Source organism: Streptomyces sp. NPDC002623, from assembly GCF_053592635.1.
The window spans coordinates 168,932-223,862 of the sequence record NZ_JBSFWB010000016.1 but is presented as its reverse complement, the minus strand read 5'-3'; the positions used below and the strand labels follow the sequence as shown (position 1 = coordinate 223,862).

The window sequence follows — 54,931 nt, the reverse complement described above, 5'->3', positions numbered from 1 at the left end:
AGCCTGACTACGCTCGGTCGTCGGCCCAGTGAACCGGGGGTGCATGGGGGGCGTCCGGCAGGGGCATGAGGTTGCGGGGGGTCGACGCACCGATCGGGTGGTGCGTGGTGGAAACTGTCAGGTGGACACGGACGTTGTGAAGGTGTCCGGGTCGACCGGTGTATTCAGTCAGGGTTCGTCCTGCCCCACGGGCGGGTCTGTTTCGGTCAAGGGGAATCGCCCGTGAAGTTGTTTGCGAAGTTGTTCGGCAAGAGCGCGCGAGAGGGTAGCGACAACGCGACCGCTCGTCATCGCGCACAGCCCGACGCGGAGGGTCAGCGGCCGCTGTTCAGGGACCAGGTGGGTGGTCCCGGCGGTGACATTTCCGGAGGTCAGGGTGCGGCGTCGGTTGACCCTGCGCAGTCCGGCGGCATAGGTTTCGGCCAACCGTCAGCCTCAAGTACGGGTGGAGGGTTTTCCCCTATGTCGGCCCTGGTGTGTACGAGGTGCGGTAACCGCAACGCGGAGAACAGCCGCTTCTGCTCCAACTGCGGAGCTCCGCTGCGTCCCGGGCTGACGCCCGAGCGTCCGTCGGAGACGACCTCCACCATCTCCATCTCCGGTCTCGAGGCCTACGACGCCGAGGTCACCGGCCAGACGCAGTTGCCCGCGCTCTCTCCCGAGGCGCAGGCCGCGGTCGACGCGCTGCCGTTGGGCTCCGCGCTGCTGGTGGTGCGCCGCGGTCCGAACTCGGGCAGTCGCTTCCTGCTGGACGGCGACCTGACCACGGCCGGCCGGCACCCGCAGAGCGACATCTTCCTCGACGACGTGACGGTCTCGCGCCGTCACGTTGAGTTCCGGCGCAACCCGGACGGCACGTTCAGGGTGGCGGACGTCGGCAGTCTGAACGGCACGTACGTCAACCGGGAGCGGATCGACGAGGTCGCTCTGGCGAACGGTGACGAGGTGCAGATCGGCAAGTACCGGCTGGTCTTCTACGCGAGCCAGCGGGGCTACTGACCCTCCCCCGGAGTCCATCCGGGGGGAACCCAGGGAAGGTCCATGCTTCAAACACCGAGGGGCGGTGCCGGACCGGGCACCGCCGCCGCGGACGGTGGTCCGATGAGCATCGGCACCGTGTTGAACGCGCTGCGCGACGAGTTTCCCGAAGTCACCATCTCCAAGATCCGTTTCCTGGAGTCGGAGGGGCTCATCGATCCGCAGCGGACCCCTTCGGGGTATCGCAAGTTCAGCGCGCAGGACGTCGAGCGCCTCGGTCACGTACTGAGGATGCAGCGGGACCACTATCTGCCGCTCAAGGTCATCCGCGAGCACCTGGACGCCATGGAGCGGGGCGAGGCCGCGCCACTGCCGACCGTGGGTCGCCAGCGTGACGGCGAGGCCTTTCTGGAGCCGTCGGACGCGCCCACGGTCGCCCGGATCGGGCGGGCCGAGCTGCTGGCGGCCGCGGGGATCGGTGAGCCGGAGCTCGAGGAGTGGGAGGCGTACGGGCTCGTCGTGCCCTTGGAGGACGGTGCCTACGACGCCGAGGCCGCCACGGTGGCTGCGCTCGTGGCCGAGCTGGGGCGGTTCGGGATCGAGCCCCGGCATCTGCGGGTGATGAAGGCCGCGGCCGATCGTGAGGCCGGGCTGGTGGACCAGGTGGTCGCCCCGCTCAAGCGTCATCGCAACCCGCAGACGAGGGTGCTTGCGGAGGCCCGTACGAAGGAGCTGGCGGGGCTCACGGTCCGGCTGCATGCGGCGCTGGTGCAGACCGCGCTCGGGGTGCGGCTGCCCTGAGCGGGCGGGTTCGCCCTGGGCGGATCGGTCACCCGTTCCCGGCCCGACTACCCAAACGTCCCGGGCACGGCCTAGGGTTGCTGTGTGAACGAGCTCGATGTCGTAGGTGTCCGGGTCGAGATGCCCTCCAACCAACCGATCGTGCTGCTGCGTGAAGTGGGAGGCGACCGTTACCTTCCCATCTGGATCGGACCGGGGGAGGCGACGGCGATCGCCTTCGCCCAGCAGGGCATGGCTCCCGCGCGACCGCTGACCCACGACCTGTTCAAGGACGTGCTCGAAGCCGTCGGCCAGGAGCTCACCGAAGTGCGCATCACGGATCTGCGGGAGGGCGTCTTCTACGCGGAGCTGGTCTTCGCCAGCGGGGTCGAGGTGAGCGCGCGCCCGTCCGACGCCATAGCGCTGGCGCTGCGCACCGGAACGCCGATCTACGGCAGCGACACGGTGCTCGACGACGCGGGGATCGCCATTCCGGACGAGCAGGAGGACGAGGTGGAGAAGTTCCGCGAGTTCCTCGACCAGATCTCGCCCGAGGACTTCGGCACCAGCAACCAGTAGCCGGCACATACGCGACATGTGGGCGTCCTGCATGGGGACGCCCGTCTCGTTTCCGGCAAATGCCAGCGGCGACTGAGAGCGTCCTACGGCTACTTCTCAGCGCATTCGGCTAGCCTTTCCCCGCGGTGGGGTGCGGGAAACCACTCCTAGGGTGATTATCACTCGGCGTGCCGAGTGTGGCGATCGTTGACGCACCCCTGGTGACTGCCTACCGTCGAGAAGGCAGGTCAAGGACGGAGGTCGGCGTGAGAAGCAGCGGCGACGGTACGGCTGGGGGTGCCCCCGGACTCGGTGTCGGGGGGAGCGGTCCGTACCCTCCCCCGAGCTCTCAGCTGAGTTCGAGCAGGGGATACCCCCAGCAGAGCGGCGCTGCCGACCAGGCTCCGCAACGGCCGGCGGCCGTGCCGAGCAGCGGAGGGGCGACGTCCATGGCGTGCGAGCAGATCGGCTATCGCGGTCCGACGGCCTGTGCGGCCGCGGGCATCACCTATCGGCAACTGGACTACTGGGCGCGCACCGGGCTCGTCGAGCCGAGTGTGCGGCCCGCGCACGGGTCCGGCACACAACGTCTGTACAGCTTCCGGGACGTCGTCGTCCTGAAGATCGTCAAGCGGTTCCTCGACACCGGGGTGTCGCTGCAGAACATCCGCACCGCCGTGCAGCATCTGCGCGAGCGCGGGTTCAGCGACCTGGAGCGCATGACGTTGATGAGCGACGGCGCGACGGTCTACGAGTGCACCTCGCCCGACGAGGTCCACGCGTTGCTCCAGGGCGGTCAGGGCGTTTTCGGGATCGCTGTGGGCGTGGTGTGGCGGGACGTCGAGAACGCGCTTTCTCAGCTGCACGGGGAGCGCGTCGACACCGGTGAGACGCTCGTCGGGCACAATCCGGCGGACGAGCTGGCGCGTCGGCGCAACCGGGCGGTCTGAGGCTCCTCGCGGGGCTCGGGGCGGCGGTACGACGCCGTTGTCAGTGGTGTGGTGCAGCATCGGACATGTGAGAAACGCGCCCACCATCCTGCATCTCGACATGGATGCCTTCTTCGCGCAGGCGGAGCAGGCGTCCAAGCCGAGTCTGCGCGGGAAAGCGGTGGTCGTGGGCGGTCTGGGGCCCCGTGGAGTGGTCGCGACCGCTTCCTACGAGGCGCGCGTCTTCGGGGTGCACTCGGCGATGCCCATGGCCCAGGCGCGCCGACTGGCCCCGAACGCCGCCTATCTCGTTCCGCGCTTCGCGTTCTACCGGTCGATCAGCGAGCAGGTCATGGCGTTGCTGGGAGCGCTTTCGCCGTTGGTGGAGCCGCTGAGCCTGGACGAGGCGTTCGTGGATCTGGAGGCCGGGGAAGCGGCCTGGGACAGTGAGTCGGCGGAGCTGGCCGGCGTCCGGCTGCGCACGGACATACGGGCTGTCACGGGTCTCACCGGCTCGGTGGGGCTGGCCTCCTGCAAGATGCTCGCGAAGATCGCCTCGGAGCAGGCGAAGCCCGACGGCCTGGCGCTGATCGAGCCGGGCACCGAGCGGGCGCTGCTCGGGCCCATGTCGGCGCGGATCCTGCCGGGGGTCGGCCCGGCGACGGGGGACCATCTGAGGCGGGCCGGGATCACCACGGTCGACGAGATCGCCGAGGCTGGTGAGGACGAGCTGGTTCGGCTGCTGGGCAAGGCCCACGGGCATGCCCTGTACGCGATGGCGCTGGCGCGTGACGACCGGCCCGTGGTGTCCGAGCGGGAGACCAAGTCGGTCTCGGTCGAGGACACGTACGACGTGGACATCCACGATCGGGTCCGGGTCGAGCTGGAGGTGCAGCGGCTCGCGGACCGGTGTGTGCGCAGGCTGCGGGGGGCCGGTCTGTCGGGGCGGACGATCGTGCTGAAGGTGCGGCGCTACGACTTTTCGACGCTCACCCGGTCCGAGACGCTGCGTGGGCCCACCGACGATCCGACGGTGATCCGGGAGGCGGCGGCCCGGTTGCTGGACTCCGTGGACACGACGGGCGGGGTGCGGCTCCTCGGGGTGGGCGTCAGCGGTCTGGCGGACTTCACGCAGGAGGACCTGTTCGCGCAGGCCGCGGAGGAGCGGTCGGAGGGGATCGAGGAGGAACTCGCGGACGAGCCCGTCCGTGAGGAGCCGGTGGGGGCCGAGCGTCAGTGGCGTCCTGGACACGATGTGCGGCATGCCGAGCTCGGGCACGGGTGGGTGCAGGGCAGTGGGCTGGGCCGGGTCACCGTGCGGTTCGAGACCCCGCAGTCGGAGCCGGGACGGGTGCGGACGTTCCGTACCGACGACCCGGGGCTGGAGCCTGCGGATCCGCTGCCGCTGGTGCGGCGAAGACCTGCGGTCGGCTCCGGGAACTCTCGCTGAGGTCGATCAGTTACACAGAGTGAAGCGGTTCGAAGTATGGGGTGGGTCGGAGCGGTGGCGGTGTCCGGAGAGGCGGCGCCGACGGCGGATGGGGAGCTGCATGAAACTGCACGGAGGTCGGTTCGCGGACCCGGCCGCGGTGTCGCCGGAGCGTGAGGCCGAGATGCGCCAGGTGGCGGATCGGGTCACCCGGTGGTGCGCGAACCGGAGCGACGTGGTCGGGTTGCTCCTCGTTGGGTCCTGCGCGCGTGGGGCCGCGCGTCCCGACTCGGACGTCGACCTCCTGCTGCTGTCGACGGCGCCGGATCGGTACGCCGCCGACGAGGCGTGGGGGCGTGAGCTGTCCCTGGGGGAGGTGATCCGGGTCCAGGAATGGGGGCCGGTCACCGAATGGCGGTATGCCACCGCTTCCGGCCTGGAGGTCGAGGTGGGCGTCGGCTCTCCCCGCTGGGCGCGGACCGATCCGGTCGACGCCGGAACGCGAAGAGTCGTCACGGATGGCGCCCGGCCGCTGTACGACCCTGCCGGGATACTCGGGGCGCTGATACGGGCCTGTGCCTGAGGCGGCTCAGCTCTCGTCCGTGCCGGCGAGCCGGCCGAAGTCGTGGTCGGGGAGCGGGGGAGGGGCGCCCACGTCCAGGCCGTAGTGGTGGTAGAGCTGGAGTTCCTGCTCCGGGGAGAGGTGCCGGCCCACGCCGAAGTCGGGGGCGTCCTTGATCAGGGCCCGTTCGAAGGGGATGTGCAGGGTGCCCTCGACCAGCTCGCTGGGCTCCAGGGGGACGAAGGCGTCGCGGGAGAACAGGCCGGTTCGTATGGCCGCCCACTCGGGCACGCCGGTCGCGTCGTCGAGGTAGACCTCGTCGACGGTGCCGATCTTGGTGCCGTTGCGGTCGAACGCCTTGCGGCCGATCAGGTGGCGCGGATCGATGTCGGTCTGCACGGGCCCTCCATTTGGTCGCAACTCATCCGTAAGCACTACAAAAGAGCACATCGGGACGGGCGGCCACTCGAAGGGGGTCGCGTTGACCTCGCTGGTAGTCTGACAACGGCTGCTGACCCCGTGCGGGAGAGTCCTCCGGACACCATCGGAGGCGCCGAAGGAGCAACTCCTCCCCGGAATCTCTCAGGCTCACGTACCGCACGGACGAGGTCACTCTGGAAAGCAGAGCGGGTGTCGACGGCGTCGACGGCTCCCGCTCTCACCGACGGTGAAAGCCGGTTGCCCTCGGGCGGCCGGTGAAGCTCTCAGGTCGAGATGACAGAGGGGGAGGTCGTCCGGGTACCCGCGCCGTGGTGACCCTCGAAGGTCGTGTCAGACCAGGAGGCCTCCGTAATGACAGCCCATCGCATTCCGCTCTCCGAGCTCGAGCAGGGAATTCCCTTCGAGCAGCGTCACATCGGGCCCGACCACGAGGCACGGGCCAAGATGCTCGCGCAGGTCGGCTACGGCTCGCTCGACGAGCTCACCGCCGCCGCGGTCCCGGCTGTGATCCAGAACGCCGACGCGCTGGACCTGCCGGGCGCGCGCACCGAGGCCGAGGTGCTGGCCGAGCTGCGTTCGCTGGCCGACCGCAACCAGGTCCTCGACTCGATGATCGGGCTCGGCTACTACGGGACGTTCACACCGCCCGTCATCCTGCGCAACGTCATGGAGAACCCGGCCTGGTACACGGCGTACACCCCGTACCAGCCGGAGATCTCCCAGGGCCGGCTCGAGGCGCTGCTGAACTTCCAGACCATGGTCGCCGACCTGACCGGGCTGCCGACCTCGGGTGCGTCGCTGCTCGACGAGGGCACGGCCGCCGCCGAGGCGATGGCGCTGTCCCGGCGCATGGGGAAGAACAAGAAGGGCCTCTTCCTCATCGACGCGGACGTGCTGCCGCAGACCATCGCCGTGATCGAGACCCGGGCCGAGCCGACGGGCGTGGAGGTCGTCGTCGCCGACCTGAGCGAGGGCATTCCGGCGGGGATCGCCGAGCGTGAGATCAACGGCGTGCTCGTGCAGTACCCCGGCGCCTCCGGTGCCGTACGCGATCTCGGGGCGATCGTCGAGCAGGCGCACGGGCTCGGCGCGCTCGTCACCGTTGCCGCGGATCTGCTCGCGCTGACGCTGCTGAAGTCGCCCGGTGAGCTGGGGGCGGACATCGCGGTCGGCACCACGCAGCGGTTCGGTGTGCCGATGGGGTTCGGCGGGCCGCACGCCGGCTATATGGCGGTCCACGAGAAGTTCGCGCGCAGCCTGCCCGGGCGGCTGGTGGGCGTGTCCGTGGACGCGGACGGGAACAAGGCCTACCGGCTGGCGCTGCAGACGCGTGAGCAGCACATCCGGCGGGAGAAGGCGACGAGCAACATCTGCACGGCGCAGGTGCTGCTGGCCGTGATGGCGGGGATGTACGCGGTCTACCACGGGCCCGACGGGCTGCGGGCGATCGCCCGACGTACGCACCGGTACGCGTCGGTCCTGGCTGCCGGGCTCGAGGCCGGCGGGGTCGAGGTCGTGCACGGGTCGTACTTCGACACGCTGACCGTGCGGGTGCCCGCGAAGGCCGCCGAGGTCGTCGCCGCTGCTCGGGAGCGCGGGGTGAACCTGCACCTCGTCGACGCCGACCAGGTGTCGATCTCCTGTGACGAGACCACCGCGCGGGCCCAGGTGGCCGTGGTCTGGGCGGCCTTCGGGGTGGAGGGCGACATCGAGTCGCTCGACGCGTCCACCGAGGAGGCGCTGCCCGCCGCGCTGCTGCGGTCCGACGAGATCCTGGCGCACCCGGTCTTCCACCAGCACCGCTCCGAGACCGCGATGCTGCGCTATCTGCGCAGGCTCGCCGACCGGGACTACGCGCTCGACCGGGGCATGATCCCGCTGGGCTCCTGCACCATGAAGCTCAACGCGACCACCGAGATGGAGCCGGTCACCTGGCCCGAGTTCGGGCAGTTGCACCCCTTCGCACCGGTCGAGCAGGTGCAGGGCTACCTCACGCTCATCCGTGAGCTGGAGGAGCGGCTCGCCGAGGTCACCGGGTACGACAAGGTGTCCCTGCAGCCGAACGCCGGGTCGCAGGGGGAGCTGGCCGGGCTGCTCGCCGTCCGCGGTTACCACCGGGGCAACGGGGACGAGCAGCGGACCGTGTGCCTCATCCCGTCCTCCGCGCACGGCACCAACGCGGCCAGTGCGGTGATGGCGGGGATGAAGGTCGTCGTCGTGAAGACCGCCGAGGACGGCGAGATCGACGTCGAGGACCTGCGGGCGAAGATCGAGCGGCACCGGGACGAGCTGTCGGTGCTGATGATCACGTACCCGTCCACGCACGGGGTGTTCGAGGAGCACGTCGCCGACATCTGCGCCCAGGTGCACGAGGCCGGCGGGCAGGTGTACGTCGACGGCGCCAACCTCAACGCGCTCGTCGGGCTCGCCAAGCCCGGCCACTTCGGCGGGGACGTCTCGCACCTGAACCTGCACAAGACGTTCTGCATCCCGCACGGCGGCGGCGGCCCCGGTGTCGGACCGGTGGCCGTGCGGTCGCACCTGGCGCCGTATCTGCCGAACCACCCGCTGCAGCCCGCCGCCGGGCCGGAGACCGGTGTGGGGCCGATCTCGGCGGCTCCCTGGGGCTCTGCCGGGATCCTGCCGATCTCCTGGGCCTATGTGCGGCTCATGGGCGGCGAGGGGCTCAAGCGGGCCACGCAGGTGGCGGTGCTGAGCGCCAACTACATCGCCAAGCGGCTGGAGCCGCACTACCCGGTGCTCTACAACGGGCCCGGCGGGCTGGTCGCGCACGAGTGCATCATCGACCTGCGGCCGCTGACGAAGGCGACCGGCGTGAGCGTCGACGACGTCGCCAAGCGGCTCATCGACTACGGGTTCCACGCCCCGACGATGTCGTTCCCGGTGGCCGGGACGCTGATGATCGAGCCGACCGAGTCCGAGGACCTCATCGAGCTGGACCGGTTCTGCGAGGCGATGATCGCCATCCGCGCGGAGATCGAGAAGGTCGGGGAGGGCGCCTGGCCGGCCGAGGACAACCCGCTGCACCACGCCCCGCACACCGCGGCCGTGCTCGGCGGGGAGTGGGAGCACGCGTACACGCGTGAGGAGGCCGTCTTCCCGGCCGGGGTGTCCGTCGCGGACAAGTACTGGCCGCCGGTGCGCCGCATCGACCAGGCCTTCGGCGACCGGAACCTGGTCTGCTCGTGCCCGCCGCTGGACGCGTACGAGGACTGAGCAGGGCTGAGACCCAGCGAGCGCGTGGGGCCCTGTCCGTCGCGGGCGGGGCCCCTGCGCGTGCTACGCCGTCGCCAGGGACACCTCGGTCGCCTTGATCAGGGCGACGACGTCGGAGCCCACGAAGAGGCCGAGGTCGGTGGCCGCCTCCTTGGTGATCGCGGCGGTGAGTTCGCCGCCCGCCACGGTGATCTTGACCGAGGCCATGACCCCGCCGACGGTGAGGCCGGTGATCGCGCCGGGGAGCTGGTTGCGGATCGAGAGACCGTCGACGGCGCCGGTGGCCAGGGAGACCTCCGTCGACTTCACCAGTGCGCGGACGGCGGTCCCCTCGGCGAGGGCGAGCTGGTGGACGGCCTCCAGGGTGATGGCGGCCGTGAGGTTCTGGCCGCCGGCCAGGTGGATCTTGACGATGGCCATGACCTCGCCGGGGTGGACGGCGGTCACGGTGCCGGGGAGTTGGTTGCGGATGCTCAGGGTCATGAGCGTCAACGGTAGGGCTCGGGGCGTCTTATGTCGGGTATGCCGGGTGCTGTGCCGCCCTCGCCGTCGTCCGGGCGTGGCGTTCCTCGCCGTTCGGCTGTCTCGGCGTTCGGCTGTCTCGACGTCTGGGAGTCTCGGCGTCTTGTTGATCAGACTCGGTCGATGTGTACGTTTGTCGACTTCACTCGGGCCGTGGCTTCCATGCCGACCTCCAGGCCCAGTTCCTCGACGGCTTCCCGGGTCAGCAGGGAGACCAGGCGGTGCGGGCCGGCCTGGATCTCGACCTGTGCGGCCACGTCGCCGAGTTTGACCGCGGTGACGATGCCGGGGAAGGCGTTGCGGACCGAGGTGTACGGCGTGTCGTCCTCCGCGCTGTCCGAGCGGGCGAGTTCCACGGAGAAGGCGGCGAGGTCCTTGCCGTCGATGAGGCGTCGTCCGGCGTCGTCGCGATGGGTCGACACGCGGCCGGCGTCCGCCCAGCGGCGCGCGGTGTCGGGGCTCACGCCGAGCAGCCGTGCCGCCTGGCCGATTGTGTAGCTCTGCATGCGGGTCACGATAGGGCCGGGGCGGGCGGTGGTGGACGCGGGGGCGCGTGTTGGGTATAACGCGATATGACGTCAGTTCGTGCAGGGGTGGACGGGGTGAAGGACATGTCGGCTGAGGTGCGGGCCTCGCATGCGGACCGGGACCGGGTCGTGGACGTGTTGAGCATGGCCGCGGGGGACGGTCGACTGACCGCGGCCGAGCTCGACGAGCGGGTGGAGACGGCCCTGACGGCGCGGACCATGGGGGAGCTGGCCGTGCTCACGGCCGATCTGCCGGCGGAGGCGGGGGCCAGGGTCAAGGACCTCGTCCGGATCGAGCAGCAGGGCGGTTCGGCCGAACGCGGTGACGGATGGGTGGTGCCGCGACACCTGGTGATCGAGTCGGCCTGGGGGGATGTGACGCTCGACTTCACCCGGGCGGTGATCGGGCACGGCGCCCTCCGCATCGATCTGGACATGCAGGGCGGCACGCTGCGGCTGGTGACCCGGCCGGGGATCGTGGTGGACACCGACTCCCTCGCCCTGGACTACGTCAAGATCAAGAGCCGTCCGTCCGGTCCGGCGGACGCTCCGGTGGTGCTGCGGGTGGAGCTTGCCGGGCGCAAGAGCTTCGGGCGGATCGTGGCGGGGCCGCGGCGGCGGGGGCTGTTCGGGGGGAGCCGGGAGCAGGGCTGAGGCACTGGGGGCCAGCTCCAGCCGGTGCCCGTGGGTGTCGCGCAGGACCAGGTGGGTGGAGGCCCCGGCGTACTGCCGTACGGGACCAGTGCGTCGGTGTGCACCAGGCGTCGGCGGAGCTGGGCGTCGACCGCCGGGCGGCCGGGATGGTCGCAGTGCAGAAGCTCGTCGCGCAGCCCATCGTCAGTCGGACGGAGGCGCGCCCGTGGCGGTCGTTCGGTGGCCGGACGGGCTTCTGCCCCGGAGGCGGTGTCAGCCGGTGTGGACGCGGGGGCGGCGGGTGCGGTCCGGTTCGGCTTCGCGGAGGACCTCTCGGGTGACCGGAGCGACCTCGCCCTGGCCGAAGAGGAAGAAGCGCAGGAAGTTGGCGAAGGGGTTGCCCTCGGTCCACTCGAAGTAGATGTGCGGGATGCAGCCGGTGGAGTCGCGGGTGTGCAGGAGGAGGGCGGCCAGGGCGTTGGAGATGGAGGAGGACTCCAGGGTCAGGACGCGGTAGCGGTTGTGCAGGACCGCGCCGCGCACCGTCAGGCCCGACTCGAACTCGGACGGGTCCACGACGGTGACCTCGACGAAGACGAAGTCCTCGCCGGGGATGTCGTTGTCCTGGCGGATCTGCTCGATCTTGTCGCGGTACTCGGCCTTGTCGCGCTGGTCGGGCTCGTTGGCGATGAACCGTATCTTGCGGCTGGACATGTCACGGATGAAACGTTCCGCCATGTCGTCCATGGTCACGCTGGTCACGCGGAGCTCGAAGGCGCGGGCCAGCCGGGAGAGCAGGGAGACCAGAATGATGCCGGCGATGAAGCAGGCGCCGATCTTCACACCGTCCGGGCGCTCGATGACGTTCACGACGGTGACGTAGAGGAACACCGCCGAGATGACGGCGAAGCCGATCGTCCAGTTGCGCTGGCCGGCCTTGCGGGCGGCGATGGTCACGGCGATGGCCGCCGAGGAGATCAGGACCAGTACGCCGGTGGCGTACGCGCCGCCCTGGGCGTCGACGTCGGCGTCGAAGATCCAGGTGACCAGGAAGGCGACGAGCGTGAAGACGATGACCATCGGGCGGACGGCGCGGGCCCAGTGCGGCGCCATGCCGTAGCGGGGGAGATAGCGGGGCATCAGGTTGAGCAGTCCGGCCATCGCGGAGGCGCCGGCGAACCACAGGATGGCGATCGTCGAGACGTCGTAGACCGTGCCGAAGGCGCTGCCCAGGTACTCGTGCGCGAGGAAGGCGAGTGCGCGGCCGTTGGCCTGGCCGCCGGACTCGAACTCCTTCTCCGGGATCAGCACGGTGGTGATGAAGCTGGTGGCGATCAGGAAGACGCTCATGATCAGGGCAGCGGTCGTCAGCAGCTTCTTCGTGTCCCGGATGCGGCCCTTGGGGTTCTCCTCGGTGTCGTCCGAGTCGCCCTGGACATGCGGCATGACCGCGACGCCGGTCTCGAAGCCGGACAGGCCCAGGGCCAGCTTGGGGAAGACCAGCAGGGAGACGCCGATCATCGCGAACACGTTGCCGTGCTCGGCGGTCAGGGCGCTCGACCAGTCGGTGACCACATGGCCCTCGGTGAGCACGTGCCACAGGCCGACGGTCACCACGACCACGTTCAGGCCGAGGTAGGCGACCACCAGGGCGACCGCGACGCCGATGGCCTCCAGGAAGCCCTTGAGGAACACCGCGCCGAGCAGGGCGACGAGCACCAGGGTGATGATCATCTGCTTGTCGTGCAGGGCGCTTTCCAGATGCGGGTTCTCGACCAGGTGGGTCGAGGCGTCCGCCGCGGACAGGGTGATGGTGATCAGGAAGTCGGTGGCGGCGAAGCCCAGCAGGGTCAGGACGAACAGCTTGCCCTTCCAGAAGGAGAGCAGCCGCTCCAGCATCGCGATCGAGCCCTCGCCGTGCGGGCTCTCCTCGGCCACCCGCCGGTAGACCGGCAGGGCGCCGGCCAGGGTGACGATCACCAGCACGATGGTCGCGATCGGCGACAGGAGACCGGCCGCGAGGGCGGCGATGCCCGGCTGGTAGCCGAGGGTGGAGAAGTAGTCGACGCCGGTCAGGCACATGACCCGGTACCAGCGCTGCCCCTTGTGCTCGGGGTGCTCGGGCTCCGGCTCGGCGGCGGGCGCCTGTCGGCCATGACCCTTGCCCATGTCGGACAGGCCCTCCAGCATCCAGGCGCGCAGGCGACTGGGGGGAGGGTGCTCGGTGGTGGCCATCGGAGCGCTCCTGATGTGCGGCATCTCTGCATGTGCGGCTTGTACGGCTCGTGTGGCATGTGCTGCGGCTGTGGCGCATGCCTTGTGCCGTGTGCGGCACAGCGTGCGGATTCGGCCATCCGATGGACGGCCGACGGCGGAATCAGCGTAAGCGGAGAGTGACGCCTGGGCCCACGGATGACGGGCTGGGAGGCGTCAAGTTTGCGTTAAGACTGACCACGGGCCGGACACTCAGCGTCACGCATCCGGGGGGCTGTTCCGGCCATCGGCTCTTGGTTGCCGCCCACTCCGTAAGGTTCGCCATCGGATTCGAATGTTTCGATGTCATCCGAGGTCTCGGCGGGGCCCCTTTCTTGAACTTCCCCCTGGATTCCCTGTGTTCAAGGGGTTGCCACCCGTCGGAGGGTGTCTCTAGGGTGCGGCAGCAGCGAAGCTTTCTGGATCTGGACCGAAACTTTCGATCTACCAAGGAGCGCATGATGGGCGACCCGGCACTCTCCCGCCGCGGCTTCCTGGCGGCCTCCGCCGCGGCCGGTCTGAGCATGACGGCACTGAGCGCGTGCGGCGGCGACTCGGACGGAGGGTCGTCGGGGACGACCACCATCGAGTGGTGGAACATCTCCACCACCCAGCCGACCAAGGACGTCTGGGCCGGACTGGCCAAGCAGTTCGAGGCCCAGAACCCCAAGGTGAAAATCAAGATCGTCCAGCTGGAGAACGACGCCTACAAGTCGAAGATGACGGCGCTGACCGCCTCCGGGAAGCTCCCCGACATCTACCACACCTGGGGCGGCGGCGTCCTGAAGCAGCAGGTCGACGCAGGCCTCGTCGAGGACCTCACGGAGAGGACGCAGGAGTGGGGGGACGGGCTGCTGTCGGTCGCCCGGGAGCCCTATCTGCTCGACGAGAAGGTGTACGGCGTCCCGTTCGACATCGGCATGATCGGGTTCTGGTACAACAAGGCCCTCTTCGAGCAGGCCGGTGTCAGCGCTCCGCCCACCACATGGAGCGGCTTCCTCGACGCCGTACGCAAGCTGAAGGCCGCCGGCGTCACCCCGCTCGCCCTGGCCGGCAAGGAGAAGTGGCCCGGCATGTACTACTGGGCCTATCTCGCGATGCGCACCGCCGGCATCGACGCGCTGGGGAAGGCGGGGGACGACAAGGACTTCACCGGGGACGGGTTCGTCCAGGCCGGGCAGCACCTTCAGGACCTGGTCGACCTGCAGCCGTTCCAGAAGGGATTCCTCGGCGCCGCCTACTCCAGCCCGACCGGTCAGGCCGCCGCCGTCGGCAACGGCAAGGCGGCGATGGAGCTCATGGGCCAGTGGGCACCCGTGGTGGAGGCCGACGCGGGCAAGGGGCTCGGCGCGGATCTCGGCTTCTTCCCGTTCCCGGCGGTCGAGGGCGGCAAGGGCGTGATCACCGAGGTGTTCGGCGGGGGCGGCGGACACGCCCTGCGCAAGGGCGCCCCACAGGCGGCCGTCGACTTCCTGAAGTTCTTCGCCTCGGCCGCCACGGACACCGAACTGGTCAAGAAGACCGGGGTGCTGCCCGTCGTCCCGGCCGCCGAGAGCGCGATCACCGACCCCAACATCAAGGCCGTCCAGGCCCAGCTGAAGGCCGCCACCGGGTTCCAGCTCTACCTCGACCAGGCGTACGCGCCCGCCCTCGGCCAGGAGGTCAACGACAGCGTCGCCGCCCTCATCGCCGGCTCCAAGTCGCCCCAGCAGGTCACCGAGTCGATCACCAAGGTCGCGAAGGAAGAGCAGTAGCCGGCGATGACCTCCACCTTCCTCCCGGACAAGCGCAGCGGCCCGGACGTCGACCTGCCGCCCCCGGCCGTGGACCGGGGCCGGGGGCGGGCGCGCCGCCGGGCGCTGCACTGGCTCACCGCCGTCGGCTTCCAGGCGCCCGCGCTGGTGCTGTTCGGCACGCTCGTGCTGCTGCCGATGCTGTTCGCGCTGTACGCCGCGTTCTTCCGCTGGGGCGGCTTCGGCATGCCCGAGGACTACATCGGCGGCGACAACTTCACCCGGCTCTTCCAGGACCCGGTGTTCCTCGGCGACCTGTGGCGCTGCCTGGTCCTGGTCGGGCTCTCGCTGGTCCTGCAACTGCCGTTCGCGCTCGCCCTCGCGGTCGCGCTCAACCAGCGCATCCGCGGCCGGGCGGTGTACCGGATGCTGTTCTTCGCGCCGTACATCCTCTCCGAGGCGATCACCGGCGTGTTGTTCAGCATGATCTTCGCCCCGGACGACGGCCTCGCCGACCAGGTCCTGGGCGCGGTCGGCCTGGACGGGGCGGGCGGGGAGTGGTTCGCGGATCCCTCCACCGTCATGGCCACCCTGTTCCTGGTCATGACGTGGAAGTACTTCGGCTTCCACATGATGCTCTACCTGGCCGGACTCCAGTCCATACCGGCCGAGCTGACCGAGGCGGCGCTGATCGACGGCGCCGGACCCTGGCAGCGGTTCCGCAACATCACCCTGCCGCTGCTCGCGCCGACCCTGCGGATCAGCGTGTTCCTGTCGGTCATCGGCTCGATCCAGCTCTTCGACCTGGTGTGGGTCGTCACCGCGGGCGGGCCCGACCACCACTCCGAGACGATGGCCGTGACCATGTTCCAGTACGGCTTCAAGCGCTACCAGGTCGGCTACGCCAGCGCGATCAGCGTGGCCATGTTCGGGATCAGCCTCGTCTTCGCCCTCGCCTACCAGCGGTTCGTGCTCCGCCGCGACCTGCAGGGCGCCACCACGACCATGCGAGGAGGCGGCGCGTGAAAACCCGCGAGACCGGCCGGAGCGCCGCCCGTGAGACCGCCCGCAGGACCGGCCGGACCCTGCCGCTGCACCTCGTCCTCGCCGTCGTCGGCGCGGTGATGGCCGTACCACTCGGCTATGCCGTGCTGTCCGGCTTCAAGTCCACCGACCAGCTCTCCCGCAACCCCATCGGGCTGCCCGACCCCTGGGTCACCTCCAACTACACCGACATCCTCGGCTCCGGTTCGTTCTGGCGGCTGGTCGGCAGCAGCACCCTCATCGCCGTCGGGACGACCGTGGTGGTCGTCGCGGTGTCCGCGCTCGCCGCGTTCTCCTTCGCCCGGTTCGCGTTCCGCGGGCGGGAGATGCTGTTCACCCTGTTCACCATGGGGCTGATGTTCCCCTTCGCGGTGGCGGCGCTGCCCCTGTTCCTGCTGCTGCGTTCCCTGGGTCTGCTGGACAACCCGCTGGGCGTGATCCTGCCGCAGGCCGCGTTCGGGCTGCCGGTGACCATCGTCATCCTGCGCGGTTTCTTCCGGGAGATCCCGGCCGAGCTGGAGGAGGCGGCCACGCTCGACGGCTGCGGTCCCCTCGGCTTCTTCTGGCGGATCCTGCTGCCCATGGCCCGGCCCGCCCTCGGCACGGTCTCCGTGCTCGCCGTGGTCGGCAGCTGGAACAACTTCTTCCTGCCGCTGCTGGTCTTCAACGAGCCCACCTGGTGGACGATCCCGATCGGCGTCCAGCAGTTCCAGGGGCAGTACTCCGCGGAGTACGCGCGCGTGTTCGCCTATCTGGTCCTCGCCATGGTTCCCGCCCTGGCCTTCTACTCCGTCGCCGAGCGCCAGCTCGTCGGCGGTCTCGCCGCCGGCGCCACGAAGGGATGACGCGCGCCCGCGGACCCGTACGACACGGCTCACCCACACCCACCCGCACGTGAGGAGTCGCACCATGCCCATCAGCTCCCGCACCCGGCTCAGACTCGCCGGGGCCCTCGCCGCCGTCCTCGTCGCCGCCGGGGTCGTCGGCGGACCGGCCGCGCAGGCGCACGAGGAACCGTCGCACGGAAAGCCGCGGACGACCCTCGCCGACCTCGCGCAGCGCCACGGCCGCTACTTCGGCAGCGCCACCGACAACCCCGAACTCACCGACACCGCCTACACGAAGATCCTCGGCGACGAGTTCGACATGATCACCCCCGGCAACGGCATGAAGTGGTACGCCACCGAGCCGCAGCAGGGCGTGTTCGACTGGACGGCCGGCGACGAGATCGTGAACCTTGCACGGGCCAATCACCAGAAGGTCCGCGCCCACACGCTCGTCTGGCACAGCCAGCTGCCCGGGTGGCTGACCGGCAGGGAGTGGACGGCGGACGAGCTGCGCGCCGTCCTGAAGAACCACGTCCAGACCGAGGTGCGCCACTACCGGGGCAAGGTCTACGCCTGGGACGTCGTCAACGAGGCGTTCAACGAGGACGGCACCTACCGCGAGACGATCTTCTACAGAACGCTCGGCCCGGGCTACATCGCCGACGCCCTGCGCTGGGCCCACCAGGCCGACCCGAAGGCCAAGCTGTACCTCAACGACTACAACATCGAGGCCGTCGGCCCGAAGAGCGACGCCTACCACGCGCTCGCCAAGGAACTGAAGGCGCAGGGCGTTCCGCTCGACGGCATCGGCCTGCAGGCCCATCTCGCCCTGCAGTACGGCTATCCGACGACCCTGGAGGACAACCTCCGCCGCTTCGCCCGGCTCGGCCTGGACACCGCGCTCACCGAGGTCGACGTACGGATGCTGCTGCCCGCGACCGACGAGAAGCTGGCCCAACAGGCCGACTGGTACCGGGACATGACCGAGGCGTGCCTCGCGGTGCGGCGGTGCGTCGGCATCACCGTCTGGGACTACACCGACAAGTACTCGTGGATCCCGGCGTTCTTCCCCGGCCAGGGCGCCGCGCTGCCCTGGGACGAACAGCTCGTGCCGAAGCCGGCGTACCAGGCCATCCGGGACGCGCTCGGTTAGAGGCCGCCGGATCCGCGGGGTGGCGCCGTGCTGGCGCGGACCACCAACTCCGTGCCCAGTTCGACCCGTGGCGAGTCGGGGCGCTCGCCGCGGGCCAGGCTCAGGACCGTGCGGACGGCGAGTTTGCCCATCTCGGCCAGGGGCTGGCGGACGGTGGTCAGGGGCGGGGCCGACCAGCGGACTTCCGGAAGGTCGTCGAAACCGACCACGCTCATGTCCTCCGGCGTCCGCAGGCCCCGCCGGCGCAGCGCCTCGATCGCGCCGAGCGCCATCTGGTCGCTGGCGGCGAACACCGCGGTCGGGGGGTCGGGCAGGTCGAGGAGGGCGGTGCAGCCGGTGAAGCCCGACTCGGGGTGGAAGTCACCGGGGACGACGAGGGTCTCGTCGACGCCGAGACCGGCCGCCTCCAGGGCGGCCCGGTAGCCGTCGAAGCGGGCGCGGGAGCACAGCAGCCGGGGCGGGCCGGCGATCAGGCCGATCCTGCGGTGGCCCAGCGCCAGCAGATGCTCGGTGGCCGCGAGGCCGCCCGCCCAGTTGGCGGCGCCGATGGTCGGGGTGTCGGCGGCGGGGGAGCCCATCGGGTCGACGACGACCAGGGGGACGCCCAGGATGCGCAACTGCTCGTGCAGGGTGGGTTCCAGGGCCGAGGTGACCAGGATGACGCCGTCGGAGGCGCGGGAGCGCAGGTTGCGCATCCACTCGCGGGCGTCGCCGGAGCGGCCGTGGATCGCCGACACCACCGTGCCCACGCCGGCCGCGTGCGCGACCTCCTCGACACCTCGGATGATCTCCACCGCCCAGGGACTGTCCAGGTCGTTGAAGACCAGGTCGAGGAGGGAGGCGCGGGCGGGGGAGGCGGCGGGGCGCTTGCGGTAGCCGTGCAGTCGCAGCAGGTCCTCGACCCGGGCCCGGGTCGACGGGGAGACGTCGGAGCGGCCGTTGACCACCCGGGACACGGTCGGCACCGAGACGCCGGCCTGGCGGGCGATCTCCGTGATCGTGACCCTGCCCCGCGATACGGGCGCCGCATCCTTCGCTGTCACTTCCCCACCTCCGTCGCCGCGTTCCGGACGCCGCGCCGAAACTTCCAGGAGTCTTCCGGAAGACACGCTGCCGTGGGAAGGCATTGCCGGCGGACGCATCGCGCAGAGATCGCGGGACTACGGGGAGTGAGCGGCCCCGGACACGCGTCGGGGCCGGTTCGCAGTGAGATGTCTGCGGCCGGCCCCTCATGTCTCCGGACGGCGGTCCCGCGCCGTCCGGGTGGTGCTCAGGCGGCGCTCACGACCCGGTGAGGGGCGATGACCTGGCCGTCCGGCAGGAGCTCACCGGTGTCCTCGAAGAGCAGGACGCCGTTGCACAGCAGGCTCCAGCCCTGCTCCGGGTGGTGCGCCGTGAGGCGGGCGGACTCCCGGTCGGCCGAAGTCGCTGTCGGGCACGGTGGCTGGTGTTGGCACATGGATGGGAACTTCCGCTCTTGCGTGTCGTGTGAGTGTGAGGTGGTCGTGGTGTCTGTCCCGCGGCGTGAAACGTCGTTCATGGCCGCCCCCCGTTGTGATAAGTCGTTCGGAACCAGTGTTGCCCCACGGAGGTCGATCCGCAGCCATTTCGCGGCACCGCCTCTCACAGGTTCATGACGCGTCACCCGGGCGGGCGGTTCATCTCAACCGCACTGTCACTTCGGGTGGTTCCTGGTGGTCGGATAGGGCTAGTCCGGGCCCGACGCGGGCGGAAGTCCCGTCGGTCGACAGCGCCGTACCCCGTCGCCGGGGCCGCGGTGACGGGGTACGGGGTACGGGGTCGGGTGGATCAGGCGGGCGAGCCGAGCAGCGGGGGCGGCGCGGGTGTCGTCCGGAGGGTCAGCACCGGCAGCAACTCGGCCACCCGGTGCGCGCGATGGGCGGCGATCCCGGGCGGCGCCGGGGCCAGCGGCACCAGCAGGTCGGTCGGGGCGGGGTGGCCCGTGGTGCCGTCCGAGGAACTGTCGCCGTGCAGCCAGAGCGTGAGCATGTAGAGGCCGGGCACCGACAGCAGGCGCGCCTGGTACGGCTGGGTGGCCGACTCGGCCTGGCGCAGGGCGCGTTCGGTGGAGGCGATGTAGGGGCCCTCGAAGAAGTGCGAGAACGCCCAGCCGTCCGCGGTGAGCCGGGTCTCGGCCGCCGCCACGGCGCGGTCGCCGCAGCGGATCAGGAAGCGCCAGCCGGCCAGCCGGGTCTCGGCCGCGCCTTCCGGGGTGATTCCGTCCAGGACGTGCAGGGGCAGCGGGAGTTCGGGGGTGGCGTCTCCCTGGGCGGTGCGCAGAGACGGCGTGCGAGCCTCGCGGACGGCGGTGGGGGAACCGAGTGCCGTGAGGACGGAGCGAAGTGCGGGCGCGGGAGCCGGGGGGACCAGCAAAGGCATGGTGGGTCGCCTCTCATTCGACAGGCACGGTGGCGCGAGGGCGTGGGCGGACGGCGCTGTCAGCCAACTCTCGGGGGTCGGAGAGGTAGCGGCCGGTCTGGGGATGCCCGGGTGCGCGAGCGGCCTGCCGTCATCTCGACGACAGGCTCCTTCGATCGTGGGCGCCAACCTTCTCTGCCTTGTTCGCGGAGTTTATACGACACGTGTTCAGACTGTGTTTCGTCTAGTCGATCGCGGGACACTCGGCAAGGGTTCATTCGGTCGGCGATACGTGTGAATCATCCCGATTCAGCGTGGGCCGCGCGGCGGTGACCTCGGGTTATGCGCGCGTAGCGGTCGGCCCATTCTCGTCGGAGTTTTTCACGAGTTGCCGAGTTCCGGAAAAGACGCCCGGCCGCATGCCCGGTGAATGTGCCACCGGTCACCTCCGACGGCTTTCGGTCAGCGTAGCGGGCGCCGTGCCCGACGGGGGACGTTATCGATCGGCCGGGTTGGGCATCATTCCCCCTGACCCGGACCTGACCCGGACGTCCGGCGGCCGAGATCGCCGGTCCGCCCATGCGAGGAGGGACGCTTCGATGGGGGAGAAGGTCGTGGCAGGCGCGTTCGACCTGTCCGATCGTCAGCACTACCGGGAAAAGCTCCGGCGGTGTCTGACGGGGCTCGAGCGACTCCTGGCCCAGAAGCGCTTCGACCGCCCCAAGAACCTCATGGGGCTCGAGATCGAGCTGAATCTCGCGGGCGCCGACGGTCTGCCGAAAATGCTGAACGGTCAAGTTCTGGAAAGAATCGCGAGCCGCGATTTCCAAACAGAACTCGCCATGTTCAACCTGGAAGTCAACATAGCCCCACACCGATTGGGCGGTCGGGTTTTCGATCGGCTCGCGGAGGAACTCCGTACGTCACTGGCATATGCCCATCGAAAGGCGGGCGAGGTCGATGCCGGAATCGTGATGATCGGTATTCTGCCGACTCTCGACCGGGACGACCTGGTGACGTCCAATCTTTCCGACGTCGACCGCTACACCCTGCTCAACGGTCAGATCGTGGCCGCCCGCGGCGAGGACTTCGTCCTCGAGATCGAAGGGGTGGAGCGACTGTCGTGCACCTCGAAGTCGATCGTGCCCGAGGCGGCCTGCACCTCCGTGCAGCTGCATCTGCAGGTCACGCCCGACCGGTTCGCCGGGGTGTGGAACGCGGCACAGGCCGTCACCGCCGCGCAGATCGCCGTCGGCGCCAACTCGCCGTTCCTGTTCGGCCATGAGCTGTGGCGGGAGTCGCGGCCCCCGCTGTTCCAGCAGGCCACCGACACCCGGCCGCCGGAGCTCCAGGCACAGGGCGTGCGGCCGCGGACCTGGTTCGGGGAGCGCTGGATCAGCTCGGCGTTCGAGCTGTTCGAGGAGAACCTGCGCTTCTTCCCGCCGCTGCTGCCGATCTGCGACGCGGAGGAGCCGCTGGAGGTGCTGGACGCGGGCGGGGTTCCCTCGCTCGCCGAACTGGTCCTGCACAACGGCACGGTCTACCGCTGGAACCGGCCCGTCTACGGCATCGCCGACGGCGTTCCGCATCTGCGCGTGGAGAACCGCGTCCTGCCCGCCGGGCCGACCGTGACCGACGTGATCGCCAACGCGGCCTTCTACTACGGCGTCGTCCGGTCCCTGGCCGCGGAGCCCCGGCCGGTGTGGTCCCGGCTGCCGTTCGAGGCGGCCGCCGCCAACTTCGACGCGGCGTGCCGGTACGGCATCGACGCGCGGCTGCAGTGGCCGCGCCGGGGGCGGCTCGGGGGCGTGGTCGAGGTGGACGCGGTGAGTCTCGTCCGGGACGAACTGCTGCCGCTGGCCGAGGCCGGGCTCGACGGGTGGGGGGTGGAGCCCGCCGACCGCGATCTGTATCTCGGGGTCATCGAGGAGCGCTGCCGGCGACGGGCCAACGGGGCGACCTGGCAGGTCGCGACGTTCCACCGGGCGCTGGACGCGGGGCTCTCGCGGGACGTCGCGCTGGCGGCCACCACGCGGCGGTACGCGGAGCTGATGCATCTGGGGGAGCCGGTGCACACCTGGCCGGTGGGGCTGCCTGAGCCGGTGCCGATGCGGTGAGGGCGCCGGGTTCATGAGCTCTGCGTCGCCGCCGCCACGATCGCTTTGAGGATCACCGTGTGGATCTGGGAGGGGTCGGTGACCGACTGGCCCGAGCCGCCTGTCGCCTTGGCGATCTGGTCCGCCTCGTCACGGTCCGCGTCCGGGCCGACCGCGATCATGATGAGGGGGACGGGACGCCGGGGGCTCGCCAGTTTCTGGAGTTCGGCGAGCAGGGTGGTCCGCGAGATGCTGCCCGGGTCCTGGTTGACGCCGTCGGTGAGGATGACCAGCGCGTTGAACTTGCCCTGGACGTAGGAGGCGGTGGCCTCCCGGTACGCGGCGAGAGCGGTGTCGTACAGGCCGGTCGCGCCGTTCGGGACCGGGGCGAGACCGCCGAAGGCGGACGACAGCCGGTCGCGCTGCGTGCCGCCGCCCGCGGCCGCGCCGAGCGGCTCGGTGGGCACCAGGACGCGGTAGTCCTTGTCCCCGTCCAGCTTGGTGGAGAACTCCCACAGCCCGATCTCGTCCTCCGGCGTGAAGGTGGAAAGGGCCTGGAGCAGCGAGGCCTTGGTGACGTCCATCCGTGAGCGTCCCGTGCCGGGGACCTGCTCCGACATGGACGAGGAGGTGTCGACGACCGTGGTGAGGCGGGCGCTCTGCACCGTGATCGTCCACGCCCCCAGGGTCTCCTCGACCGCCGTGTCCGCGGCGGGCCGGGCGGCCGGCTCGGAGAACGGCTGCGGGCTGCTGCCGCCGGCCGCGGTCACGACCGTCTGCGGGACGTCGTAGTCGGACGTCCGGAAGCCGTGTCGCTGGAGGATCTTCTGCTGCTCGGGGCGGCGCAGATAGGTCATGAACCGGAGCGCCGCCCGGCTCTCGTCGGTGCTCAGCCGGGTCTTGTCGACCAGCGTGTACGGGTAGTCCAGCCGGGGCGAGCCGTCCTTCGGGTAGAACAGGTCGAGGCCGGTGCCCGCGTCCGCCGAGGCGTTGTACGTGAACGAGGCCTGCTCGGTGACCACGACCGCCTGATTGCGCTTCGGGTTGCCCTGCTCGGCGCCCGAGGTGTCGCGCGGCAGCGTGTCGAGGACCTGGGCGTCGGTGTCCGAGGTGCGCTGGGACAGCGCCTTCATCAGGGCCGCGGTCTGGGTGGCGCCCTCCTGCGAGCCGGCCGTGGCCGCGCCGACCTGGGTCAGCGCGAGCAGACCGGTCGCGCTGCGCGCCGGGTCGGCCGCGCCCAGCCGCAGAGGGCTGCCCTCGAGGGTGGCGGCGGCCAGCTCCGGCCACGCATACGTCTTCTTCGGCCAGCCCAGCGACTTCGCCGCCGTCGGGACCATCGCCACCGTGACGGGCGTGGAGGCCACGTTGCCCACCGGGGTCACCTGGGTCGCCTTGCTGTCGGCGGTGATCCGCTGCACCCACAGGTCGGAGTCCGCCACCCACACCTGCGCCGCCGCGTCCTTGCCCGCCGCCAGTGTGTCGGCGACCTTGGCCGACTCACGTGCCGTGACGGTGATCGCGAGGCACTGTCCGTCGGAGGTCAGGTCGCTGTCCTCGGCCTGCTTCGCCGCGGCCGTGAGCGCCGGGGCCAGATCGGGGGACGCGGCCACGGCCAGCCGCACCGGGTGGTCGTGGCAGGACGAGCCGAAGGAGAGCAGACCGCTCTGCACGGCCGCCGTCGCGCCCCCGGCGACCGTGAGGACCAGGGCGGTGGCGAGGGCCACCGTGCGACGGCGTATGCGAGGACGGGGGTCGCTGCCGCCCGCCCCGCGTTCATCGGGCAAGCTGTGACGTCCCATGACGGTGGTGCCCCTCCCGGTCGACTCCCGTGGCGGATTTCCGCCGTGCGGCATGCGAAGGGGAGGTACGCCCCGTACGGCGCCCGTCCCCCCGACGGTCTGTCACGCACGATCTTCGTAACTTCTTTCGAGACCCTAGCGAGACCGGGGTGGGTATGCGGCGGTTTTATGCAACTGGAGGCAAGTGTGCAGGTGGAGACGGGGTCGGTGGCTGATTCGTTTCCGCAGGATCGGCCCCCGCGGCGGATCCTGCGGGACGAGACGCTGCTCGTTCTGGGGCTTTCGCTCGGTGCGAGCGGTGTGTCCGCCCTGATCAGTTTTGTCGGATCGGTGACCAAACCGGGAGGCTTGAAGGACCAGGCGGCGACCCTCAACGCCTCGGCCGCGCCGGGCCGCCCATGGCTCGATCTCGCCTGGCAGCTCTTCGGCATCGCCACGGCGCTCGTCCCCGTCGCCCTCGTCGCGCACTTCCTGATGCGCGAGGGGAAGGGGCTGCGGACCCTCGGCTTCGACCGCACCCGCCCCTGGCCGGACCTCGGCCGCGGGGCGGCGATCGCGGCGGTGATCGGCAGCAGCGGCATCGCCTTCTACCTGGCGGCACGCGGCCTCGGCTTCAACCTCACGGTGGTGCCCGAGGCGCTGCCGGACGTGTGGTGGAAGTACCCGGTGCTGATCATGTCCGCGATGCAGAACGCGATCCTCGAAGAGGTCATCGTCGTCGGCTATCTGCTGCGCAGGCTGGGCCAGTTGGGCTGGTCGCCGGGCAGCGCGCTGGTCGCCAGTTCCGTGCTGCGCGGCTCGTACCACCTGTACCAGGGCATCGGCGGCTTCATCGGCAACATGGTGATGGGCGTGGTGTTCGTCTACCTCTACCGGCGCTGGGGCCGGGTGGGACCGCTGGTGGTGGCGCACTCCCTGCTCGACATCGGGGCCTTCGTCGGGTACGCGCTGCTGGCGGGGAAGGTGGGGTGGCTGCCCACGCCGTAGCCACCCCGGTTCCGCTCCTTCCTGCCCTTCCTGCCCTTCGCGCCCTTCGCGCCCTTCCTGTCTGTCCTGTCTGTCCTGTCTGTCCTAGACGAGCAGTTCGCCCTCGATGACGGTGACCGCGCGGCCGCTCAGCAGGGTGCGGTCGCCGCGGAACTCGGTGCGGACGCGGCCGCCGCGGGGTGAGGCCTGCAGCCCGGTCAGGGCGGTGCGGCCGAGCCGCTCGGACCAGTAGGGGGCCAGGGCAGTGTGGGCGCTGCCCGTCACCGGGTCCTCGTCGATGCCGATGTTCGGGAAGAAGCAGCGGGAGACGAAGTCATGGCCCAGGTCCGGGTTCTCGGCGCGGGCGGTGGCGATGACACCGCGGCGGGAGCAGGCGGCCAGGGCCTTGTGGTCCGGCCGCAGGGCGTGGACGGCCTTCTCGTCGGCGAGCTCCACCAGCAGGTCCCCGACCTGGGGGCCGGTGTCGAAGCAGCCGAGCGGCTCGGCGCCCAGCGCCTCGGCGACGCCGGCCGGGATCTCGACCCTCGTCAGCGGGGCGGTCGGGAAGTCCAGGGTGATCGAGCCGTCCGCGGCGGGCGTGGCGACCAGGACGCCGCTGCGGGTGGTGAAGCGCACCGGGCCCGTGTGGGCGCCGGTCGTGTGCAGGACGTGGGCCGTGGCGAGCGTGGCGTGACCGCACATGTCGACCTCGGCGACCGGGGTGAACCAGCGCAGGGCCCAGTCCGCCGCGCCGCCCGGCGGGAGCGGGTGGGCGAACGCCGTCTCGGCGTGGTTGACCTCCAGGGCCACGTTCTGGAGCCGGTCGTCGTCCGGGAAGGCGTCCAGGAGCAGGACCCCGGCCGGGTTGCCGGCGAAGGGGCGGTCGGTGAAGGCGTCGACGATACGAATCTGCATGACGGTGACGCTAGGGGGCCGGTGGAGCCGTCGGCCAAGGCCAATCCGGGAGTCCTGGCCTGCTTTCCGGGGCGGGCCGGCACGGGCTCGCAGCGCGCCCGGAGCGGATCACTGGGATCCTGGAAGCGTGCGCCGCGCATGATCTGACGACCAGGGCGGTGAGCGCCATGGCTGGTGTCGGAGACCCTCAGGGGGATCCGTTTCTGCGTACGCGGTTCGTCGCGCCGGCCCGGCCGGTGACGTTCCTGCGGCGTGAGCGCCTGGTGAGACATCTCGACCAGGCGCTGGAGACTCCGCTGACCATGGTCAACGGAGCGGCGGGCGCCGGCAAGACGCTGCTCGTCGCCGACTGGGCCGCGGAGCGCGAGCGGCCCGTCGCCTGGCTCACCACCGACGCGGCGGGCCAGGGGCCGGGCATGCTCTGGGCGTACCTGCTCCAGGCACTGCGCTCCGCCGGGGTGTCCCTGCCCGACGGGATCGGCTGCCCGGCGGACGCGTCCCGCGTGCCGCCCACGCTGCCCGCGCGGCTCGCCGCCGAGCTGAGCGCCCGGGACCGGCCGGTGATCGTGGTGCTGGACGAGTACGACCGGGTGACCGACCCCGAGATCGCGGAGCAGCTGGAGTTCGTCGTGCACCACGCGGGCGACGGTCTGCGCCTGATCCTCGTCACCCGCACCGAGCCGCTGCTGCCGCTGCACCGGTACCGGGCGGCCGGCCGACTGACGGAGATCCGGGGCGCGGAACTCGCCTTCACCCCCGAGGAGGCGACCGAGCTGCTGGAGCTGCACGGGCTGCGGCTGCCGGCGCACGCGACGCAGGGGCTGGTGGAACGCACCCGGGGCTGGGCCGCCGGCCTGCGGCTGTGTGCCCTCGCCGCGCGGGAGAGCCCGGACCCGGAGAGGTATCTCAAGGAGTTCGAGGCCGACCGCAGCACCGTCGCCGACTTTCTGCTGGCCGAGGTGCTCCGACGGCAGCCCCCCGAGACACAGGACCTGCTGCTGCGGGTCAGCGTCCTCGACCGGTTCTGTCCCGAGCTGGTGAACGCGCTGACCGGGCGCGCCGACGCCGAGCCCATCCTCGTCGGACTGTGTCGTGAGAACGCGTTCGTCGAGCACCTCGGGCAGGACCGGTACCGGCTCCACCCGCTGTTCGGGGAGATCCTCCGGGCCCATCTGCGGGTGCGTTCGCCGGGCCTGGAGCCCGCGCTGCACCAGCGGGCGGCGCACTGGCTGCGGGGCTCGGGGTCCCTCGCCGAGACACTGGGCCACGGCGCGGCCGCGGGCGACTGGGAGTTCACCGCGGGCGCCCTGGTCGACGACCTCGCCATCGGCCGGCTCTTCACCGGCCTGCGCTCCGACGAACTCGCCGAACTGTTCTCCCGGATGGGACCGGAGGCCAGAGGCCCGGCCACGGATCTGGTCCGTGCGGCCCGTGAGCTGTCCCGGCGCGATCTCGACCACGGTCTGGCCCATCTGCGGCACGCGGAACAGGGTCTGACGGCCGAACCGGGTCTGACGGCGGGACGGACCCGGGCGGCCGAGTGGAGCCCGGAGGGCGAGGCAGCCGGCCTGGTCGCGGCCCGGTTGAGCTGCGCCCTGCTCGAGGCGCTGGCCGCCCGGCTCACCGGTGCGCCGGGCCGGGCGGAGACGGCCGCGGCGGCGGCCGAGTCGCTGCGCGACCAGGTCCCCGCCCAGCTGCTGGACAGGCATCCCGAACTCATCGCCCTCCTGCTGGCCCATCTGGGCTCGGCACGGCTGTGGGCCGGACGGTTCGAGGACGCGTGCGCCGCCCTGACGAAGGTGACCGGCGCCCCGGAAGGGGCCTCGACGGCGCTCGCCCGCGAGGACTCGCTGGGCCGGCTGGCGCTGATCGACTACCTGAACGGCTGGCCCGGCCGGGCGGAACGCAAGGCGCGGGCCGCGCTGACCGGGACGGAGCAGTACGGCCTGACCCAGCCGTCCGCCTCCGGCATGGGGCGGCTGGTCCTGGCCGCCGTCGCCGTCGACCGCAACGACCTGGGGCGGGCTCAGACCCTCCTCGACGAGGCCGACGAGGCCGTGGAGTCGCACCCCGCCTGGCGGGACCCGGTCCTGGACGCGGGCCGGGCCATCGCCGCCGCCCGGCTACGGCTGGCCCGCGGCGACACCCGGGCCGCGCTCGCCGTGGCGGAACAGGCCGTTCCGGCCGCCGTGGTCTCTCCGTGGGCGGAGGAACAGACGGCGCTCGTCGTGTCCGCCGCGCATCTGGCCGAAGGACGACCGGAGACGGCCGTCGAGGTGCTGCGGGCGCTGTCCGACGAGCAGCCCGCCTGGGCGGTGGGGGCCGCGCGCGCGGAGCTCGCCGCGGGCCGGCCACAGGCGGCGGTCGACCTGCTCGACGGTGTGCGTGCCGAGGGCCGCTGCGGCCCCGCCGTGACCGTCCGGGCCACGCTGCTGAGGGCACAGGCGGCGCACGAGGCGGGGGACGCGGCCGCCGCGTGCAGGCTCGTCGCCCGGGCGCTGCGCGAGGCACAGCGCGACGGGCTGCGCCGCCCCTTCATCGAGGCCGGACCGTGGATCCGCCCCTTCCTCGGCGCCGCCGCACCGCGGGGACCGGCCGCGGACCGGCCGACCCCCGGCGTACCGCCGCCCGACGGCCCGCCGGCGCCCGTCGTGGAGGAGCTGAGCGGACGTGAACGCGATGTGCTGCGCAGGCTGGCCCTGATGATGTCGACGGAGGAGATCGCCGCCGATCTCTATGTCTCCGTCAACACGGTCAAGACCCATCTCAAGAGCGCCTACCGCAAGCTCGCGGTCAACCGCCGGGGTGACGCCGTGCGCCGGGCCCGAGAGCTGAAGCTGCTGTGACCGAGCGGGTCCGGCTCCCGCGGCTCGCCCGTGGTGGGTGAGGCGGCGACCGGATTTCTCCGCTGCCATGGAGAGGTGGACACCGTGACCCGCTGGCGGGCTCTGATCGTCCTGGGTACCGCCCAGTTCCTGATGGTGCTGGACACGTCCGTCATGAATGTCTCGATCAGCCAACTGGTCGAGGACTTCGACACCGAGGTGACCGCCATCCAGGCGGTCATCACGCTGTACGCCCTGGTCATGGCGGCCTTCATGATCATCGGCGGCCGGTTCGGGGACATCTTCGGACGCCGTCGGCTCTTCCTGCTCGGCCTCGTCGTCTACGCCACGGGATCGGCCCTCACCGCCGCCGCGCCCACCCTCTGGGTCCTCGCGCTCGGCTGGTCGGTCATCGAGGGACTGGGCGCCGCGATGGTCCTGCCGGCCATGGCGGCGCTGGTCGCCGAGTCCTACCGCGGGCGGGACCGGGCCGTCGCCTACGGCGTCATCGGAGGCCTGGCCGGCGCGGGCATCGCGGTCGGCCCGCTGCTGGGCGGCTGGGTCACGACGTACCTGACCTGGCGGCTCGTCTTCGCCGGCGAGGTCGTGGTGGTCCTGATCGTGCTGTGCTTCCGCCGGGTGATCCCGGAGTCCCCGCGGACCGGTCAGCGACACCACCTCGACGGCGTGGGCGCCGCGCTCTCGGCGGCCGGGCTGGCGCTCGGCGTGCTCGGGGTGCTGCAGAGCGGGACCTGGGGCTGGGTGCAGCCCCGCAACCCGCCCTTCACCGTCTTCGGGTTCGCGCCCACGCTGTTCGTCATCGGCGCCGGAGTGGCCGTGCTGGCCGTCTTCGTGCACTGGGAGCGGCGTCGCGAGGCCCGGCGCGCCGAACCCCTGGTGCATCTGGCGCTGCTGCACCGGCCCGCGCTGCGATCCGGCCTGATGTGCCTGCTCAGCCAGAACCTCATCCTGCTGGGGCTGTTCTTCACCATCCCGCTGTACCTCCAGGTCGTGCAGGGCTTCGACGCCTTCGAGACGGGCCTGCGACTGCTCCCGGTGTCGATCACCATGCTGGCCGCCTCCATGGGCGCCGCCCGGCTGGGCCGGGTGGCCGGGCCGCGCCGGGTCGTGCGGATCGCCCTGGCGACCCTGGTCGGGGCCGTCGTGTGGTTGCTGGCCACGATCGACCCCGAGATCGACGACGCGCAGTTCGCCGGAGCGATGGCCCTGCTCGGGGTGGGCATGGGCCTGCTCGCCTCGCAGCTGGGCAACGTCGTCCAGTCCAGCGTGGGCGAGGACGAGCGCAGCGAGGTCGGCGGGCTGCAGTTCACGGCCCAGAACCTGGGCTCCGCGCTGGGCACCGCGCTCATCGGATCGCTGCTCGTGGGCGCGCTGGCCCAGGCCTTCACCACCCAGGTGGCGGACGACCCCCGGCTGTCGGAGGAGACCCGTCAGCAGACCGGCGTGGCTCTCGAGGCCGGGATCAGCTTCGTCCCGACCGAACAGGTGCGCACGGCGGCCGAGGACGCCGGTCTGCCGCCCGCCGAGGTCGACGCCCTCGTGGACTCGTACGCCTCGGCGCAGCTCGACGGTCTGAAGGCGGCGATCCTCGCCGCCGGCGGGATCACTCTGGCCAGTTTCCTGGTCACCTCGCATCTGCCGTCCCGGAAGGCCGAACGCCCGAGGCGGCCCGAGACCGGTGCGCCGGCCGGCGCGCCGGGATCGCGCGGCTGAGCCGTCCGGCTCTTCCAGCTCTTCCGGTTCTGCCGGTTCTTGCGGTTCTGCCGGTTCTTGAGGCTCGTCCGACTCGTCGAGGGAGGTCACGATGGCGGGGACGGGACACGGCTCGGCGGTCCGGGCGGACGTCGCCGAGCGCCGGGCCGAGACCGACTACACCGGCGGCGTCTACGGATCCATGCTGGCCGCCTCGGTGGTCGTCGGCGCCGGCTCCCTGGACTCGTTCCCGCGCCTGGAGCTCATGCTGCTGCTGTTGCTCACCGGCGTCGTGTTCTGGGTCGCGCATGTGCACGCCCAGCTGTTCGGGGCGCGGCTGGCACAGCAGGGCCTGGGCCGTCGGGTCGTGCTGCGGGTGTGCCGGGAGGAGTGGCCGATCGTCAACGCCGCGGTGCCGCCGGCCCTCGCCGTGGCCGTCAGCCCGCTGCTCGGCCTCGATCTGGAGGGCACTCTCTGGCTCGCCCTCACGGTCGCCGTCGCGGGCCAGGTGGGCTGGTCCGCGGCCGCGGCACGGCGCGCCGGAGCCTCGTGGCACCTGGTGTACCTGACCGCCGCGGTGAACCTCGTGCTCGGCCTGCTGATCATCGCGTTCAAGCTCTTCGTGACGCACTGAGCGCTCCGCTGGAGGTGCCGCGATGTGCCGTCGTTTGCCGCGGCGCCGTCGTGGCTGGTCGCGCAGTTCCCCGCGCCCCTCCGCGGCGTGGGCGGACATCACCTCTGCGGGGTGAGGCCGGACGCCCGCCGCGGGCGCACGATCGTGGGACAGAGCGCGGTCCGCCGTCCCAGGCCATCCCGGGGGAGCAGCACATGCGCTACGAGATCCGCGTCGACGGACATCTGTCGGAGGCGCTGACCAGGGCCTTCCCGGAGCTGGAGTATGTGGTCATGTCCGGGCAGACCGTGCTGTTCGGACACGTCGTCGACGAGGCGCACCTGTACGGGCTGCTGGCCCGCTGCCAGTCCCTGGGCCTGCGGGTCCTGGAGATGCGCCAACTCCCGGAGTGACGCCGGCCACCGGTGTGACGTGGAGTCGTGCGCGAGGAGGAGCCATGAGTGTGTCGTCCGGTCCCGCACCGCACACCGGGCCCGTCGGCGTCGATCCGGCCGAGGCCCTGGCCGTGCTCGGGCGCTCCTGGCTGTGGATCCTCGGTTCGGCTCTCGCCATGCTCGTGCCGGGCATCCTGATCCTGGTCTGGCCGGACGGGACCCTGCACGTCCTCGCGGTCCTCATCGGCCTGTACCTGCTGGTCACCGGGGTGTTCCGGTTCGTCGCGTCCTTCGCCGGGGAGGACCACGGCGAGCGGGTCACCGGGCTCCTGCTGGCCGTGCTGTACGTGGTGGCCGGGGTGCTGTCGCTGCGGCACCCGCTGCAGACCATCGCCGCGTTGTCGCTGATCGTCGGCGTCCTGTGGCTGGTGTCCGGCATCCTCACGCTCTACACGGCGCTGGCCGCCAAGGACCTGCCGCACCGGGGAGTCGTCCTCGGCGCCGCGGTGCTCGCCGTCGTCGCGGGGATCGTGGTGCTCGCCCTGCCGACCGAGTCGGCCCTGGCGCTGACCCGGCTGCTCGGCCTGTGGCTCGTCCTGCTCGGTCTGGTGGAGGCGGCGGTCGCCCTCGCCTGGCGCGCCGCGCTCCGCCGGAGGGCGCGGCCGAGCCGGCCGAGCGCCCCTGTCGGGACCGGCTGAGCGGCCTCACCCGTCTGGGGTGAGGCCACCGGGCTCGCGCCCTGTGCAGGGTGGGAACGGCACGCACTTCGGGTTTTCGGGCGGAAGCCCGGGACGGAGGAGACAGATGAATGGGGACACGTACCTCGCGTACGACTATCCGCTGGCGAGCGCCTTCTGGACCATGCTGGTGTTCTTCCTGTGGATCATGTGGTTCGTCCTGCTGTTCCGCTGCATCGTCGACATCTTCCGTGACGACGAACTCAGCGGCTGGGCCAAGGCCGGCTGGCTGGTGTTCTGCATCGTCCTGCCCTTCCTGGGCGTGTTCGTCTACGTGATCGCGCGGGGCAAGGGCATGGGGCGCCGGGAGATCAAGCAGGCGCGTGATCAGCAGCAGGCCTTCGACAGCTACGTCCGCGAGACCGCCAAGGGCGCCGACACCAGTCCCAGCAGCGTCGACGAACTCGCCCGACTCTCCGAGATCCGCGCCCGTGGCGACATCACGGACGAGGAGTTCACCAAGGCCAAGAAGCTGGTCCTGAGCGGCTCCGGCCGCTGAGTGCCGCAAGTCCGTGCACTCGTCGAACGACGAACGACGAACGACGAACGACGAACGACGAACGACGAACGACGAACGACGAACGACGAACGACGACACCGAATCGAGGCAACGGGATGACCGCGTCACACACCACGCCGTCGGCCGGGCGGCACACGGCCAAGCAACAGTGGGCCCAGGGTCTGATGATCTTCGCCGCCGTCACGCTCATGCTCTCCGGAGTGCTCGACATCTTCCGCGGCATCATGGGGATCGCCGAGGACGACGTCTTCGTGACGACCCGCAACTACGTCTTCGCGTTCGATCTCACCGGCTGGGGCTGGATCCACCTCGCCCTGGGCGTGGTCGCCGTGATCGTCAGCCTGGGCCTGTTCCAGGGGGCGATGTGGGCGCGGGTCGCGGGCGTGGCCGTCGCCGGGCTGATCATCATCGCCAACTTCCTCTCCCTGCCGTACTACCCGGTCTGGTCCGTCGTGCTGATCGCGTTCTCCGCGTTCGTCATCTGGGCGCTGTGCGTGGTGAAGCCGAACAGGTCCGCGGCATGACCGGCCCGGTCCGCCCGGATCTCCCGGGCCTCCCGGTCCGCCCGGTGTCTCCAGGAAGGCGTTAGACGATGTGCCGATGGCTTGCCTACTCGGGCACTCCGATCATGCTCGAAACGATTCTCTACCGGCCGGCCCACTCACTGATCGACCAGAGCCTGCACTCCCGGATGGGCGTCGAGACGACGAACGGCGACGGCTTCGGCATCGGCTGGTACGCCGCCGACGCGGCCGACGCGGAGGACGGGAGCCCCGCGATCGTCCGGGAGATCGGCCCGGCCTGGAGCAACCGCAATCTGCGGGAGATCGCCGGTCATGTCCGCTCACCGCTGTTCTTCGCCCACATCCGGGCCTCGACCGGCACGGCGGTGCAGCAGACCAACTCCCACCCGTTCCGGCACGGCCGCTGGATGTGGATGCACAACGGTGCGATCGCCGACTTCCACCTGATCCACCGGGACCTCGCCCTCGCCGTCGACCCCGCGCTCTTCCCCCACATCCAGGGATCGACGGACTCCGAGATGATGTTCTTCCTGGCGCTCACCCTGGGCCTGGAGGAGGACCCGCCGGGCGCCGTCGCCCGGATGGCGGGCCTGGTGGAGCGCGTGGGCCACGAGCACGGCGTGGAGTTCCCGCTCCAGATGACCATCGCGGTGACCGACGGACGACGGCTGTGGGCCTTCCGCTACTCCAGCCAGGGAGCCTCCCGCTCGCTGTTCTACAGCACCCGTGTGGAGACGCTCCGGGCGCTCCACCCCGACCTGGAGTTCCTGCGCGAGGTCTCCGACGAGACCCGCCTCATCGTCTCCGAGCCCCTGGGTGATCTGCCCGGCGCGTGGAACAAGGTCCCCGAGGGCACCTACGGCGTGGTCCAGCCCGGCGCGGACGACATCGTCGAGTTCGTCCCGCAGGCGGCGTAGACCGCGGCGACCTCGCCACCGCCCGCTCGGGCCCGGCTCAGTGGACGGAGAACCCGCCGTCGACGAAGAGCGCCTGGCCGGTGACGTAGCCGGAGGCGCGGCTCGCCAGGAACACCGCCGCTCCGGCGAAGTCCTCGGCCAGGCCGTTGCGCCCGACCATCGTGCGCGCGGCCAGCGCCGCCACCTTCTCGGGGTCGGACGACAGCCGCGCGTTGAGCGGGGTCATCACGAAGCCGGGCACCAGCGTGTTGCAGGTGACCCCGTACGGCGACCACGCCTCCGCCTGTGAGCGGGCCAGCGACTCCAGCGCCCCCTTGGAGACCCCGTAGGCGCCGCTCCGCACGAACGCCCGGTGCGCCTGCTGCGAGGTGATGTGGATGATCCGCCCGAAGCCCCGCTCGGCCATGCCGGGCCCGAACCGCCGGCCCAGCAGGTAGGGCGCGTCCAGGTTCAGCGCCATCGTGGCGTCCCAGACGTCCTCGTCGAGCTCCTCCATCGGGGGCCGCAGGTTGATCCCGGCGCAGTTGACGAGGATGTCGGGCTCGCCGAACACCTCGACCGCCTGCTCGGCCGCCGCGCGTACCCCGTCCCGGGTGCTCAGGTCGGCGCTCACCCGGCCCGCCCGGCAGCCGTCCGCCGCCAGCTCCTCGACCGTGGCGGCCAGTTCGGCCTCCTTGCGGGCCACGATCACCGTGCTCGCGCCGGCCCGCGCCAGCGCCCCGGCGATGGCCCGGCCGATGCCGGAACTGCCGCCGGTCACCACGGCGACCCTGCCGTCCAACGAGAACAGTTCGGAGAGGTAGGCGCCCGAAGCGGCGTCCGAAGCGGTGTGCGATGTCATGTCCGCACCCTAAAACGCGAGGCTCTTGCCAAGCGAACTGTTCCGATATATCGTTGACGCATCGCGACAGATCAACGATGGAATGAAGGAGTGGTTTGCGATGCGTACCCACGGATTCGAGCGTGGACATGGACAGGACGGCCCCCGGCGCGGCGGCCGCGGCGGCTTCGACGGACGGCGTGCGGCCTTCGGGCCCTTCGGTCCGGGCGGCCCCGGTGGCCCGGGCTTCGGTCCCGGCTTCGGGGGCCCCGGCTTCGGTCCCGGCCCCTGGGGCGGGCGAGGGCGCGGCGGCCCCAGGGGGAGGGCGCGGCGAGGTGATGTACGGGCCTCGATCCTGGCCCTGCTCAAGGACCGGCCGATGCACGGCTACGAGATGATCCAGGAGATCGCCGAACGCAGCGGCGGGGCATGGAAGCCCAGCCCGGGCTCGGTGTACCCGACCCTCCAGCTCCTGGAGGACGAGGGCCTGATCAGCAGTGAGAGCGACGGCGGCAAGAAGCTGTTCGCGCTCACCGACGAGGGCCGCACGGCGGCCGAAGAGGGGCCCGAGGCCCCCTGGGAAGAGGCCACGCGCGGGGTCGACTGGGAGGCTCTCACCGAGATCCGCCAGGCCGGCTTCGGTCTGATGGAGGCCTTCGGGCAGGTCTGGAAGACCGGCAGCAAGGAGCAGCGCGAGAAGGCGCTCGCGGTCATCAACGACGCCCGCAAGAAGCTGTACCTGATCCTCGCCGACGAGGACTGAGGCAGCAGCCGTACGGCCGTGCAGCCGCGCGGCTGTGCGACGAGGAAGGCGCCCCGTGGATTCGTCCGCGGGGCGCCTTCACGCGCGCGTGCCTCTGCCTTGTCTCGGCTGCCTTGTTTCAGACCACCAGTGCGCCCAGCTTGCGCAGCGACTCGTTCAGGGCCGCCGTCCCCGAGTCCTTGAGCTTGCCCGCCATCAGCGACACGGCCGCGCCCGTGAACTCGCCGTCGATACGGACCGTCGTGGCGTCGCCGTCGGGGGTCAGGGTGTAGCGGGTGGCCACGGCCACCGCCATCGGACCCTTCCCGCGGATGGCGAGCACCCGGGCCGGCTCCAGTTCCGCCACGGTCCACTCGACCTCCGCCGGGAAGCCCATGAGCTTCATGTTCTCCTGGAAGGTCGCGCCCAGTTCGAGGGTCTCGGGGCCGCCCTTGGGGAAGCTGGTGTGGGTGGCGTTCCACTCCCCGTACTTCGGCCAGTCGGTGAGCTGGGCCCACACCTGCTCGGCCGGTGCCTGGATGCGTGCCTCGGCGCTGATCTCGGCCATGCGACCACCTCTTCGTGTCGGGCTCTTCGTGTCGGGCGACTCGGCTGCGTCGTCGCGGAAAGTAGCCCCAAGGCCGCCAACATTCAATACTGATGAACCGTCAGTCGTGCCGTCGGCGTGAGGGGGCGCAGCGCAAGGCGGCGCGCGCCTCCGGGCGGGAAAAGGTCTGATCTCATCCGTGAGGAGGAGATTGCGGTGCCCCTGGTCCGCTCTGCGTGGGACGCCAAGATGCTTCCCGCCGGGGATGACCGGACCCGGTCGGGACTGATGGGGTAGGGGATGTGCAACCAGGTATTCCCCGGCAGTCGCTGCGCGACCAGGCGGCGCACGGTATGTACGACGATCCCAGGCTCGGTGCCGAGCCCGCGGCGGCGCTCGCCGCCGCCCGCCGCCGGGCGGTCAGAGACGGGGACCGCCAGATCGACACCGCCCACGTGCTGCACTCGCTCCTGGAGCACGACTCCCAGGTCCGCGCCGCCTTCGACGGCGGACCCCAGCTCGCCCGGCTGCTCGGCTACCTCGTCCAACGCAGCATCGGCTACGGCCTGCGCTGGCAGAGCGGTGTCGAGGACTCCGGCGCCCTGCCCGTCGTGACCGTCGTCGAGGGGTTCTCGCCGCTGGCCGCGATCGCGCTCGAGCGCGCGTGCGTGCGGGCCGTGCTGCGTGACGGCGCGCCGGCCCGTGGCGTCGATCTGCTCGTGGCGATCGTCGAGGACCCGCAGGCGCGGGCCGTCGAGGTGCTCACCCGGGCCGGAGTCGACGTGTACGAACTGCGTGCCCGGATCGAGGACGGTCTGATCGGGGACGGCCTGATCGAGGACGGCTTGATCGAGGACGGTGGCCTCGACCGCTGAGCGGCCGCGCTGTGCCGGTCCGGCGCCGTCCAGCCGATGAGACAGGTGTCAACGGGGATGACGCTCATGTCGTCGCCTGTCATCATGTGCCGGTGCATACGTCTGTGAGCAGTCAGGGCAACCGCGGAAAGGGCATCGGGCTCGGTCTGGCGGTCGGGTCGGCCATCGCCTTCGGCGGATCCGGGGTCGCGGCCAAGCCGTTGATCGAGGCGGGCCTGGACCCGCTGCATGTGGTGTGGCTGCGGGTGACCGGCGCGGCCCTGGTGATGCTGCCGCTCGCCTGGCGCCATCGCGCGCTGCTGCGCACCCGCCCCGCACTGCTCGCCGGGTTCGGTCTGCTCGGCGTGGCCGGCGTGCAGGCCTTCTACTTCGCCTCCATATCCCGCATCCCGGTCGGCGTCGCACTGCTCGTCGAGTACCTCGCGCCCGCACTCGTGCTGGGCTGGGTGCGGTTCGTGCAGCGCAGGCCCGTGACGCGTGCCGCCGCGCTCGGCGTGGTCCTCGCGGTGGGCGGACTGGCCTGTGTCGTGGAGATCTGGTCGGGGCTGAGCTTCGACGCCGTCGGACTGCTGCTCGCGCTCGCGGCGGCCTGCTGCCAGGTCGGCTACTTCGTCCTGTCCGACCAGGGCAGCGGCTTGGGCGACGACGCCCCCGACCCGCTGGGCGTGATCTCCTACGGTCTCCTCGTGGGCGCCCTGGTGCTGACCGTCGTCGCCCGTCCGTGGGGCATGGACTGGTCCGTGCTCGCGCACACCGCCGGCATGAACGGCACCGAGGTGCCCGCCTGGCTGCTGCTCGCCTGGATCGTGCTGATCGCGACGGTCGTCGCCTACGTCACCGGCGTGGTCTCCGTGCGCCGGCTCTCCCCGCAGGTCGCCGGAGTGGTGGCGTGTCTGGAGGCGGTCATCGCGACCGTCCTGGCGTGGGTGCTCCTGGGCGAGCATCTCTCGGCCCCGCAGATCGTGGGCGGGGCGGTGGTGCTCCTCGGCGCGTTCATCGCGCAGTCCTCCGCACCCGCGAAGGGCTCCCCGGAGCCGGTGGCCGCCGGCAGCCCCGAAAGGGAGCCGACGGTCCGCGAAACGGCCGTCTGACCCGACGCCCGGTCCGCGAAACGGCCGTCCGACCCGACGTTTGTGCCTCTGCCCCGGCGGCCCGAGGCGAGTCCTCAGCCGATACCCGAGTGCCGCGAGTGCCGCGCGCTACGCGCCGCGGGGCGGTACGGCGCGCCCGTCCCACGAGGGGCGTGCCGCCGCCGTTCGCCCTGGCGACGGCTTGCTGTCGGACGGCGTCGAGCCCGTCCGGGGACGGTGCGGCCGTGTCGGCCGTCGCACCGGGCGGTGCATGGCAGCGCCGACTGCACGATCTCGAGGATCTTCTCGTGCGGTTCCTTTCGCGCTGGGCGTCACAACGCCGAGAGGTAGTCCGGGAGTGCCGTGCCGGGGGTGAGGTCGGCCTCCGGGAGAGGGGTGCCGTAGCCCTTGCGCAGCGGGAGGACGCCGGCCCAGTGGGGGAGGGCGAGGTCCTCCGGCTCGTCGTTCACCCCGCCCGTGCGGGTCTTGGCCGAGACCTCGTTCAGGTCGAGACGGATCACCGCGGTGGCCGCCAGTTCCTTCTTGTCGGCGGGACGTGAGTCGGCGGACCGGCCCGGGACGACGTGGTCGACGAGGGCGTCGAGCGCGGTGCGCTTCTCCTGCGGGTCGGTCACGTCGTACGCGACGCCGTGCACCACGGCCGAGCGGTAGTTCATCGAGTGGTGGAAGGCGGAGCGGGCCAGGACCAGGCCGTCGACATGCGTCACCGTCAGGCACACCGGGAGCCCCGGGTCCGCCTGCCCCGTCATCCGCAGCGGACGCGAGCCCGTCGAGCCGTGCACATAGAGCGTCTCGCCGACCCGGGCGTACAGCGTCGGCAGCACGACGGGCGCGCCGTCGCGGACGAAGCCGAGGTGGCAGACATAGCCCTCGTCGAGTATCGCGTGCACCAGATCCTTGTCGTAGGACGCCCGCTGCGCGGCACGGGTGGGGATCGTGCGGTCGGTCGGGGTGTAGGCGGCGGCCCGTGTCGTCGGCTCCTGGGTCCCCTGCATGGCGCTCTCCATTGCTCTAGTGCATAATGGTCTTTGTGCTAGGAGAGTATCCGATCGAAGGTCGGCGCGCAGCAGACATTTCCGCGAGCGTGGAGGCGGCGGTGAGCGCCGGTGAGCTGCGGCCCGGGCAACTGCTGCCGCCCATGCGGGAGTTGGCCCAGACGCTGGGGGTGAACCCGAACACCGTCGCGGCCGCCTATCGCACCCTGCGCGAACGGGGGGTGATCGAGACCGACGGCCGCCGGGGCAGCCGGGTGCGGTCGAAGCCCGCCACGACCGGGCGCGAGTTCATCCGCGTCGAGGTGCCGGCGGGGGTGCGGGACGCGGCCGCCGGCAACCCGGACACGGCCCTGCTGCCACCGTTGGGGCCGGCGTTCGCGTGGGCCGCCGCGCAGGGCGACCGGGAGCCGGTCCTGTACGGACACGCTCCGGTCGAACCCGAGCTGGCGCGCCTGGCCCGGGCCGACCTGGACGCGGACGGCGTGCCGGCCGGGCCCGTGGCCGTCGCCTCCGGCTCGCTGGACGCGATCGAACGCGTCCTCGCCGCACATCTGCGGCCGGGCGACACGGTCGCCGTCGAGGATCCCGGCTGGGGCTCCCTGCTCGACCTCGTGCCGGCCCTCGGACTGCGCCCGGTTCCGGTCGGCCTCGACGACGACGGACCGCTGCCCGAGGACGTCCGCCGTGCCCTGGCGGCCGGGGCGAGCGCCCTGATCGTCACCGACCGGGCGCAGAACCCGACCGGCGCGGCGGTGACCGCCTCACGCGCGCGTGCCCTGCGCGCCGTCCTGCGGGAACACCCGCAGGCGCTGCTCGTCGAGGACGACCACGGTCATCGGATCGTCGACCTCCCCCTGCACCCCCTCGCCGGCGTCACCCGGCACTGGGCCTTCGTGCGCTCGGCCGCCAAGGCGTACGGGCCCGACCTGCGGTTCGCCGTGCTCACCGGGGACGACGTCACCCTCGACCGGGTCCGCGGCCGGCAGCGGCTCGGGCCCGGCTGGGTCAGCCGGATCACCCAGCGGGCGGTGCTGCGGCTGTGGGCCGACGGCGCGGTGGACACGCGGGCGGTGGCGGCGGCGTACGGCAGCCGGCGGGACGCGTTGATCGCGGCGCTCGCCGGACGGGGGGTGGCGGCGTACGGGCGCAGCGGGATGAACGTCTGGGTCCCCGTGCCGGACGAGACGGGGGCGGTCGCCGGCCTGCTGCACGCGGGATGGGCGGTCGCGCCGGGGGCGCGGTTCCGGGTCCAGGCTCCGCCCGGGATCCGGATCACCGTGTCGACGTTGACGGCAGGGGAGATCGAGGTGCTCGCGGACGCGGTCGCCGCCGCGGTGCGGTCGGTGCCCGGACGCGGGTACGTGTAGCGCAGGCGAGGATCCGCGACGCATATCTCGTAGCATCGCTTACATGTTGAACCTGGAGCGCCTGCGCACCCTCGACGCCCTCGCCCGGCACGGATCGGTCAGCGCTGCCGCGACGGGGCTGCACATCACCACCTCGGCCGTCTCGCAGCAGCTGGCCAAGCTGGAGCGGGAGGTCGGGCAGCGGCTGCTCGCCAAGCAGGGGCGGGGCGTGCGGCTGACGGACGCCGGACGGCTGCTCGCCGACCACGCCTCCCGGATCCTGTCCCAGGTCGAACTCGCCCAGGTCGACCTGGAGGCCCAACGCGGGCAGGTGGCGGGGGAGTTGAGACTGTCCGCGTTCCCGACCGCGGCGCGGGGGCTGTTTCCCGTCGCCCTCGCGGCGCTGCGCAAGGCGCACCCCGCGCTGCGGCTGCGCTCGTACGAGATGGAGCCGGAGCGCGGCATCACCGGCGTCGTGCGGGGCGACCTCGACCTCGCCGTCGTCCTGGACTGGTACAACAAGCCGATGCCGGTGCCGGACGGCCTGCTCAAGGCGTCCATTCTCGACGATCCCGCCGATGTCGCCATGCCTGCCGGGCATCCCCTCGCGGGCCGGGACGAGGTGGACCTCGGGGAGTTCGCCGAGGACGAGTGGATCACCTGGGGCGAGGGCGAGTTCTGCCACGAGTGGCTGATGCTCACGCTGCGCTCACGGGGCGTCGAGCCGATCGTCGGCCACCGGGCGGCCGAGACGCACACCCAACTCGGTCTGGTGGCAGCCGGGTTGGGTGTCTGCGTCGCGCCCCTGCTCGGACGTCACCCGGTGCCCGAGGGAGTCGTGATGGTCCCGTTGCGCCAGCGCGTGCGCCGGCATGTGTACGTGGTCTGGCGGGCGGACGCCGACCGCCGCCCGTCGATCCGGGCGGCGGTCGGGGCGCTCAAGGAGGCGGGCCGGTCGCTGAGCTGAGCCGACCGGCCGGACAGCTCCTACGCGCCGCCCAGTTTGCGGAAGTCCCAGGACACGATCTTGGCCGGGTTCAGTCGCACCCATGCGTGCCGGCCGTCGTGCGGCATCGCGTCCAGACCGAAGTTCTTGCGGGCGAACAGCGTCTCCACGGCGTCGAGTTCGGCGCACAGCTCGCCGGTGCGCGGGGCCTCGCCCACGAAGTCCACGGGGCCGGACAGCTCGACGCCGCGCAGCGCGTCGTACTCCTCGCCCGTGTCGATCACGATCGCGACCCGGGGATCGCGGCACAGGTCCGCCCAGCGCTTGCTGCGCACGACCGAGTACAGCCAGAGCGCGGTGCCGTCCCAGAGGAACCACAGAGCGCTGACGTGCGGGGCGCCGTCGGCGGACACGGTCGCGACCCGACAGGTGCGCTGGTCGGCGAGGAACGCGTCCAGCTCGCCCGACGTCATCATGATCTTCCGGCCCCGGCGCTGAGTGACGGTCATCCGGCCCCCTCATTCTTCTTCTCTTGTCGCTGCTTCCCGTGTACTGCTTCCCTCGTACTGCTTACCAGTACGACTTTTCTGACACTGTGTCAGAAAAGCAAGAGTCATGACATCAGGGGGAGTTGTGCCGTCGTCCGAAGAGCTCAAGGACCTCCTCGACCCCGACTCCACCGTGCTGCTCACGGTGGAGTGCCAGCAGGGCGTCGTCGGCCCCGGTGCCGCACTGCCTCAACTCGCCGCCGCCGCCCGCGAGTCGGGTGCCCTTGTCAACGTGGGCCGACTGGTCGACGCCGCGCACGAACGCGGTGTCCAGGTCATGCACGCCATCGCCGAGCGCCGTCCCGACGGCCGGGGCGCGAACCGCAACGCCCGTCTGTTCCGTGCTGCCGAACGCTTCCCCGTCCAGCAGCTCGGCGGTACCGCCGCGACCCGTCTCGCGCCCCCGATCGAGGTCGCCGAGCAGGACCTCGTCGTACGGCGGCTGCACGGGCTGTCGCCCGTCCAGGGCACCGATGTCGACGCCCTGCTGCGCAACCTGGGCTGCCGCACCCTGGTGGTGAGCGGCGTCTCGGCCAACGTCGCGATCCCGAACACCGTCTTCGACGCCGTCAACCGGGGTTATACGGTCGTCGTGCCGTCGGACGCCATCGCGGGGGTGCCTGCCGACTACACCCCCGCGATGATCCGTCACACCCTCGCATTGGTCGCCACGGTCGCGACCACGGACGAGGTGCTGGACTGCCTCCGGCGGACGGCCGTCAGGCCAGAGTGATCGAGTCGCCGCTGACGGTGATCGCCACCTCCGGCAGCGCCTTCTGCGCGGGACCGCTCTTCACGCTGCCGTCCGTGATCGAGAAGTTGCTGTTGTGACACGGGCAGTTGATCACGCCGTCGGCGATGCTCTTCACCGCACAGCCCTGGTGCGTGCACACCGCGGAGAACGCCTTGTACGTGCCCGCCGTCGGCTGGGTGACGACCACCTTCTCGGAGTCGAAGACCTTGCCGCCGCCCTCGGGTATGTCGGCGGTCGTGGTGAGCGCGGCGCCGGCCGCGGCGTTGTCCCCGCCGCCCGTGCCGCCGGTGCTCGCGGCCTCGGTGCTGCCGGTGGAACCGGTGGAACCCGACGTGCCGGCCGACGAGGACGAGCTCGACGAGTCGTCGTCGGAGCCGCCGCACGCGGTCAGCGCGACGGAGAGCCCTGCGGCTCCGGCGGCGGCCACGACGGCACGGCGGGCGGGCCCCGACGCGGACTTGATCGATGCGCTGGTCATGCTGGGGGGTTCCCTTCCAAAGGGGGTGCGTGGATCTGTCAAGAGGTACGAGCCGTGGACGTCGCTTGTTCAGCGCCCCCGTCAAGTCCGGACAGTGTCGAGATCTTGACCCGTTCGACATGAGCGCGGCGTAAGCCAGAGCTGTCGCGGAGCTGTCGGCCGGACATCGCTCCAGGCCCAGTAACCTGGGGCGATGCTCAAGGAAGTCACCGCGACCCGCTATGTCACCCCCTTGCGTGAGGGCGGCTCGCTGCCGGGACTCGTCGAGGCCGACGACTTCGGTGTATACGTCATGAAGTTCACCGGCGCCGGGCAGGGCCGCAAGACGCTGGTCGCGGAGGTCGTCTGCGGCGAGCTGGCCCGCAGACTGGGCCTGCGGGTGCCCCGGCTGGTGACCGTGGAGCTCGACGTCCTGCTGGGACTCGGCGAACCCGACCAGCAGGTGCAGGAGTTGCTGAAGTCCAGCGGCGGGACCAACCTCGGCATGGACTTCCTCTCCGGAGCCCTCGGCTTCGACCCGCTCGCCTTCCCGGTGAGCCCCGAGGAGGCCGGCCGGATCGTCTGGTTCGACGCGCTGGTGAACAACGTCGACCGCTCCTGGCGCAACCCCAACCTGCTGGTGCACCGCGGCGACCTGTGGCTCATCGACCACGGCGCCACCATGATCTGGCAGCACAACTGGCCCACCGCCGAGACCTCCGCGGCCCGCCCCTACGACGCCGGCGACCACACGCTCGCCCCCTTCGCGCCGGACGTCGCGGCCGCGGCGGCCGAGCTGGCGCCGCTGGTCACCGCCGAGCTGCTCGCCGAGGTCACCGCCGAGATCCCCGACGTCTGGCTGACGGACGAGCCCGGCTTCGACAGCCCGGACGCGCTCCGGCGCGCCTACGCGGCGCCTCTCCTCGCGCGCGCAGCCGTCATCCACGACCGCATCAAGGGGACCAAGTGAACGACCGCCACATCATCCGGCCGGGCCAGGGCGGCGACCGGGACGTCTTCGAGTACGCCCTGCTGCGCGTCGTTCCGCGCGTCGAACGCGGCGAGTGCATCAACGCGGGTGTACTGGTGTACTGCCGCGGCCAGGACTACGTCGGCGCCCGCACCCACCTCGACGAGACGAAGCTCCTCGCGCTGGACCCGGAGGCGGACGTCGCCGGGGTGCGGGCCGCCCTGCGGGCGGTCGAGGGCGTGTGCGCGGGCGGCGCGGCGGCCGGGCAGGCGGCGCACGACGACGCCGGGCGGCGCTTCCGCTGGCTCATCGCGCCCCGCTCGACGGTCGTCCAGCCGGGCCCCGTGCACACCGGGCTCACCACCGATCCGGCGGCCGAGACGGAGCGGTTGCTTCAGCTGCTGGTGAGGTAATGGATCACACCGGCGTCGTGTGGCGTTGACACCGGGTGCCAGGGCTTCTAGCGTCACGTCTGCCGAAGGTACTAAGCGGTCGCTCACCACTCGGGCGCAGCAGACTTCTCAGGTCGGGCTTTCGTCAGGCCAGGCATTCTCAGGTCAGGCATTCTCAAGGGCGAGGAGAACCAGCAATGTCCACCAATGAGCAGCGGGTCGCCGTGGTCACGGGCGGGGCGCGCGGCATCGGAGCCGCCACCGCCGTACGACTGGCCGCCGAGGGCCGCGCGGTCGCGGTCGTCGACCTCGACGAGGCCGCCTGCAAGGACACCGTCGAGAAGATCACCGCGGCGGGGGGCAAGGCCATCGCCGTCGGCGCCGACGTCTCCGACGAGGCCCAGGTCGAGGCCGCGATCGCCCGCGTCGTCGCGGAGCTCGGCGCGCCGACGATCCTCGTCAACAACGCGGGCGTGCTCCGCGACAACCTGCTGTTCAAGATGAGCACCGGCGACTGGGACACCGTCCTCAACGTGCACCTGCGCGGCTCGTTCCTGATGACCAAGGCCGTCCAGAAGCACATGGTCGACGCCGGCTTCGGACGGGTCGTCAACCTGTCCTCCTCCTCGGCGCTCGGCAACCGCGGCCAGGCCAACTACTCCGCCGCCAAGGCCGGTCTGCAGGGCTTCACCAAGACCCTCGCCATCGAGCTCGGCAAGTTCGGCATCACCGCCAACGCCGTCGCCCCCGGCTTCATCGCCACCGACATGACCGCCGCGACCGCCGCCCGCGTCGGCATGGGCTTCGAGGAGTTCAAGGCCGCGGCCGCCACCCAGATCCCGGTCGCGCGCGTCGGCGAGCCCGACGACATCGCCAACGCGATCGCCTTCTTCACGAACGAGGCCGCCGGCTTCGTCTCCGGCCAGGTGCTGTACGTCGCCGGCGGACCGCTCGACTAACGGCCACAAGGGACGACTGAGGATCACCGACATGACTGAACTGCCCGCACTCTCCGGCAAGGTCGCCCTTGTCACCGGTGCCAGCCGGGGCATCGGCTACGGCGTCGCCGAGGCGCTCATCGCCCGCGGCGACCGGGTCTGCATCACCGGCCGCAACGAGGACGCCCTCAAGGAGGCCGTCGAACAGCTCGGCGCCGACCGCGTCATCGGCGTCGCCGGCAAGGCGCACGACCTCGCCCACCAGGCCGCCGCCGTCGAGCGCACGATGGAGGCCTTCGGCCGCGTCGACTTCCTGGTCAACAACGCCGGTACGAACCCGGTGTTCGGGCCGATCGCCGACCTCGACCTGGACGTGGCCCGCAAGGTCTTCGAGACCAACGTGGTCTCCGCGCTCGGCTTCGCGCAGAAGACCTGGCACGCCTGGCAGAAGGACAACGGCGGCGCGATCGTCAACATCTCCTCCGTCGCGGGCCTGTCCGCCTCGCCGTTCATCGGCGCGTACGGCATCAGCAAGGCCGCGATGATCAACCTGACCCAGCAGCTGGCGCACGAGTTCGCGCCGCGCGTGCGGGTCAACGCGATCGCCCCGGCCGTGGTGAAGACCAAGTTCGCCGCCGCCCTGTACGAGGGCCGCGAGGCGGAGGCGGCCGCCGCCTACCCGCTCGCCCGGCTCGGCGTGCCCTCCGACATCGGCGGCACCGCCGCGTTCCTGACCTCGGAGCAGTCGGACTGGATCACCGGCCAGACGCTCGTCGTCGACGGCGGCATCTTCCTCAACGCCGGCGTGGCCTGAGCCCCGACGCGCGCGACCGGGCGCCGTTTCCTTGACGGAAACGGCGCCCGTGTCGTCACCCTTGCGTCGCACACGGTGATGACAACGTCGTCAAACCAAAAGTGATCAATACCGCTGCACAGCCGCCGGTTCAGGCCGCGCGGGGCTGCGGTATGGTCTGCCAACCCTTGGCATGGCAGATCGAGGAGCGTGCACGTGTTCAACCGGAACCGATCCTTGCAGCAGGTGGCTGCGATCGTGTCCATATCCCTGGTGGCCGGGTGCAGCCTCCTGGGGGAGGAGAGCTCCGACGACGCCGGACCGATCGTCGTGGGCACCACCAGTGCTCCCAGCACGCTGGACCCCGCGGCCTCGTGGGACAGCTCCTGGGAGCTGTTCCGCAACGTCTATCAGACGCTCCTGAACTACAGCCCCGGTGGAACCACCCCCGAGCCCGACGCCGCCGAGAGCTGCGAGTTCACGGACAGCACGAGCACCGTGTACAGCTGCAAGCTGCGCGAGGGCCTGAAGTTCTCCAACGGGCACACGTTGGACGCCAAGGCCGTCAAGTACTCGTTCGACCGGATCAAGAAGATCAACGTCAACGGCGGCCCCACGGGTCTGCTGGGAACACTCTCCCGGGTTCAGGCGAAGGGCGACCGAGAGGTCATCTTCCAGCTCAGCCAACCCGACGCCACCTTCCCCCTGGTGCTCACCACGCCCGCCATGTCGATCGTGGACCCCGAGGACTACCCCGCGAACGCGCTCCGCGAGGACGGGAAGATCAGCGGCTCGGGACCCTACAGCCTCGACTCCTACGAAGAGGGCAAGAAGGCCACGCTCGTCCGCAACGGCAACTACAAGGGCATAGCGGACCTCAAGAACGACGCCGTCACCATCCGCTACTTCCCGCAGTCGAGCGAGCTGGTCAAGGCACTCAAGAACAAGGAGATCTCGGTCGTCTACCGCGGTCTCGGCGCCTCCGACACCGTGGACATCGAGAGCAACCAGCAGGACGAGGGGCTCCAGCTGGTGGAGAACCCCACCACCGAGATCAGCTATCTGGTGTTCAACCCCAGCGACCCGTGGGCCGCGAAGCCCGCGGTCCGCAAGGCCATCGCACAGATCGTCGACCGCTCGGCACTCGTGCACAAGGTCTACAAGGACACCGTCGAGCCGCTGTACTCGATGGTCCCTGCCGGACTCACCGGCCACACCACGGGCTTCTTCGACGACTTCGGAGACCCCAGTGTGGCCAAGGCCAAGAAGCTCCTCAGGGACGAGGGGATCACCGAACGTGTCCCGCTGACCCTCTGGTACACCAGCGACCGCTACGGCTCGACGACCAAGCCCGCCTTCGAGGAGCTGAAGCGGCAGCTGGAGGCCTCCGGCCTCTTCACGATCACCCTCAAGAGCCGCCCCTGGAAGACCTACGTCAAGGGCTACCAGAACGGCGAGTACCCGGTGTTCGGGCGCGGTTGGTTCCCCGACTTCAACGACGCCGACAACTTCATCGCGCCCTTCGTGGGCGAGCAGAACGCGCTCGGAACCCCGTACGAAGCCCCCGAGATCACCGGCAAGCTGCTGCCGGAGTCGCGCGCGCAGGGCGATCGCGCGGCCGTGGCGCGGCAGATCGAGGCCGCTCAGCAGATCTTCGTGGACGACGCACGGCTGCTGCCGCTGTGGCAGGGCAAGCAGTATGTGGCCGCGGACGAGGAGATCGCCGGTCTCGAGAAGGTCATCGACCCGGCGACCATGATGACGATGTGGGAGCTGTACCGGAAGACCAGCTGGTAGCGGCGAACTGTCAGTGGTCGCCTGTAGGTTCTGTGGTCTGGAAGTGACCGCACAACGGAGGACGTCGACGTGACCGACAACGCCATGCTGCCCGAGTCCTGGCACGGGGTTCTGGGCGACGAGCTGCAGCAGCCCTACTTCAAGGAGCTGACGGAGTTCGTCGAGGAGGAGCGGGCGAAGGGGCCCGTCTACCCTCCCCGCGAGGAGGTGTTCGCCGCACTCGACGCGACGCCGTACGAGCAGGTGAAGGTGCTCGTCCTCGGCCAGGACCCGTACCATGGCGAGGGCCAGGGGCACGGACTGTGCTTCTCGGTGCAGCCGGGAGTGAAGATCCCGCCGTCGCTGAGGAACATCTACAAGGAGATGCACGAGGAGCTGGGCACCCCGATCCCGGACAACGGGTATCTGATGCCGTGGGCCCAGCAGGGCGTCCTGCTGCTCAACGCGGTCCTCACGGTCCGCTCCGGCGAGGCGAACTCGCACAAGGGCAAGGGCTGGGAGAAGTTCACGGACGCGGTGATCCGCGCCGTGGCCGACCGGCCCGACCCGGCCGTCTTCGTGCTGTGGGGCAACTACGCGCAGAAGAAGCTGCCGCTCATCGACGAGAGCCGGCACATCGTGGTCAAGGGCGCGCACCCCTCGCCGCTGTCGGCGAAGAAGTTCTTCGGCTCCCGTCCGTTCACGCAGATCGACGCGGCGGTGGCACAGCAGGGCCACGAGCCGATCGACTGGACGATCCCGAACCTGACCTGACCTGAGCTGACCTGTTCTGGCCTGATCTGATCTGTACGCTCCTGGCCGGACTTCTCCGGCCCCGGCCCCGGTGCCGCCTGACCCCGATCGCCGGTGCGTGCGGCTAGCGTCGACGCATCGGCGCAAGGGAGGCCTGGGTGGCGGAGAGACAGGGGCGGACGGCGTCGGAGACGCTGCTCACGCGGATCGGGCAGGTCGTGATGCTGCACCACGGGGGAGACCGCGAGGAGGCCCGGCACCGGCTCCTCGACCTGTGGACGGAGGTCGGCGAGGACGGCGACCCGCTGCACCGCTGCACCCTCGCCCACTACCTGGCCGACACCCACGACGACCCGTCGGACGAACTGGCCTGGGACCTGCGGGCGCTGACGGCGGCGCAGGAGCACGAGGGGTCGGTGGAGGTGCGGGCGCTCTATCCGTCCCTGCACCTCAACCTGGCGGCGGACTACGTGAAGCTCGACCACGCCGAGGCCGCCCGGACCCATGTCCGCAGGGCGCGCAGGGCGGCCGCGGCGCTGGGCGACGACAGCTACGGGGACGGCGTACGGGCGGCGATCAGCAGGATGGAGCTGAGACTGGGGGAGGGGGAGTGGCGTCGGGAGGGGTGATCCGGGAGGCGTGAACCGGGTCGGGCGAACCGGGACGGGTGAACCGGAGGGCGTGAACCCTCATCGTCCGTAGGCCTGTTCGCAGATCACCGCTTCCGGGCTGTCCCGCTGCCATCCGCCGTACTTCCTGCCGAGCGCGCACACATCGGTGTTCCTGCGCACCTCCGCCTCCACATCCGGAATCTCCACCCGCGGCAGTGCGTGCCGTCGCGGCTCCGGGTGGGGCGGCCGGGCGTGCGGATGCGAACGGGGCGCGGGCGGCTGCTCGGCCGGCGCCGCCGCCGTCCGCCGCCGCTGGGCCGGGGTGGCCGGCGCCGTCGGTTCCGGTTTCCTGGACGGCGCGATCATCTCCAGCGCCTCACGGGCCGGCGCCTGCACGATCTGCGTCTCGGCCTGCCCGTCCGGCCGCGGCACGGACGGCCGGGAGGGGGCCAGGGCCGGACCCGGCGCGGGCGGACGCTGGACGGTCATGCACCCGGAGAGGGCCGAGAAGGCCACGGTGACCAGGAGCGTGGCGGCGGTAGTCGTTCGATGCACCCGCGCAACTCTGGCGGTTGCGGCCGCCCGAGCAACAGCGGACCACCCGAGGTTGCCCCACACGGGTGATCTCGTACCCCGTAGGGAGGGAGCAACCCCGAACACGCTGACGGCCGGGCACTGCTCCCCGCATGGGGACCCCGAGCCCACCGCGCCTGCCACGGGGTTTCCGGTGGGTCGTATGCTGCCGTGGAGACAGGCGAGCAGTGAGGGAGCACCCCGTGAAGGTCGGCTGCATCGGACTCGGCGACATCGCGCAGAAGGCGTATCTGCCGGTGCTCGGCGCGTTGCCCGGGGTCGAACTCCATCTGCAGACCCGCACCCCGGCCACCCTCGACCGGGTCGCCGACACCCTTCGGCTGCCCCGCGAGCAGCGGCACCGCGACCTCGACGCGCTGCTCGGCGTCGGCCTGGACGCGGCGTTCGTGCACGCGCCCACCGCAGCCCACCCCGAGATCGTCGCCCGGCTGCTGGAAGCGGGCGTCCCGACGTACGTCGACAAGCCCCTCGCCTACGAACTCGCCGACTCCGAACGGCTCGTGGCGCTCGCGCAGACGCGCGACACGTCCCTCGCCGTCGGATTCAACCGGCGTTTCGCGCCCGGGTACGCGCAGTGCGCCGACCATCCGCGCGAGCTGATCATCATGCAGAAGAACCGGATCGGACTGCCCGAGGAACCGCGCAGGATGGTCCTCGACGACTTCATCCACGTCGTCGACACCCTGCGCTTCCTGGCGCCGGGCCCGGTCGACGACGTGACCGTGCGCGCCCGCGTCGAGGAGGGGCTGCTGCACCACATAGTCCTCCAGCTCAGCGGGGACGGCTTCACCGCACTCGGTGTGATGAACCGGCTCAGCGGCTCGAACGAGGAGATCCTGGAGGTGTCCGGGCAGGACACCAAGCGGCAGGTCGTCAACCTCGCCGAGGTCATCGACCACAAGGGGCAGCCGACCGTGCGGCGGCGCGGCGACTGGGTCCCGGTGGCCCGGCAGCGCGGTATCGAGCAGGCGGTGCTCGCCTTCCTGGACGCCGTGCGCGCGGGAAAGGTGCTCAGCGCCCGGGACGCGTTGGCGACTCATGAGCTGTGCGAGCAGGTGGTCCGAGCGGTGCGGGACGAGTCCGCCGCAGCCTGACCGCCCGGCTCCCCTCGGTGAGGCCGAGGGCCGCGAGCGTCAGCAGCGCCAGGTGGACCGGCCAGTCGCCGTACCGGACGTACGGGGTGACGCCGTCGGCGAGCGGGACCTCGTAGACGGCCGTCGTGCTCGCCTCCGTGCCCAGCCATGAGCCGATGCGCCGGCCGCTCGCGTCGTACACCGCGGAGACGCCGGTGAGGGTGGAGTGGACGAACGGCCGCCCGGTCTCCGCGGCGCGCAGCGCTCCCAGCGAGGCGTGCTCCGCGGGCGCCCAGCTGTGCTGGAAGGTCGAGGTCGACGACTGGGCGACGAGCACGTCGCTGCCGTCCTCGGCGAGATGCCGGCTCATGTCGGGGAAGGCCGTCTCGAAGCACACCATCGGCCCGATGCGCAGGCCCGGCGCGGCGTCCATCACGACCTGCCCGGCGCCGCGCCGCCGGTCCTCGCCGGCCGCCTTGCCGACGGAGGTGGCCCAGCCGAGCAGCGAACGGGCCGGTATGTACTCGCCGAACGGCACCAGGCGCATCTTGTCGTACCGGTCTCCGGTCTGGCCGTCGGGGCCGACGAGGATCGAGCTCTTGTAGATGCCGGGCCGGTCGGAGCGGCGGGCGTCGACGTTGACGAGGATGTCGGCGCCGGTCGCGCGGGACAACCGGGCGAGGCGATCGGCCAGATCGGGCCGCTCGGCGAGGTCGTACCCGACACTGCTCTCGCCCCAGACGATCAGATCGACGTCCTGCCCGACCAGCCGTCGGGTCAACTGCTCCTCGCGGTCGAAGCGTCGGTCGGGCCCGTCGATCACACCCGGCTGGACGACGGCGATCCGGGCCTGTCCGTCGACGTCGGGGCGCGGCGCCCACACCCAGGCGGCCGAGGCCGTGGCGGCGGTGGCGACCAGCCCGGCGAGCGCCGGCAGCCGGGACGAGGGAAGCGCGACGAGGACGGCGGCGGCCACGTTGACCGCCACCACCAGCAGGCTCAGCAGCCACACCCCGCCGACGGAGGCGAGCCGCAACGCGGGCTGCACCTGCCACTGACTGGCCCCGAGCATGCCCCACGGCCCGCCGAGCCCCTGCCAGGAGCGGACGAGTTCCACGGCCAGCCAGGCCGAGGGCAGGACGAGCAGCGCGGCCGCCACCCGCCCGCGGGACGGCATCGCGTCCGCGGCGAGGAACCGGCGCACCAGCCACCCCCACGGAGCCCACAGGGCGCCCAGCAGCGCGGCGATGAGAAGCGTGAACACGTGCAGGGACGGCAGCAGCCAGTGATGCATCGCCAGCATGAACCCGAAGCCGCCGCTCCAGCCGTCGTACGCCGCCCGCCGCCCCGTCGGCGCGGAGCGGGCGAGCAGGATCCAGGGGACGAGCGCGAGGTAGGCCCACCACCACAGGGCCGGCGCCGGGAACGCGAGCACGGGCAGCGCGCCCGCGAGAGCCGCGACGGCCGAACGCCGCCAGGGGGAGGTGAGCCAGTGTCCGAACCCCTGCGTGAACCCCTGCATGCCTCCAGTGTGCGCGCCGCGGACGATCTCCGACAGAGTGCTTTTCGGCTCGGCAGGAGCGCGTTTCGGCTCAGCCGGGCAGCTGTCGCCATTTCTCCCGTACGACCACCTCGCGCACCCGCCAGCCGTCGTACGTCCGCAGCAGACCGAAGGTGTACCGGCCGCCGCAGACGAAGTCGGGGGCGCCGGCCGCGGAGCCGTCGGAGGCGTCGGCGGTCAACCGCATCGGGTTGACGTAGTCGGCCTGCACCCGGGCGGTGTCCCCGGTGTCCTGCTCCAGGATCCCGAAGCGCAGCCGGCGGTTGACGATGAGGTGCTGCCGCATCGCGAACACCCGCATGGTCTCCGCGAGCCAGGCGGCGACGTTCCCGGCCTCCCCCTCGATGCCTCCGGCGGAACGGTAGTCCGCCCGTCCGTCCGATGTGAAAAGTTCCCGGTACGCCGTCCAGTCACCGTCGTCCACCGCCACGGCGTAGTCGGTGATCAACCCGTCGACGGCCAGTCGGTCCATCACGGTGGCGAGCTCCACACGCTGCGTCATGGCCCCGAGTCTTCGGCATGGGAGCTGATCAGCCAAGGTCTGTGCGGGTGTCGATCCCACGTACGGCTTCCGCGTGCCCCGATCCTCGGCCTTCCATGATCGGTCGTTGCCGTTTCGTGATCGTCCGGGCCTGGTCCGGTCACATGCCGAGCCCAGCGTGAACGAACACGGCCTGGCGCCGTGACCGTGTACTCGATCAATTGGGGAGCAGACATGCGACGACTCGGAACCGCGTTGGCGGCATTGGCGCTGGCGGGAGCCGGCCTCGCGGGGACGGCGGTGACGGCGCAGGCCGACACCGCCACGTCGGCGGTGTGCGAGACCGGGTGGGGGAGCCTGGAGAAGCGGGTGACTCCGGCGGAGGACTACCGGCCCGCGCTGACGAACGTCAGGACCGGTCAGCACGAGTGCTTCGACCGCATGGTCATCGACTACAAGGGCGGCTCGGCCACCGGCGACATCGGCTTCCGCGTCAAGTACGTCGACAAGCTGATCTCGGTCGGCACGGGGGAGATCCCCGTCTCCGGCGGGGCGATCCTGCAGATCGCCGTGGGGCCGAACTACGACCCGGAGACCGGCACGAACTCCTACCCGGGCACGCACGGGCAGCCGCTGCCGGGGGTGGACATCACGGGCTACCAGACCTTCAAGGACACGCGATACGTCGACGCCCTCGAGGACGATGTCGTCATCGGGGTCGGCGTGCGGGCGCGGCTGCCGTTCCGCGTGACGCAGTCGGGCGACCACCTGGTCATCGACGTCGCGCACTCCTGGAACGCCACCTCCTGAGCCACGACCCCGGGGAGGGTCCCGCACGGCATCGAGGCGGCGGCCTCGATGCCGTGCGGTGCGTGGTCGCCGGTTCGCGCCCGGGATGATCGCCCGAGTCGCGGCCGTCCACGGCGCGTGCGAGCCTGAGACTGCGGACTGGTCGCCGCCGGGTGGGGACTCTCGATCGGAGGCGCCCCATGAATCCTGTCACCGTGTCGCCCGTGCGGATCGAGGCGTCTCTCGACCCCCGACTGTCCAGATGGCTGTGGCTGGTGAAGTGGCTTCTGGCCGTCCCGCACTACATCGTGCTGTTCTTCCTCTGGATCGCGTTCGTCCTCGTGACGATCGTCGCGTTCTTCGCCATCCTCTTCACCGGCCGGTACCCGCAGTCCCTCTTCGTCTTCAATGTCGGCGTGCTGCGCTGGAACTGGCGGGTCGGCTACTACGCCCACGCCGCGCTCGGCACCGACCGGTACCCGCCGTTCACCCTCGCGGACGTCCCCGACTACCCCGCGCATCTGGACGTGGCCTACCCCGAGCGGCTCTCGCGCGGACTGGTCCTGGTCAAGTGGTGGCTGCTGGTGATCCCGCAGTACATCGTCGTCGGGATCTTCACCGGCGGGTCGGGCTGGGGATGGGCAGAAGACGACGGCTGGCGCGGCGTCGGCCTGATCCCCTTCCTCTCCCTCGTCGCCGTGGTCGTCCTGGCGTTCACCGCCCGCTACCCGGTCCACCTCTTCGATCTGCTGATCGGCCTGGTCCGCTGGTCCGCGCGGGTGATCGCGTACGCCGCGCTGATGACCGACGTGTACCCGCCGTTCCGGCTCGACATGGGCGGACGGTCCGAACCGCCGACGACGACATCGGCGACATAGGCGACGTCGGCGGGCGGTTCCGGACGGTGACGCGGCGGCGGCCTACTGCGGGATCGAGGCGATCGGTGCTGTCGTGGCCGTCGTATCCGTCGGTGCCATGACGTGCCGTCCGACGAGTTCGTACGACCGCAAGCGGTCGGCCAACGAGTACACGGGCGTGACCAGCATGAGTTCGTCCGCGCGGGTCGCCGCCACC

General features: G+C 71.1%; 57 protein-coding genes and 1 riboswitch (2 of these 58 cut by a window edge). Of the genes, 39 read left to right on the top strand and 18 right to left on the bottom strand.

The genetic code is table 11. The features are described from left to right. The 7 genes from ACWD4O_RS28120 to ACWD4O_RS28090 all read left to right on the top strand — a co-directional run. On the top strand, positions 1-32 hold the end of the coding sequence (locus ACWD4O_RS28120) for a DUF881 domain-containing protein (protein ID WP_451283929.1). Its footprint begins 802 nt before the window's first position; only the last 32 of its 834 coding nucleotides appear in the window; its start codon lies beyond the left edge, outside the window; its stop codon occupies positions 30-32. 82 nt (positions 33-114) lie between these two features. After that, the gene (locus ACWD4O_RS28115; RefSeq protein ID WP_450949482.1) at positions 115-999 is read left to right on the top strand and encodes an FHA domain-containing protein; all 885 of its coding nucleotides are present in this window, start codon (positions 115-117) and stop codon (positions 997-999) included. Between the two features lie 42 nt (positions 1,000-1,041). Further along, the gene (gene ftsR, locus ACWD4O_RS28110) at positions 1,042-1,779 is read left to right on the top strand and encodes a transcriptional regulator FtsR (protein ID WP_451283927.1); all 738 of its coding nucleotides are present in this window, start codon (positions 1,042-1,044) and stop codon (positions 1,777-1,779) included. Between the two features lie 84 nt (positions 1,780-1,863). Continuing rightward, entirely contained in the window at positions 1,864-2,337 is a 474-nt protein-coding gene (locus tag ACWD4O_RS28105; RefSeq protein WP_004934251.1) for a bifunctional nuclease family protein, read from the top strand. A gap of 245 nt (positions 2,338-2,582) precedes the next feature. Next, complete coding sequence (locus ACWD4O_RS28100) at positions 2,583-3,266, top strand: MerR family transcriptional regulator (protein WP_451283925.1); 684 nt, start codon at positions 2,583-2,585, stop codon at positions 3,264-3,266. Positions 3,267-3,333: 67 nt separating this feature from the next. Then, positions 3,334-4,695 (top strand): DNA polymerase IV, encoded by a 1,362-nt coding sequence (locus ACWD4O_RS28095; protein ID WP_451283923.1) that lies wholly within the window; start codon positions 3,334-3,336, stop codon positions 4,693-4,695. A gap of 100 nt (positions 4,696-4,795) precedes the next feature. After that, positions 4,796-5,257 (top strand): nucleotidyltransferase domain-containing protein, encoded by a 462-nt coding sequence (locus ACWD4O_RS28090; RefSeq protein ID WP_451283921.1) that lies wholly within the window; start codon positions 4,796-4,798, stop codon positions 5,255-5,257. A gap of 6 nt (positions 5,258-5,263) precedes the next feature. On the opposite strand, the gene ACWD4O_RS28085 is transcribed toward ACWD4O_RS28090, so the two are convergent. After that, positions 5,264-5,635 carry a PRC-barrel domain-containing protein gene (locus tag ACWD4O_RS28085; RefSeq protein WP_451283919.1) on the bottom strand — a complete coding sequence of 124 codons (372 nt, stop codon included), beginning with the start codon at positions 5,633-5,635 and terminating at the stop codon, positions 5,264-5,266. Positions 5,636-5,748: 113 nt separating this feature from the next. After that, a riboswitch (glycine riboswitch) is annotated at positions 5,749-5,844 on the top strand. 184 nt (positions 5,845-6,028) lie between these two features. Between ACWD4O_RS28085 and gcvP the strand changes: the two genes are divergently transcribed. Further along, on the top strand, positions 6,029-8,914 hold the full coding sequence (gcvP, locus tag ACWD4O_RS28080) for an aminomethyl-transferring glycine dehydrogenase (protein ID WP_451283917.1): 2,886 nt from the start codon (positions 6,029-6,031) through the stop codon (positions 8,912-8,914). A 63-nt stretch (positions 8,915-8,977) separates the two neighbouring features. Here gcvP and ACWD4O_RS28075 read toward each other — a convergent pair whose 3' ends face one another. Further along, positions 8,978-9,397 carry a TOBE domain-containing protein gene (locus tag ACWD4O_RS28075; RefSeq protein ID WP_451283915.1) on the bottom strand — a complete coding sequence of 140 codons (420 nt, stop codon included), beginning with the start codon at positions 9,395-9,397 and terminating at the stop codon, positions 8,978-8,980. A gap of 149 nt (positions 9,398-9,546) precedes the next feature. After that, positions 9,547-9,942, bottom strand: coding sequence for a TOBE domain-containing protein (locus ACWD4O_RS28070; protein WP_358808070.1), 396 nt, complete (start codon positions 9,940-9,942; stop codon positions 9,547-9,549). 105 nt (positions 9,943-10,047) lie between these two features. Between ACWD4O_RS28070 and ACWD4O_RS28065 the strand changes: the two genes are divergently transcribed. Next, complete coding sequence (locus tag ACWD4O_RS28065; RefSeq protein WP_451283913.1) at positions 10,048-10,617, top strand: DUF1707 SHOCT-like domain-containing protein; 570 nt, start codon at positions 10,048-10,050, stop codon at positions 10,615-10,617. A gap of 252 nt (positions 10,618-10,869) precedes the next feature. Here ACWD4O_RS28065 and ACWD4O_RS28060 read toward each other — a convergent pair whose 3' ends face one another. Next, complete coding sequence (locus tag ACWD4O_RS28060; protein WP_451283911.1) at positions 10,870-12,831, bottom strand: amino acid transporter; 1,962 nt, start codon at positions 12,829-12,831, stop codon at positions 10,870-10,872. A gap of 479 nt (positions 12,832-13,310) precedes the next feature. On the opposite strand from ACWD4O_RS28060, the gene ACWD4O_RS28055 reads away from it, so the two are divergent. The 4 genes from ACWD4O_RS28055 to ACWD4O_RS28040 all read left to right on the top strand — a co-directional run bounded on the left by ACWD4O_RS28055 (position 13,311) and on the right by ACWD4O_RS28040 (position 17,606). Beyond that, on the top strand, positions 13,311-14,603 hold the full coding sequence (locus tag ACWD4O_RS28055) for an extracellular solute-binding protein (RefSeq protein ID WP_451283960.1): 1,293 nt from the start codon (positions 13,311-13,313) through the stop codon (positions 14,601-14,603). A gap of 6 nt (positions 14,604-14,609) precedes the next feature. Further along, positions 14,610-15,608 carry a carbohydrate ABC transporter permease gene (locus ACWD4O_RS28050; protein ID WP_451283909.1) on the top strand — a complete coding sequence of 333 codons (999 nt, stop codon included), beginning with the start codon at positions 14,610-14,612 and terminating at the stop codon, positions 15,606-15,608. Positions 15,609-15,706: 98 nt separating this feature from the next. Next, the gene (locus tag ACWD4O_RS28045) at positions 15,707-16,471 is read left to right on the top strand and encodes a carbohydrate ABC transporter permease (RefSeq protein WP_450949481.1); all 765 of its coding nucleotides are present in this window, start codon (positions 15,707-15,709) and stop codon (positions 16,469-16,471) included. A 64-nt stretch (positions 16,472-16,535) separates the two neighbouring features. After that, positions 16,536-17,606: an endo-1,4-beta-xylanase gene (locus ACWD4O_RS28040; RefSeq protein ID WP_451283907.1), complete on the top strand. Its 1,071-nt coding sequence runs from the start codon at positions 16,536-16,538 to the stop codon at positions 17,604-17,606. Here ACWD4O_RS28040 and ACWD4O_RS28035 read toward each other — a convergent pair. From ACWD4O_RS28035 to ACWD4O_RS28025, 3 genes are all read right to left on the bottom strand, one after another. Then, entirely contained in the window at positions 17,603-18,649 is a 1,047-nt protein-coding gene (locus ACWD4O_RS28035; protein WP_451283905.1) for a LacI family DNA-binding transcriptional regulator, read from the bottom strand. The genes ACWD4O_RS28040 and ACWD4O_RS28035 overlap by 4 nt on opposite strands. A gap of 227 nt (positions 18,650-18,876) precedes the next feature. Further along, a complete protein-coding gene (locus ACWD4O_RS28030) occupies positions 18,877-19,065 on the bottom strand; it encodes a DUF5999 family protein (RefSeq protein ID WP_351916224.1) in 189 nt (62 codons plus the stop codon). 350 nt (positions 19,066-19,415) lie between these two features. Next, positions 19,416-20,006 carry a hypothetical protein gene (locus ACWD4O_RS28025; RefSeq protein WP_451283903.1) on the bottom strand — a complete coding sequence of 197 codons (591 nt, stop codon included), beginning with the start codon at positions 20,004-20,006 and terminating at the stop codon, positions 19,416-19,418. Positions 20,007-20,584: 578 nt separating this feature from the next. Between ACWD4O_RS28025 and ACWD4O_RS28020 the strand changes: the two genes are divergently transcribed. After that, entirely contained in the window at positions 20,585-22,102 is a 1,518-nt protein-coding gene (locus tag ACWD4O_RS28020) for a glutamate--cysteine ligase (RefSeq protein ID WP_451283902.1), read from the top strand. Between the two features lie 11 nt (positions 22,103-22,113). Here the strand turns inward: ACWD4O_RS28020 and ACWD4O_RS28015 are convergent, their stop codons facing one another. Beyond that, complete coding sequence (locus ACWD4O_RS28015) at positions 22,114-23,880, bottom strand: substrate-binding and VWA domain-containing protein (RefSeq protein WP_451283900.1); 1,767 nt, start codon at positions 23,878-23,880, stop codon at positions 22,114-22,116. 186 nt (positions 23,881-24,066) lie between these two features. Between ACWD4O_RS28015 and ACWD4O_RS28010 the strand changes: the two genes are divergently transcribed. Continuing rightward, the gene (locus tag ACWD4O_RS28010; RefSeq protein ID WP_451283898.1) at positions 24,067-24,867 is read left to right on the top strand and encodes a CPBP family intramembrane glutamic endopeptidase; all 801 of its coding nucleotides are present in this window, start codon (positions 24,067-24,069) and stop codon (positions 24,865-24,867) included. Positions 24,868-24,951: 84 nt separating this feature from the next. Here the strand turns inward: ACWD4O_RS28010 and ACWD4O_RS28005 are convergent, their stop codons facing one another. Further along, positions 24,952-25,761 (bottom strand): PhzF family phenazine biosynthesis protein, encoded by an 810-nt coding sequence (locus ACWD4O_RS28005; protein WP_451283896.1) that lies wholly within the window; start codon positions 25,759-25,761, stop codon positions 24,952-24,954. 167 nt (positions 25,762-25,928) lie between these two features. Here ACWD4O_RS28005 and ACWD4O_RS28000 point away from each other — a divergent pair, with 167 nt between their 5' ends. From ACWD4O_RS28000 to ACWD4O_RS27965, 8 genes are all read left to right on the top strand, one after another. Then, the gene (locus tag ACWD4O_RS28000; RefSeq protein WP_451283894.1) at positions 25,929-28,607 is read left to right on the top strand and encodes a LuxR C-terminal-related transcriptional regulator; all 2,679 of its coding nucleotides are present in this window, start codon (positions 25,929-25,931) and stop codon (positions 28,605-28,607) included. An 84-nt stretch (positions 28,608-28,691) separates the two neighbouring features. Then, on the top strand, positions 28,692-30,320 hold the full coding sequence (locus ACWD4O_RS27995; protein ID WP_451283958.1) for an MFS transporter: 1,629 nt from the start codon (positions 28,692-28,694) through the stop codon (positions 30,318-30,320). A 91-nt stretch (positions 30,321-30,411) separates the two neighbouring features. Further along, positions 30,412-30,933 (top strand): hypothetical protein, encoded by a 522-nt coding sequence (locus ACWD4O_RS27990; protein ID WP_451283892.1) that lies wholly within the window; start codon positions 30,412-30,414, stop codon positions 30,931-30,933. A gap of 194 nt (positions 30,934-31,127) precedes the next feature. Then, positions 31,128-31,325 (top strand): hypothetical protein, encoded by a 198-nt coding sequence (locus ACWD4O_RS27985; RefSeq protein ID WP_351916238.1) that lies wholly within the window; start codon positions 31,128-31,130, stop codon positions 31,323-31,325. A 44-nt stretch (positions 31,326-31,369) separates the two neighbouring features. Beyond that, entirely contained in the window at positions 31,370-32,005 is a 636-nt protein-coding gene (locus tag ACWD4O_RS27980; protein WP_451283890.1) for an HdeD family acid-resistance protein, read from the top strand. Positions 32,006-32,111: 106 nt separating this feature from the next. Further along, the gene (locus ACWD4O_RS27975) at positions 32,112-32,543 is read left to right on the top strand and encodes an SHOCT domain-containing protein (protein ID WP_451283888.1); all 432 of its coding nucleotides are present in this window, start codon (positions 32,112-32,114) and stop codon (positions 32,541-32,543) included. A 116-nt stretch (positions 32,544-32,659) separates the two neighbouring features. Next, positions 32,660-33,088 (top strand): DUF7144 family membrane protein, encoded by a 429-nt coding sequence (locus ACWD4O_RS27970; protein ID WP_351916244.1) that lies wholly within the window; start codon positions 32,660-32,662, stop codon positions 33,086-33,088. A gap of 68 nt (positions 33,089-33,156) precedes the next feature. Next, positions 33,157-34,005, top strand: coding sequence for a class II glutamine amidotransferase (locus ACWD4O_RS27965; protein WP_451283886.1), 849 nt, complete (start codon positions 33,157-33,159; stop codon positions 34,003-34,005). 37 nt (positions 34,006-34,042) lie between these two features. Here ACWD4O_RS27965 and ACWD4O_RS27960 read toward each other — a convergent pair whose 3' ends face one another. Next, complete coding sequence (locus ACWD4O_RS27960; protein WP_451283884.1) at positions 34,043-34,846, bottom strand: SDR family NAD(P)-dependent oxidoreductase; 804 nt, start codon at positions 34,844-34,846, stop codon at positions 34,043-34,045. Between the two features lie 100 nt (positions 34,847-34,946). On the opposite strand from ACWD4O_RS27960, the gene ACWD4O_RS27955 reads away from it, so the two are divergent. Then, positions 34,947-35,588 (top strand): PadR family transcriptional regulator, encoded by a 642-nt coding sequence (locus ACWD4O_RS27955; protein ID WP_351916250.1) that lies wholly within the window; start codon positions 34,947-34,949, stop codon positions 35,586-35,588. 118 nt (positions 35,589-35,706) lie between these two features. On the opposite strand, the gene ACWD4O_RS27950 is transcribed toward ACWD4O_RS27955, so the two are convergent. After that, entirely contained in the window at positions 35,707-36,135 is a 429-nt protein-coding gene (locus ACWD4O_RS27950; RefSeq protein ID WP_451283881.1) for a type II toxin-antitoxin system Rv0910 family toxin, read from the bottom strand. Between the two features lie 281 nt (positions 36,136-36,416). Here ACWD4O_RS27950 and ACWD4O_RS27945 point away from each other — a divergent pair, with 281 nt between their 5' ends. Next, the gene (locus ACWD4O_RS27945) at positions 36,417-36,989 is read left to right on the top strand and encodes a Clp protease N-terminal domain-containing protein (protein WP_451283879.1); all 573 of its coding nucleotides are present in this window, start codon (positions 36,417-36,419) and stop codon (positions 36,987-36,989) included. Between the two features lie 86 nt (positions 36,990-37,075). Next, positions 37,076-38,080 (top strand): EamA family transporter, encoded by a 1,005-nt coding sequence (locus tag ACWD4O_RS27940; protein ID WP_451283877.1) that lies wholly within the window; start codon positions 37,076-37,078, stop codon positions 38,078-38,080. Between the two features lie 311 nt (positions 38,081-38,391). On the opposite strand, the gene ACWD4O_RS27935 is transcribed toward ACWD4O_RS27940, so the two are convergent. After that, positions 38,392-39,075: a pyridoxamine 5'-phosphate oxidase family protein gene (locus tag ACWD4O_RS27935; protein WP_451283875.1), complete on the bottom strand. Its 684-nt coding sequence runs from the start codon at positions 39,073-39,075 to the stop codon at positions 38,392-38,394. Positions 39,076-39,110: 35 nt separating this feature from the next. Between ACWD4O_RS27935 and ACWD4O_RS27930 the strand changes: the two genes are divergently transcribed. Continuing rightward, positions 39,111-40,442 (top strand): aminotransferase class I/II-fold pyridoxal phosphate-dependent enzyme, encoded by a 1,332-nt coding sequence (locus ACWD4O_RS27930; protein WP_451283873.1) that lies wholly within the window; start codon positions 39,111-39,113, stop codon positions 40,440-40,442. A 43-nt stretch (positions 40,443-40,485) separates the two neighbouring features. Further along, positions 40,486-41,388: a LysR family transcriptional regulator gene (locus tag ACWD4O_RS27925; protein WP_451283871.1), complete on the top strand. Its 903-nt coding sequence runs from the start codon at positions 40,486-40,488 to the stop codon at positions 41,386-41,388. 20 nt (positions 41,389-41,408) lie between these two features. On the opposite strand, the gene ACWD4O_RS27920 is transcribed toward ACWD4O_RS27925, so the two are convergent. Beyond that, positions 41,409-41,876 carry a pyridoxamine 5'-phosphate oxidase family protein gene (locus ACWD4O_RS27920; RefSeq protein WP_451283869.1) on the bottom strand — a complete coding sequence of 156 codons (468 nt, stop codon included), beginning with the start codon at positions 41,874-41,876 and terminating at the stop codon, positions 41,409-41,411. Between the two features lie 124 nt (positions 41,877-42,000). On the opposite strand from ACWD4O_RS27920, the gene ACWD4O_RS27915 reads away from it, so the two are divergent. Continuing rightward, positions 42,001-42,648: a cysteine hydrolase gene (locus tag ACWD4O_RS27915; RefSeq protein ID WP_451283868.1), complete on the top strand. Its 648-nt coding sequence runs from the start codon at positions 42,001-42,003 to the stop codon at positions 42,646-42,648. Here ACWD4O_RS27915 and ACWD4O_RS27910 read toward each other — a convergent pair. Then, positions 42,635-43,147 (bottom strand): Rieske (2Fe-2S) protein, encoded by a 513-nt coding sequence (locus tag ACWD4O_RS27910; protein WP_451283866.1) that lies wholly within the window; start codon positions 43,145-43,147, stop codon positions 42,635-42,637. The two genes, ACWD4O_RS27915 and ACWD4O_RS27910, sit on opposite strands and share 14 nt — an antisense overlap. Positions 43,148-43,340: 193 nt before the next feature. Here ACWD4O_RS27910 and ACWD4O_RS27905 point away from each other — a divergent pair, with 193 nt between their 5' ends. The 7 genes from ACWD4O_RS27905 (at position 43,341) to ACWD4O_RS27875 (ending at position 49,377) form a co-directional block, all read left to right on the top strand. Next, positions 43,341-44,096 (top strand): HipA family kinase, encoded by a 756-nt coding sequence (locus ACWD4O_RS27905; protein ID WP_451283864.1) that lies wholly within the window; start codon positions 43,341-43,343, stop codon positions 44,094-44,096. Beyond that, positions 44,093-44,509, top strand: a complete 417-nt coding sequence (locus ACWD4O_RS27900) for a DUF3037 domain-containing protein (RefSeq protein WP_351916281.1) — start codon at positions 44,093-44,095, stop codon at positions 44,507-44,509. The genes ACWD4O_RS27905 and ACWD4O_RS27900 overlap by 4 nt, the downstream gene beginning before the upstream one ends. 176 nt (positions 44,510-44,685) lie before the next feature. Then, on the top strand, positions 44,686-45,447 hold the full coding sequence (fabG, locus tag ACWD4O_RS27895; RefSeq protein ID WP_450949435.1) for a 3-oxoacyl-ACP reductase FabG: 762 nt from the start codon (positions 44,686-44,688) through the stop codon (positions 45,445-45,447). A gap of 31 nt (positions 45,448-45,478) precedes the next feature. Continuing rightward, complete coding sequence (locus ACWD4O_RS27890) at positions 45,479-46,240, top strand: SDR family oxidoreductase (RefSeq protein ID WP_450949434.1); 762 nt, start codon at positions 45,479-45,481, stop codon at positions 46,238-46,240. 195 nt (positions 46,241-46,435) lie between these two features. Then, positions 46,436-48,016, top strand: a complete 1,581-nt coding sequence (locus tag ACWD4O_RS27885) for an ABC transporter substrate-binding protein (RefSeq protein WP_451283862.1) — start codon at positions 46,436-46,438, stop codon at positions 48,014-48,016. 69 nt (positions 48,017-48,085) lie between these two features. Continuing rightward, complete coding sequence (gene ung / locus ACWD4O_RS27880) at positions 48,086-48,769, top strand: uracil-DNA glycosylase (RefSeq protein ID WP_451283860.1); 684 nt, start codon at positions 48,086-48,088, stop codon at positions 48,767-48,769. A 137-nt stretch (positions 48,770-48,906) separates the two neighbouring features. Next, a complete protein-coding gene (locus tag ACWD4O_RS27875; protein WP_451283858.1) occupies positions 48,907-49,377 on the top strand; it encodes a hypothetical protein in 471 nt (156 codons plus the stop codon). A gap of 60 nt (positions 49,378-49,437) precedes the next feature. Here ACWD4O_RS27875 and ACWD4O_RS27870 read toward each other — a convergent pair whose 3' ends face one another. Next, positions 49,438-49,914, bottom strand: coding sequence for a hypothetical protein (locus ACWD4O_RS27870; protein ID WP_451283856.1), 477 nt, complete (start codon positions 49,912-49,914; stop codon positions 49,438-49,440). A 221-nt stretch (positions 49,915-50,135) separates the two neighbouring features. Here ACWD4O_RS27870 and ACWD4O_RS27865 point away from each other — a divergent pair, with 221 nt between their 5' ends. Continuing rightward, positions 50,136-51,047 (top strand): Gfo/Idh/MocA family protein, encoded by a 912-nt coding sequence (locus tag ACWD4O_RS27865; RefSeq protein WP_451283956.1) that lies wholly within the window; start codon positions 50,136-50,138, stop codon positions 51,045-51,047. Here the strand turns inward: ACWD4O_RS27865 and lnt are convergent. Further along, entirely contained in the window at positions 50,965-52,548 is a 1,584-nt protein-coding gene (gene lnt, locus ACWD4O_RS27860; RefSeq protein WP_451283854.1) for an apolipoprotein N-acyltransferase, read from the bottom strand. The genes ACWD4O_RS27865 and lnt overlap by 83 nt on opposite strands. A 70-nt stretch (positions 52,549-52,618) precedes the next feature. Then, positions 52,619-53,089 carry a nuclear transport factor 2 family protein gene (locus tag ACWD4O_RS27855; RefSeq protein ID WP_451283852.1) on the bottom strand — a complete coding sequence of 157 codons (471 nt, stop codon included), beginning with the start codon at positions 53,087-53,089 and terminating at the stop codon, positions 52,619-52,621. A gap of 213 nt (positions 53,090-53,302) precedes the next feature. Here ACWD4O_RS27855 and ACWD4O_RS27850 point away from each other — a divergent pair, with 213 nt between their 5' ends. Beyond that, complete coding sequence (locus tag ACWD4O_RS27850; RefSeq protein WP_451283850.1) at positions 53,303-53,878, top strand: AMIN-like domain-containing (lipo)protein; 576 nt, start codon at positions 53,303-53,305, stop codon at positions 53,876-53,878. Positions 53,879-54,057: 179 nt separating this feature from the next. Further along, positions 54,058-54,735 carry a DUF4389 domain-containing protein gene (locus ACWD4O_RS27845; RefSeq protein ID WP_451283848.1) on the top strand — a complete coding sequence of 226 codons (678 nt, stop codon included), beginning with the start codon at positions 54,058-54,060 and terminating at the stop codon, positions 54,733-54,735. Positions 54,736-54,777: 42 nt separating this feature from the next. On the opposite strand, the gene ACWD4O_RS27840 is transcribed toward ACWD4O_RS27845, so the two are convergent. Beyond that, positions 54,778-54,931, bottom strand: the 3' portion of a protein-coding gene (locus ACWD4O_RS27840) for an LLM class flavin-dependent oxidoreductase (RefSeq protein ID WP_451283846.1). 869 nt of this gene lie beyond the right edge of the window; only the last 154 of its 1,023 coding nucleotides appear in the window; the start codon falls outside the window, past its right edge; it ends in the stop codon at positions 54,778-54,780.

Bases quoted from the DNA above. Each gene is read 5' to 3' on its own strand.
- ftsR (WP_451283927.1), top strand. From the start codon at position 1,042: ATGCTTCAAACACCGAGGGGCGGTGCCGGACCGGGCACCGCCGCCGCG.
- ACWD4O_RS28090 (WP_451283921.1), top strand. From the start codon at position 4,796: ATGAAACTGCACGGAGGTCGGTTCGCGGACCCGGCCGCGGTGTCGCCG.
- gcvP (WP_451283917.1), top strand. From the start codon at position 6,029: ATGACAGCCCATCGCATTCCGCTCTCCGAGCTCGAGCAGGGAATTCCC.
- ACWD4O_RS28075 (WP_451283915.1), bottom strand. From the start codon at position 9,397: ATGACCCTGAGCATCCGCAACCAACTCCCCGGCACCGTGACCGCCGTC.
- ACWD4O_RS28070 (WP_358808070.1), bottom strand. From the start codon at position 9,942: ATGCAGAGCTACACAATCGGCCAGGCGGCACGGCTGCTCGGCGTGAGC.
- ACWD4O_RS28065 (WP_451283913.1), top strand. From the start codon at position 10,048: ATGTCGGCTGAGGTGCGGGCCTCGCATGCGGACCGGGACCGGGTCGTG.
- ACWD4O_RS28060 (WP_451283911.1), bottom strand. From the start codon at position 12,831: ATGGCCACCACCGAGCACCCTCCCCCCAGTCGCCTGCGCGCCTGGATG.
- ACWD4O_RS28055 (WP_451283960.1), top strand. From the start codon at position 13,311: ATGGGCGACCCGGCACTCTCCCGCCGCGGCTTCCTGGCGGCCTCCGCC.
- ACWD4O_RS28050 (WP_451283909.1), top strand. From the start codon at position 14,610: ATGACCTCCACCTTCCTCCCGGACAAGCGCAGCGGCCCGGACGTCGAC.
- ACWD4O_RS28045 (WP_450949481.1), top strand. From the start codon at position 15,707: ATGGCCGTACCACTCGGCTATGCCGTGCTGTCCGGCTTCAAGTCCACC.
- ACWD4O_RS28040 (WP_451283907.1), top strand. From the start codon at position 16,536: ATGCCCATCAGCTCCCGCACCCGGCTCAGACTCGCCGGGGCCCTCGCC.
- ACWD4O_RS28030 (WP_351916224.1), bottom strand. From the start codon at position 19,065: ATGTGCCAACACCAGCCACCGTGCCCGACAGCGACTTCGGCCGACCGG.
- ACWD4O_RS28025 (WP_451283903.1), bottom strand. From the start codon at position 20,006: ATGCCTTTGCTGGTCCCCCCGGCTCCCGCGCCCGCACTTCGCTCCGTC.
- ACWD4O_RS28020 (WP_451283902.1), top strand. From the start codon at position 20,585: ATGGGGGAGAAGGTCGTGGCAGGCGCGTTCGACCTGTCCGATCGTCAG.
- ACWD4O_RS28015 (WP_451283900.1), bottom strand. From the start codon at position 23,880: ATGGGACGTCACAGCTTGCCCGATGAACGCGGGGCGGGCGGCAGCGAC.
- ACWD4O_RS28005 (WP_451283896.1), bottom strand. From the start codon at position 25,761: ATGCAGATTCGTATCGTCGACGCCTTCACCGACCGCCCCTTCGCCGGC.
- ACWD4O_RS28000 (WP_451283894.1), top strand. From the start codon at position 25,929: ATGGCTGGTGTCGGAGACCCTCAGGGGGATCCGTTTCTGCGTACGCGG.
- ACWD4O_RS27990 (WP_451283892.1), top strand. From the start codon at position 30,412: ATGGCGGGGACGGGACACGGCTCGGCGGTCCGGGCGGACGTCGCCGAG.
- ACWD4O_RS27985 (WP_351916238.1), top strand. From the start codon at position 31,128: ATGCGCTACGAGATCCGCGTCGACGGACATCTGTCGGAGGCGCTGACC.
- ACWD4O_RS27980 (WP_451283890.1), top strand. From the start codon at position 31,370: ATGAGTGTGTCGTCCGGTCCCGCACCGCACACCGGGCCCGTCGGCGTC.
- ACWD4O_RS27975 (WP_451283888.1), top strand. From the start codon at position 32,112: ATGAATGGGGACACGTACCTCGCGTACGACTATCCGCTGGCGAGCGCC.
- ACWD4O_RS27970 (WP_351916244.1), top strand. From the start codon at position 32,660: ATGACCGCGTCACACACCACGCCGTCGGCCGGGCGGCACACGGCCAAG.
- ACWD4O_RS27965 (WP_451283886.1), top strand. From the start codon at position 33,157: ATGTGCCGATGGCTTGCCTACTCGGGCACTCCGATCATGCTCGAAACG.
- ACWD4O_RS27960 (WP_451283884.1), bottom strand. From the start codon at position 34,846: ATGACATCGCACACCGCTTCGGACGCCGCTTCGGGCGCCTACCTCTCC.
- ACWD4O_RS27955 (WP_351916250.1), top strand. From the start codon at position 34,947: ATGCGTACCCACGGATTCGAGCGTGGACATGGACAGGACGGCCCCCGG.
- ACWD4O_RS27950 (WP_451283881.1), bottom strand. From the start codon at position 36,135: ATGGCCGAGATCAGCGCCGAGGCACGCATCCAGGCACCGGCCGAGCAG.
- ACWD4O_RS27935 (WP_451283875.1), bottom strand. From the start codon at position 39,075: ATGCAGGGGACCCAGGAGCCGACGACACGGGCCGCCGCCTACACCCCG.
- ACWD4O_RS27925 (WP_451283871.1), top strand. From the start codon at position 40,486: ATGTTGAACCTGGAGCGCCTGCGCACCCTCGACGCCCTCGCCCGGCAC.
- ACWD4O_RS27920 (WP_451283869.1), bottom strand. From the start codon at position 41,876: ATGACCGTCACTCAGCGCCGGGGCCGGAAGATCATGATGACGTCGGGC.
- ACWD4O_RS27910 (WP_451283866.1), bottom strand. From the start codon at position 43,147: ATGACCAGCGCATCGATCAAGTCCGCGTCGGGGCCCGCCCGCCGTGCC.
- ACWD4O_RS27905 (WP_451283864.1), top strand. From the start codon at position 43,341: ATGCTCAAGGAAGTCACCGCGACCCGCTATGTCACCCCCTTGCGTGAG.
- fabG (WP_450949435.1), top strand. From the start codon at position 44,686: ATGTCCACCAATGAGCAGCGGGTCGCCGTGGTCACGGGCGGGGCGCGC.
- ACWD4O_RS27890 (WP_450949434.1), top strand. From the start codon at position 45,479: ATGACTGAACTGCCCGCACTCTCCGGCAAGGTCGCCCTTGTCACCGGT.
- lnt (WP_451283854.1), bottom strand. From the start codon at position 52,548: ATGCAGGGGTTCACGCAGGGGTTCGGACACTGGCTCACCTCCCCCTGG.
- ACWD4O_RS27855 (WP_451283852.1), bottom strand. From the start codon at position 53,089: ATGACGCAGCGTGTGGAGCTCGCCACCGTGATGGACCGACTGGCCGTC.
- ACWD4O_RS27850 (WP_451283850.1), top strand. From the start codon at position 53,303: ATGCGACGACTCGGAACCGCGTTGGCGGCATTGGCGCTGGCGGGAGCC.
- ACWD4O_RS27845 (WP_451283848.1), top strand. From the start codon at position 54,058: ATGAATCCTGTCACCGTGTCGCCCGTGCGGATCGAGGCGTCTCTCGAC.